A 57,038-nucleotide genomic window follows, 5' to 3' on the forward strand; every position below is an offset into this window, starting at 1 on the left:
CATGACGGCAGACATGGACGAGCTCCAGCTGCTGGTCAGCGATGCGATGGGAAAATGCGTCGCCTGTCATGGCAGCTACAAGGCGGTTGAAGTCGAAGAGCCGGCAGCCGACTAGCAGCCTGTGTCCAAGGCCTCGCGATTGCTTTCAAGCCGTTCCAGCAAAACCGGTCCATTTGCAATGATGTCCGCCAGCGTGACCTTGTCCAGTTCGGCGAAGAAGGCCCGCAGGCCTGCGCGGAACAGCGTACTGAACTTGCAGACGCCAATCAGCGGGCAGGTATTGGTCGTCGGATTGAAACACTCAACGATTTCGAGGTCGCCCTCCGTGTGGCGAACCACCTCGCCAATGATGATGCGCTCGGGCGGGCGGCCGAGACGGACGCCGCCGGTCCGGCCGCGGACATTCTCAAGATAACCGAGCTGGCCCAGCTGGCGGGCCGCTTTCAGAAGGTGCGCCTTGGAAATCCCGTGCGCGTCGGCGACATCCTGAATACGCACCAGCTGGTCTGGGTGCAGGGCACAATACATCAGCGTCCGGAGCGCATAGTTTGTGTAAGCTGTCAGTCGCACGTTTCCAGTTTCCTCCCGGACGCTTCGCCACCCGGCTTTTATTTTTGCCACATAAAAGTGTCAAAACGATTGACACTATTCTGTTGTGGATACGGAATTTGTCAATTCAAAACTTTACGGGGCGTATTTTCCGGGTGTCGGGGGGCATCGTCTGATGAACAGAAATATGAATACATTCAACGTTGTATAGTTTCTTCCATTGGCGGTTGAGAGTGGCGTCCCATAAATTCGTTCTATGGCAGGCATCGGTAGAATGAGTTTGCAAAGTATGATACAAAATAACACATTAAATTCAGGAAGCGGCCCGTGCGACAAGCCGGGTCAAATCCGGGAACTGACAAGTTAAACGAATAGAAGGATTATCTGCCATGTCATTGCGTATCGGAGATACTGCCCCCGATTTTACCGTTGCCACCCAGAAGGGAGAGATTTCCTTCCACGAATGGGCGGGCGACAGCTGGGTTTTCTTCTTCTCTCACCCCGCGGATTTCACCCCGGTCTGCACCACGGAAATGGGCCGCACGGCTCAGCTGGCGGATAAGTTCGCTGCCCGCAACGTGAAGCCACTCGGCCTGTCCACGGATACGGTGGAAGAGCACGTCAAATGGATTGAGGACGTCAACGATACCCAGAACACCAATCTGGAATTCCCGATCGTTGCCGACAAGGACCTCAAGATCGCCCAGACCTACGACATGATCCATCCGGATGAGAGTAACACCCAGGCGGTGCGGTCGGTCTTCATTATCGACCCGAACAAGAAAATCCGCCTGACCATGACCTATCCGATGTCGGTGGGCCGGAACTTCGATGAGATCCTGCGTGTGATCGACGCCCTCCAGACCAGCGACGCCAACAAGGTTGCGACGCCGGCAGACTGGGTCCCGGGCAAGAAGGTGATCATTCCGCCGTCCATCAGCGATGAAGATGCCAAATCCCTGTTCCCGCAGGGCTGGGAAACCCTTCGTCCCTATCTGCGCCTCACGGACGTGAAGGCCTGATCAGACCGCTGCCCTTCTGACCCCCTACCAACGACAGGGCAGCCAGGATCGCGCAGGTGCCCGTCACCTGCGCGATTTCCTTTTCAGGCATCGCCAAACAGGTCGCCGGTCGCCTCGTCGCGGACGTTGGCGAGGTCTTCGCCGATATAGAAGCAGGGATGCTTCAGGCGGGACAAGCCGATGCCCCGCTCAAAGTGGACCCAGCCGCCATTCGGCATGCGCAGGCTGAGGATCGGTGCATCGCAAACCGGGCAGGCGGAATGGAAGGATGCGCCCTTCGCTTCGCCGCCTTTGTCCTCGACCGGCACCCAACTGGGCGCGACCTGGACACTGTCACCGGATGCCAGGCGCCGGACATGAGCCCGCCGCCGAACCCATTTGATGGACATATCAGCCTCCTCACACTGGGGATGAGCAGACCATGCCGGCGATTCGGTTAAGGTCGGTTAAGTGTTGCAGGCAGAATAGGTATTTGCCCGTAATCTGTAATGGGTACGCTTGTTTCAGAAGTCCCAAAACAGGCGTGAAACTGGCAAGAAAGTTGCGAATGTCCCTTCCATACAGCCGCCGGAAACGGATTCCGGAACGTATTGGCACAGGAAGGCGCAACAAGGCGATGGGCACACAGGGCGACATTCTCATAGTGATTCATGGTCCGGGGCGCGGCCGCGATGTGCCCACTGGCCATGTATTCATGGACCGTGTGCGCGAAACCGATCCGGCGTTTGCCGCGCGGATCCGCTTTCACGAAACCGGGGCGCCTGCGCCGGACCTGTCGGGTGTCAGCCTGGTCACGTTCTGGCTGGGTGACCCGCTGAAGGAAAAATATCCGGCGTGTTTCGCCGACGCCGCCAGCATCGCCAAAGCGGCACGCGAGGCCGGGATCCGGGTACTCAACAATCCGGAAGCGCTGAGCAATACAGCCAAGACCCGGCAGTCTGCCATCTGGTCCCAGGAACGCCTGCCGTCGGCCCGCGCGCGGATCGTCAACAGACCGTCCAGCCTGGCGCAGGTCTGCAAGGAGCTGGGAGGGACCTGTATCGTCCGGTCGGATGTGGAACATGCCCAGCGTGACGTGATCATCATCCGCAGCGAGGCGGATGCCCGCCGCGCCGCGAAGACATGTGCCTTCCCGGTTGCCGTGATCCAGCTCTACGATATCCGGGCCGAATACCGGGCCGCCGGTGCGGACCCGTCCAGCCTTTTCACACGCTATCATCACAAGGCCCGTGCCTTTGTGTTCGGCGATACGGTGATGCCGAGCCACCTGTTCTTCGCGCCGGATCTTGTGGTGGGTCTGTCAAACTGCCTGTTGAAGCGGGAGTCCCGTCCCCGCCGGCGCGTGGGGCACCGGTTTGGCTATCATCGCAAATTGCTGGGCGACATGATCCGCGAGGATCAGTCGTATTTCGACAGCGACCCGCTTCATGCCAGAACTCTGGTGGAGGGCGTGCGAGCCCTTGGGCTCGACTTTGCGGCGGTCGATTACAGTATCCGTCCGGATGGTTCCGCCATCCTGTGGGAGGCCAATCCCTATTTCTACCTGCCGCCCGGGGAGCAAAGCGTGCTGAGCGCCGAGCGCAACGCCGTCGACCGCGTGAACCAGTCGCTGGACTGGATGGCGGCAAATCTCCAGGCCGCAGCGGTGAGTGCGCAGGCCGGCCCGCGTCTGATGCAGGCCTCGTGACTGTCATATAAGTTTGACGGCCAAGACAAGAAACTGTCGACGAACGGACATATGGAAGGCTCGAAGGTACGGGGCGTTCCGATATGTCTGGCGATCCTCAGCTCGTTTATTCCCTTGAGATCAAGGTGCTCGACCTTGAGGCAAAGGTTGCGTCACTCGAAAAGAACCTGGACCGGCTCGCCCGCGAGGTCAGCGCCACGGACTCCGTCAATATACCGGCAGATGTTCTCGATCTGATCGGCCAGGGGGAACATCCGGTCCGCGCGGTGCGGCAGTACCGGTTGCTGACCCAGAAGGAACTGGGCGAGCGCAGCGGCATCCGTGCCAATCACATCTCCGCAATCGAGCGCGGCATGCCGTATGGGCTGAAAACAGCCAAACGTCTGTCGAGTGCGCTGGATGTGCCGGTCAGCCTGCTCACCTGACTTGTTTCCCTAAGGAAATCCCCACGCGGCAGGCCTTGCCAAGGCCTTGGGGCGTGTCCCATTGAATACCGGAAAACAGGGAGATGCCCATGCCGGGAACAAGCGTGCTGTCCGATATCCGAATTGCCGACATGACCACGGTAATCTTCGGTCCGTACTGCACCCAGACCCTGGCGGATATGGGGGCGGATGTCGTGAAGGTCGAACCGCCTTCCGGCGACGATTTCCGCAATGTCGGCAAGTCTGCCAAGAACAAGCACATGGGTCCCTGCCATATGACGATCAACCGCGGAAAGCGGTCGGTCGTCTGGGACATGAAATCCGATGAGGGCCAGGAAGCCATCCGGCGGCTGATCGAATGCAGCGATGTGTTCATCCACAATATTCGTCCGGATGCCGTGGCGCGGCTCGGCCTGACTTTCGAGGAAGTGAAGGCGATCAAGCCGGACATTGTTTATGTCCACTGCCTCGGTTTCGGGTCCGAAGGCCCCTATGCCGGCCGGCCGGCTTATGATGACCTGATCCAGGGCCTGTCGGCGGCGACCAGCCTGTTGCCGAAAGTCGACGGCAATCCGCGCCCGCGCTTCATTCCGACGGCGTTTGCCGACAAGGTTTCCGGCCTTCACGCAGTCTATGCGACGCTCGCCGCACTACGCCAGCGCGACCGGACGGGCGAGGCCGTGCATGTGGAAGTGCCGATGTTCGAATGCATCACGCACTTCCTGCTGGAAGAGCATTTCTATGAAGCGGCCTTCGATCCGCCGGTTGGTCCGTTCTGTTACCAGCGCCAGGTCGATCCCTGCCGCCAGCCGCTGCAGACGGCGAACGGCTATGTCGTCATCGCGCCTTACGTGGACCAGCGCTGGGTGAAGCTGTTCGAAGTCATGGGCGCGCCCGAAGAGCTCAAGGACGAGCGCATTGCCGACCGGCGCGGACGCTTCTTCAACATGGATTACATGATGGAGCGCGTGCAGCACTATTTCGTCAATCACACGACCGAGCACTGGCTGAAACTGCTGGCCGAAGCGGACATTCCGGCGGCTCAGGCGAACGATTTCCCGGACCTTCAGGACGATCCGCACCTCAAGGCCGTGAACTTCTTCCAGCGGCGCGAACACCCGACCGAAGGCGGGTATTGGGAAACCCAGCCGCCGGTCCAGTTCGTCGGCCAGCCGCAGCGGGAAATCACGCCCGCTCCGGCGATTGGAGAACATACCGACGATGTGCTCGCGGAGCTGGGCCTGAAGAAAGACTGACGATCGACCGATTGCGAACGATTCACAGTTTTCCCTGGAGTTGAAATTGACACCTCCCTGCAGGGGGATCAGGACTGTTTCCACCGAGTCCTAAGGAAGCGTGGAAACCCGCCCATGAGCGAGTTGGAAAATTGTGGCCCTCTTCTGCTGAGGGAGCCGACAATGGATGATGTGGAACGTCACTTTGCGATCTTCGGTGACCCGAAGGTCTCGGCTTACGTGCCGTCCGGACCGCTGGTCGACAAGGCTGACAGCCGGCGCATGCTGCGGACCATCAAAGACCATTGGTGGAAGTACCGTTTCGGCCACTGGGCCGTCTCCACGGTTGAGAACCCGGATCACGTGATTGGCTTTGGCGGGCTGGCTTACCGGCAGATCAATCGGAAGGAACGGCTCAATCTCCGTTTCCGCCTGGCCAGGGAGGCCTGGGGCAATGGCTACGGGCACCAGCTGGGCCTTGCGAGTTTCCACCTGGCCTTCCAGCAGCTGGATGCCGATGCGGTTCACGCCATTGTTCGCCCGGACAATCAAAGGATCATCCAGGCATTGGAGCAGCTGGGCATGCACCAGACCGAGACAGTGAGAGATGTGCCGGACGCGCCGCCCAGCCTGGTCTATTCGATCACCGCCGAAGCGGCCCGGGCCGCGCAGCTTTAGGCTGCCCCGATCCCTCTGGCCAATGCCTCCCGGGCATCGCGGGCAAACTGTTTCGTCACCCGGGCGCCCGCCACCCACATGAAGCCATGCGGCGCGCCGGGATAAACGTGCATCTCCACCGGTACGCCGGCGGCCATCAGGCGGCGGGCATAGTCGAGGTCTTCCTCGGTGAAGAGATCCATCGCGCCGGTTGAGATGAAGGCAGGCGGCAGGCCGGAGAGATCGTCGGCTCGCGCCGCAGCGGCGTAGGGCGATACGTCATGCCCGCCGGGCGCCTGGCCGAGCAGGGCCGTCCAGCCGAACCGGTTCTTTTCGCGGTCCCAGACAAATTCCCCAAACATGGGCGAAAGGTCCGCGCGGATCGTTGTCCGGTCATCCAGCATCGGGAAAATCAGGTACTGGAAGCAGAAGCTGTATTCCTTCCGGTCGCGCACCAGAAGGGCCAGCGCCGCGGCGAGGCCCCCGCCCGCGCTTTCGCCCGCGACGGCGATCCTCGATGTGTCGATGCCCAGCTGCTCGGCGTTCCGGTAGACCCAGGCGAGCGCGGCATAGGCATCTTCGACATTGCCGGGGAATGCCGTTTCAGGCGCAAGGCGATAGGCCGGCGCGATGACGACCGCGTCCATCCCTTTTGCCCAGGCGCAATGCTGCGGCGCGTTGCTTTCCGGGCTGCCCAGCACATAGCCGCCGCCATGCAGGTGCAGGATGGCCGGCCGGTCTTTCCGGTCGGATGGCGTGCGGTAGATCTTCATCCGCACATCCGGTGCGCCGTCGCGGCCGGGCGCCATCTCCTGCACGATGGAGACTTCCGGCGGCAGCGGTGGCATCTGTTCCATCGCCATCTTTTCGCGGGCTTCGCGGATGGCGGGCATTTGCTCCCGCGACAGCGTCAGTGGCGGCATGGACAGGAAGAAGTCCTTCAGGTCCGGCTCCAGCAGGTGTTCGGATGACATTAGGCGCCTCCGTCGACCCGGATGATGGAGCCCGTCGTGAAGCTGGAATGGTCGGAGGCGAGATAGAGCGCAGCGGTGACAATCTCTTCCGGCTTGCCGGGGCGGCCGAGGGCGTTGTCGGATTTTTCCCGCGCCTCTTCCGTCCATGCCTTGGAGATATCGGTCAGGAAGGGCCCGGCGGCGATGGCGTTCACGCGCACTTCCGGGCCGTATTCGCGGGCGAAGCTGGTTGTCATCGCATTCAGCGCCGCCTTCGCCCCGGCATAGGACACGACGCGGGGCATCGGCACCAGTGAGGCGATGGAGGAGATGTTTATGATCGACCCGCCGCCGGCCTTCTTCATGCGGTCGCCGATGATCGCGGCGAGGCGGTACGGGCCTTTGAAGTTCAGGTTCATGACACTGTCGAACAGGTTTTCCGGCACGTCGTGGCTCGGCGTCAGCGGGCCCTTGCCGGCATTGTTCACGAGAATGTCGACCCGGCCGAATTCGGCATAGGCCGCCTCGATCAGCGCGTCGATGTCGTCCCACTTGCCGCAATGCGCGCCGACTGCCAGCGCCTTGCGGCCCATGGCGCGGACTTCGGCGGCGACCTCTTCACATGCTTCGACCTTGCGGCTGGCGATGATGACGTCGGCGCCGCGTTCGGCGAAGGCTTTCACCATCTGGTAGCCGAGGCCGCGGCTGCCACCGGTAACGAGGGCAACTTTGCCTTCCAGACTGAAGAGCGGATCTGCCATGGGTGTCCTCCTGATATGTTTCACGCCAGTCTAGCCGGGACGGACGCACACACCAGTCGTGACCTATGGTCAGGCCCTAGAGGAACGCTTTCAGGTCGGCGACGAACTCGTCCAGCTTGTCGTGGTGCAGCCAGTGGCCGGCATCCTTGTAGAGCTTCACGGTCGCGTTCTGGAAATGCGCGAGCCGGCCATCTTCCGCCGGGTTCGAGGCCCAGCTTTTCTCGCCATAGGCCAGCAGCGTCGGGCAGGTGATGTTGGCCCAGAGTTTTTCCAGCTCCTCCTGCGGCATGTCATAGGGCGTCATGACGCGGAAATAATTGTCGAACTTCCAGGAATAGGTGCCGTCTTCGTTCTGGCTGATGCCGTGAATGGTGAGGTGGCGGGCCTGCTCGCTGCTGAGATAGGCGTTTTCGTCCTTCATGCGTTTGTAGGCGTCTTCCAGCGAGGCGTATTTGCGCGGCACCCGGCCGGCGGCGGCGCGTTTGCCTTCGATCCAGTCGCGCATCCGCTTGTCAGGCGCTTCGGCGAAGCGTTCGGCCAGCAGTTTCGGCGACGGCCCCAGCCCCTCGATGGCGACCAGTTTTTTCACCATGTCCGGATAGACCCCGGCATAGCGCAGCGAGATGTTGCCGCCATAGGAATGGGCGACGATGTGGACCGGGCCGACATTCAGCTGGTGGATCAGCTGGGCGAGGTCATAGACATTGGCGCGGGGGCTGTACTCCCCGTCCGACGACCAGGCGCTGTCGCCATGGCCGCGCAGATCGGGCGCGATGATGTGCCAGTCGTCCCGTAATTCCTGGGCCACCCAGTCCCAGTTGCGGCAATGATCGCGCCCGCCATGCAGCAGGATCAGCGTCGGGGCGCCTTCATTGCCCCAGTCGACATAATGAAGCCGCAGGCGTTGCGACATGAAAGAGTGTGAAGTCGGTCCTGTAATCATGGCGCGAATGTCGGGCGCTGCGGCGGACTTGTCCAGACATGCCGTCGCGCCCAGCACGTGCGGCGCCCGTGAAGGCGCTTGGTGGAGAGGCCGGGTTTTCAGGCAGGTGGGGCGCGTCAGGTTTCCGGCAGGGGCAGGTTCCGGCCGCGCGATGGCGCGCTGCGGCTGTGCGGTGAGCGAAGATCGCCGGCCTCAGGAGCGCTTGCGAATTCGGACGCATAGGCGGGTGCGAAGGCGCGGCCATCGCAGGCGGCGGCGAGGCGGTCACAGGACTGAGCCGGTGGGCTCAGCCAGGTTCGATCCGTTTTCTGGGATGGCATCCAGTCGATGCTTGTGAGGAACACCCGGCCATTAGGTGACACACTCCAGTGATACTGGACCCCTCTTCCATAGGCCGCCCGCACCGCCGCGCGGAGCAGCAGCACCTGGACCCAGATCATGGGCCAGAAATACGCAAGGTGCGGCGGGAAGCCTTTGGGTGGATGGAAGAGTGACATGGGCCGGAGTATACGTCCGGCCACGGAGGTGTCGGATAAGTTTGTTTTCGCGGCAATGGCTGCGGCAGGATCAGGCGGTGGGGGTGGTGGATAGCCTATGCGCGCGCTTCGAAGTCGCTTCAAAACCAGACAGGTGCTGGGCGACACCGACGCGTGACCGGCATCGCACAAAATCCGTCTACGCCATGATCAGGCGTGACCAGCCATGATCATACCGGACTAAACCGGACTTGCCTCAGGCGTCGCCCCAGAGGCGGAGCAGGTTCGAGATCGTCTTGGCCAGGGTCAGCATTTCCGGCGACTGGGCATCGTGCTGCTGGGCCAGCGTGGCGCGCAGGTTTTCAAGGTCGAACAGGATCTCGCGCGCGGCGGCATCGCGTACGGCGCTTTCGATCCAGCCGACGCAGACGATGCGCTCACCGGATGTGACCGGCCGCACTTCATGCAGCGTGGTGGAGGGGTAGAGCACAAGGTCGCCCGCATCGGGCTTCACGATGTGCTCGCCGGAGGGCGTGTCCACCGCCAGCTCGCCGCCGTCATAGGTGGACGGGTCGCTGAGGAAGATCGTGAAGGACAGGTCCGTGCGCAGGCGGCGCACGCCGGAGCCCATGAAGGCATTGTCGACATGCCGGCCATAGCCGCCGCCATTGCTGGCCCGGCTGATCATCAGGGGGGAGAAACGGCGCGGCTGGGCGGCGGCGCGCAGCACGGGGTGGCGCTCCAGGGCCGCCTGCACGAGCTTTTTCACGGCGGTGCCGGTGGCGCCGGTGAGGTCTGCCTGCTCGTTGCGCTTCACTTCGCGGGCCGTGGGGCCGGCGGTGTCTGCGCCGTCACGCCAGCTGAGGCCGGAGACGAGACTTGTGACCTTCTGCACCTGATTGGGGGTGAGGACTCTGGAAAGGGTGATCATCATGGGATTGTACGCGGCTTCCGGTGTGCGGGGGCAGGATCAGCCATGACTATGGCATGACCCGGCCGGACTTCGCCTAGCCCAGATACAGCGCTGCTGAAACCCGGGGGTTTTCCTTAGTCCGAGGGTTGACGGTGTTTGTCGATAAGGTAATGCAATAATATAACACCTTAGCAAGCGGATCCTCTCTCCCACATGAAACAGCTCCTCCTCCTCGCTGCCTCCTCGGCGGTTCTCGCCGGTTTTGCCCATGCCGATGCCCCGGAAGAAACCGATCTGCGCCAGCAGTCTGTCATCGTCACCGCGCCAGGCCCTGACCGGCTGGAAGGCGAGCTGATCGGCAATGCAACCTCGATCGGCCGCGAAGGCATTATCGAAACGCTGGGCCCGACGCTGGGCGACACGCTGGACCGCCAGCCGGGCGTCTCCACCACCTTCTTCGGACAGGGCGCCAGCCGGCCTGTGCTGCGCGGCCTCGGCGCCGAGCGCGTGCAGGTGCTGACCAATGGCATCGGCGTGATCGACGTCTCCGCCGCCTCGCCCGACCACCAGGCCGCGGCGGACGGCATTGATGCGGAGAAGATCGAGATCCTGCGCGGCCCGGCGGCGCTGGCCTATGGCGGGCAGGCAATCGGCGGCGTGGTCAATGTGATCGACGGCCTGCTGCCCGAGACGCTGCCGGAGAAGCCGGTTTCGGTCGACCTGCTGGGCGCCTATAACAGTGTCAGCGAGGGCACGGAACTGTCCGGCCGCTTCCAGGGCGTGCAAGGACCGATCGTCCTGACCCTGACGGCGTCGCAGCGCGATTTCAACGATTACGATATTCCGGGCATGTCCGAATCTGCCCGCCTGCATGCGGCTGAAGAAGCCGAAGAGGGCGAAGCGCACGAAGAGGAAGAACATGCCGACGGGACGGTGGAGAACTCCTTCGTCAATACGAATACTTATGCCGGTGGTCTCAGCTGGGTGGGTGACAGCGCTTTCCTGGGCATTGCTGTGCGGCGCCAGGAAGCGCAGTACGGCCTGCCGGGCGCAGCGCACGAACATGGCGACGAAGATGGCGATGAGGGCGAAGGCGAGGCCCATGGAGAGGAAAATCCGTTCATCGACCTGGAACAAACGCGCTACGATCTGCGCGGTGGCATCAAGCTCGACAACGGCTTCCTGAAGGAAATCACAGGCACGGTGTCTCAGGCAGACTATGAGCACACCGAGTTTGAAGCGCCAGGCGAGCCGGGCACCGTCTACAAGACCGATGGCACCGAGGCCCGCCTCGAGGCGAGCCATGAGCTGGGCCGCGTGAAAGGCGCCTTCGGTCTTCAGTATTCGGACAAGACGCTGGATGCGTTCGGCGACGAGGCCTTCATCACGAAGACCGATTCTGAAAACATCGGGGCCTTCCTGTATGAGACGATGGAATGGGACAATGGCTTCGGCCTGGAAGGCGGGGCCCGGATCGAGCAGGTGACGCGGGACAACATCAACGGCAACACGGATTTCGACCTGTTCAGCGCCTCCCTCGGCGCGCACCATCACTGGGAAAATGGCTGGTTCGTCGGTCTTCAGGCCTCGCACACCGAGCGGGCGCCGAACGAGAGCGAGCTCTATGCCAACGGCCTGCACCTCGCCACCGAACAGTATGAAGTGGGCGACATCAATCTCGACAAGGAGAAGGGTCTGAACCTGGAGGCGACTGCGCGCTGGGAAAGCGAGCAGGCGAGCTTTGGCATCAACCTGTACCGCACCGAGTTCGACGGCTTTGTCTACCTGGCGCCGGGCACGCTGGACGGGGAAGCAGTGGTCGAGAACCTGCCCGTCTACCAATTCCTGCAGCAGGACGCGACCTTCACCGGCGCGGAGATCTATGGCGAAGCCTACATGCCGCAAGGCCTGTTGAGTGCTGACTGGACGCTGGATGGCGGCATCGATGTCGTCTCAGGTGAGCTGAATGATGGCGGCAATGTGCCTTACATGCCGCCGCTGACGCTGAATGTCGGCACCAAGGCGGACTGGAAGCTCTGGTCAGCCGCTGCGCATGTGACGTGGGCGGACGACCAGAACGACACTGGCGGCGCCGAACTGCCAACCGACGGCTACACCCAGCTTGACCTGCGGGCGGACCTGAAGCTCTCCGAACTCGGCTATGGCCGTGAGGGCACGACGCTGTTCGTGGATGCGCGCAATGTGACGGATGAAGAGATCCGCTACGCGACCAGCGTGCTGAAAGACAAGCTGCCGGCGCCGGGCCGCAATATCCGCGTCGGTATCCGGGCTGTCTTCTAGACTTCCTCCCGGAAGACCCGTCTGGCCCTCACCTCCAGCCGCTGTTCCCCCGTAGCGGTGTCTCCTCCCGCCGGAGGTGAGGGCTCAGGCGGTGCCGGTCAGCCGAGCGGCTGCGCCCGCGATCAATTCATCCAGGAATGCATTCACGGCCCGGGCGCGGCTGGTGGCGTGGAGCGACCTGAGGTCGTCCCAATTCACGTCGTCCGGTCGATATGAAATTACCTGCGTAAATGCAGCTGGTGGCTGCGATTTTATCCATTTACCTGAAATTACGCGCGCTTTAGGGTCCCGTCAAAGTTCAAGGGAGTCCACTATGCGCGAAGTGCATCATTTTATCGGCGGCAAGAGCGTGACCGGCACGTCCGGCCGGTTCGGCGACATCTATAATCCGAACACCGGCGAGGTTCAGGCCCGCGTCGCGCTGTCGACCGAGGCTGAGCTGGACGCGGCGGTGGCGAATGCCGCCGAAGCCTTCCCGGCCTGGTCCATGACGAACCCGCAGCGCCGGGCGCGCGTGATGTTCGAGTTCAAGCGCCTGCTGGAAGCGAACATCAACGAGCTGGCCGAGCTGCTCTCCTCCGAGCATGGCAAAGTGGTCGCGGACTCCAAGGGCGACGTGCAGCGCGGCATCGACGTGGTCGAGTTTGCCTGCGGCATCCCGCACTTGCAGAAGGGCGAGTATACCGAGGGCGCCGGCCCGGGCATCGATGTCTATTCCATGCGCCAGCCGCTGGGCGTGGTGGCCGGCATCACGCCGTTCAACTTCCCCGCCATGATCCCGTGCTGGATGTCCGCCGTGGCGATCGCCTGCGGCAACACCTTCATCCTGAAGCCGTCGGAGAAAGACCCGTCGGTGCCGATGCGCCTGGCCGAACTGTTCCTTGAGGCCGGGGCGCCGGAAGGCGTGCTGAACGTCGTGAACGGTGACAAGGTGGCCGTGGACGCCATCCTGAAACATCCGGAGATCAAGGCCGTCAGTTTCGTCGGATCGTCCGACATCGCACAATATGTCTACAGCACCGGCACGGCGCACGGAAAGCGCGTGCAGGCCATGGGCGGCGCGAAGAACCACGGCATCATCATGCCGGACGCCAACATGGAACAGGCCGTGAAGGACATCGTCGGCGCGGCTTATGGCTCGGCAGGCGAACGCTGCATGGCACTGCCTGTGGCCGTGACCGTCGGCCAGAAAACGGGCGACGAATTCGTCGAGCGCATGCTGGACGCCGCCAAGGCGCTGAAGGTCGGCGTTTCGACAGACCCGGACGCGCATTACGGCCCGGTCGTCTCCGCCGCGCACAAGGCGAAGGTGGAAGACTACATCCAGATGGGTGTGGACGAGGGCGCGGACCTCAAGCTCGATGGCCGGGGCCTGACCATGCAGGGCGCCGAGGGCGGATACTTCATCGGGCCGAACCTGTTCGACAATGTGAAGCCGCACATGCAGTCCTACAAGGAAGAGATCTTCGGCCCGGTGCTGCAGGTTGTGCGCGCGGAGTCGCTTGAAGAAGCGGCGGCGCTTCCCTCCAATCACCAGTATGGCAATGGCTGCGCGATCTTCACCTCGAACGGCCGCGCGGCACGCGAATTTGCGGCGCAGGTCAATGTCGGCATGGTCGGCGTGAACGTGCCGATCCCGGTGCCGGTGAGCTATCACACGTTCGGGGGCTGGAAGCGCTCGGCATTCGGCGATACGAACCAGCATGGCCCGGAAGGCGTGCGGTTCTGGACGAAGATCAAGACCGTCACCCAACGCTGGCCCGAAGGCGATATCGGCGATCAAGCCTTTATCATTCCGACGATGGGATAGGATTTCATGAGCACTTACGACACGATCACGTTCGAACATAATGACCGCATTGCGCTGGTCACGATCAACCGCCCGGACAGCCTGAATGCGCTGAACCAGGAAGTCATGAGCGAAGTCGCGCATGTCTTCGGCGAGATCGACCGCAACAAGGACATTGCTGTCAGTGTGCTGACGGGCGAGGGCCGGGCCTTTGCGGCAGGTGCCGACATCAAGGAGATGCAGCCGCAGAGCTTCTCCGACATGTATGTCGACGATTTCTTCGGCCTGTGGGACCGGTTCGCGTCGTGCCGCAAGCCGGTGATCGCGGCGGTGAACGGCTTCGCCCTCGGCGGCGGCTGTGAGCTGGCCATGATGTGCGACATGATCATCGCGTCGGAAAAGGCGAAGTTCGGCCAGCCGGAAATCAAGCTGGGCGTGACGCCGGGCATGGGCGGCTCGATCCGTCTGACGAAAGCTGTCGGCAAGGCGAAGGCCATGGACATGGTGCTGACCGGCCGCATGATCGACGCCGCCGAAGCAGACCGGATCGGGCTCGTCTCCCGCGTTGTGGAGCATGACGCGCTGATGGACACGGCCATGGGCGCGGCGAAGGAAATCGCCGGCTACTCCATCCCGTCGCTGATGGCAGCGAAGGAAATGGTGGGCCGGGCGCTGGAGCTGCCGACCACGGAAGGCGTGAAGTTCGAACGCCGCCTGTTCCAGGGCCTGTTCGGCACCGCCGACCAGAAGGAAGGCATGAGCGCGTTCGTCGACAAGCGCGCGCCGGACTTCAAGGACAAGTAAGAACACACGTCAAAGGGAGGCTGTCATGGCCAAGATCGCATTCATCGGGCTCGGGAACATGGGCTCGGGCATGTGCGCCAATCTCTGCAATGCCGGGCATGAGGTGCACGCTTTCGACCTGAACGAAAAGGCGGTGCAGGACGCTGCGGCGCACGGGGCGCTGCCGGCGCTGTCGCTGGCCGCGGCGGTGAAGGCAGCAGACCTGGTCGTCACCATGCTGCCTGCGGGCAAGCATGTGCTGTCGGTCTATTTCGGGGACGATGGCGTCGCGGCGAATGCGAAGCCGGGCATGCTATTCATCGATTGCTCCACCATCGCGGTGGAAGATGCGCGCGAGGCGGCGAAACAGGCCGAAGCGGGCGGCTTCCTGATGGTCGACGCGCCGGTCTCCGGCGGGACAGCGGCGGCGGAAGCCGGTACGCTGACCTTTATGGCGGGCGGCCCGGACGCGGCCTTCGCCAAGGCCAAGCCGATCCTCGACGCGATGGGCAAGAACATCTTTCACGCCGGTGCCAGCGGGAACGGGCAGGTGGCGAAGATCGCCAACAACATGCTGCTCGGCATTTCCATGATCGGCACCTGCGAGGCGTTCAATCTGGCGGAAAAGCTGGGCCTCGATGCGCAGACCTTCTTCGACATCTCGTCGGTCTCGTCCGGCCAGTGCTGGAGCATGACGAGCTATTGCCCGGCGCCGGGGCCTGTGCCCGCCTCACCCGCAAACCGGGACTACCAGCCGGGCTTTGCCGTGGCGATGATGCTGAAGGATCTGAGGCTGGCCCATGAGGCCGCGGTTGCGGCGGGCGCGAAGATCACGCTCGGCGAGATGGCCGAGAAGGTCTATGGCGACCTCGATGCGCGCGGCCATGCCGGGCTCGACTTCTCCGGCGTGATGAAAGACCTGAAGGGCGCCCTCTAACGCACGCCGTGCTGTTGCGGGTTGCCGGCCCGCGCTTCTGCCATGGCCAGCGCGCCGGTCACGCCCGCGCGGTCGCCGAGCGCCGGGGACACGAGATAATCCACCAGGTCTCCGCCGGCCGGGCCGCCGGTCAGGTAGTTTGCCAGCTGTATCCGGGTTGCGGCGCGCAGGCGCTCCAGCAGGCCGGGGGCTTTCATTACGCTGCCGCCGAACACGATCCGGTCCGGCATGTGGGTCAGGATGATCGTGGCGGCCAGGTGCGCGAGATAGCCCGCCTGCAGGGCGAAGGCCGGGTGGCCTGTCGGCATTTCCGAAAGCGTGATGCCCCAGCGGTCGATGATCGCCGGGCCGCTGGCGAGCCCTTCCACGCAATCCTTGTGAAAGGGGCAGCGGCCGGGGAACGGGTCTGATTCGTAATCGTGCGGCGGATAAATATGGCCCATCTCGAAATGGCCTGTGCCCGACAGGGGCCGGCCATTCTTCAGGATGCCTGCGCCGATGCCGGTGCCGACGGTGACGTAGGCGAGGGTGTCGCAGCCTTTGCCCGCGCCGAGCCGCCATTCGCCGAGCGCCGCCCCGTTGACGTCCGTATCCACGGTGATCGGGCAGGGCAGGCGGTTCAGCCCGTCCACCCAGTTCGCGCCGGCCCAGCCGGGCTTCGGTGTCCGGCGCACCGTGCCATAACATGGCGAACCGGGATCGATATCGACCGGCCCGAAAGCCGCCACCCCGATGGCGCTGATGCGCCCGTGCGTGCCCTGTGCCTTGTCGAAGAAGGCGCGTACCTGCTGGAAGCTGGTTTCAGGCTCGGCCGTGGGGATCGTCTGGCTGGCCAAAATCTGGTCAGGGCTGCTTCCAACTGCACAAATGATTTTTGTGCCACCTGCTTCGATCCCGCCCAGCATGGATTCCTCCTAAAGTAACACGTCCAATGTATTCGTTACCCCGTATAAGCTAATAGAGGACTTTGTCTGCAACTTTTAAGGGAAAATGGCGCCCGTAATTGTCGCATTCTCACGAAAATGTGTGCGACTGCAACAAACCTCGTATGGACAATGGTCAGTTTGGACTATCTTTGCAGATACGGGCGATTTGGAGGCTGGTTGTGCAAGGCATGGCCGGCCCGAATGGATATGGACAGGCGGTTCGTGCCGCCGGACAGGATAGAGTAGAAATGAAAACCCGGATTTTCGGACACTGGCACGCGGCCCTGGCAGCTGCGCTGACGGTGATCGTCATGGCTGGTACGCTTCCGGCGGAAGCCCAGCGCGGACCGCGCGCTGCAAGCGTCTTCACTGCGCCCGTGCAGGAAGCCGAGTTCTCCATGCAGATCGAGGCGCTCGGCACGCTGGAGGCCCGCGAAAGCGTCGACCTGACCCTGAACGTCGCCGACCGCGTGACCGCCATCTATTTCGATGACGGCGACCGGGTGACCAAGGGCAAGACGCTGCTCTCCCTCGCACAAGGCGAACAGGCCGCGCTGGTCGATGCCGCCGAGGCCACCGCCAACGAAGCCCGCCAGCGCTATGAGCGCACCCAGCAGCTGGCCAAGGAGCGCACCGTGTCCCAGTCCGCGCTGGATGAGGCCGCGCGCGACCTTGCGTCCGCCAATGCCCAGCTGCGCGCCGTCCAGTCCCGCCAGAAAGACCGCGTCCTGGTTGCCCCCTTTGACGGTGTGCTGGGGTTCCGGCTTGTCAGCGTCGGGTCCTATGTCCGCGCCGGCGACGTGGTGGCCGAACTGATCGACGACAGCGAAATGAAGCTCGACTTCTCCGTGCCGTCCATTTTCCTGCGCTCGGTGCGCAAGGGAACGGATGTCCGCGTTGAGACGGACGACCTGCCAGGCATGGCGTTCGACGGTATCGTCGACACGGTCGGCGCCAGTATCGACCCCGTGACCCGCTCCATTCGCGTGCGCGCCATCCTGCCCAACCCCGATCGCCTGCTGAAACCCGGCATGTTCATGAAAGTGACGCTGCTGGCAGACCCGCGCCGCGCCTTGTCGGTGCCGGAAGAAGCCATCGAGCCGGTCGGGCCGAACAGCTTCGTCTATGTCGCGGTCGACAAGAACGGCCAGCTGGTGGCAGAGCGCCGCCAGATCCAGGTCGGCCTGCGCCAGGGCGGGCAGGTGGAAGTCATCGCCGGTCTGGAACCGGGTGACGAGATCATCACGGACGGCCTGATCAGCGTGCGCGATGGCGCCCCGATCATCGTGCGCGACCGAACCGTGCTGCAAACCGGGGGCGGCGTTGCGTCTCCCGGCGCCTCCAACGGCCGGTAAGCCAGATGCTGCTGTCAGACGTTTCCATCAAGCGGCCGGTTTTTGCATCGGTTCTTTCGCTCGTCCTCATCATCTTCGGCATCGTGTCCTTCATGCGGCTGCCGCTGCGTGAGTATCCGGACATCGACGCCCCTATCGTCAATATCCAGACCAATTATCCCGGGGCCTCCGCCGACGTTGTCGAGACGCGCATCACGCGGATCATCGAGGACCAGATCGCCGGCGTGTCCGGCATCCGTTTCATCGACTCCAACTCGACCGATGGCCGGTCCAGCATCAGTGTCGAATTCTCGGTCAATGTGGACATCGATGCGGCCGCGAATGACATCCGCGACCGTGTTTCGACCGTGCTGAACAATTTGCCGGTTGAGGCCGATCCGCCCGAAATCCAGAAGGCCGACAACAACGAAGACGTGGTCATGTGGCTGAATCTGGCCAGTGACAACATGACGACGCCGGAACTCTCGGACTATGCCGACCGCTATCTGGTCGACCGGTTCTCCGCCCTCGATGGTGTGGCGCGGGTGCGGGTTGGCGGCGACCGCTCCTACGCCTTGCGGATATGGATCGACCGGCGATCGCTGGCGGCACGTAATCTCGCCGTCTCCGATATTGAAAATGCCTTGCGACGCGAGAATGTCGAAGCCCCGGCGGGCAGCGTCGAGTCCGGCGCGCGGAACTATACCGTCCGCATCGACCGGGCTTTCCGGACACCGGACCAGTTCGCAAACCTGGTGATCGGACGCGGGACGGATGGGTATCTCATTCGCCTTGGCGATGTGGCGCGGGTTGAACGTGGCACGGAGGAAGACCGGAACCTTTTCCGCGGCAATGGCGTGCCGCAGGTTGGGCTTGGTGTCGTCAAGCAGTCGACCGCGAATACCGTGGCCGTCGCTGACGAGGCGCGAAAGCTGGCCGACCAGCTGAACGAGACCCTGCCGGATGGCATGACGATCGTCGTCAACTATGACAGTTCGGTCTTTATCAGCGCGTCGATCCGGGAAGTCTGGGTCACGCTGGCCATTGCTGTCGGCCTGGTGACGCTGGTGATTTTCCTGTTCCTGGGGAGTCTGCGCTCGACCATCATTCCGGCGGTGACGGTGCCTGTCTCGATCACGGCGACCTTTATCGTTCTGTTCGCGCTCGGCTTCTCGGTGAACCTCCTGACGCTGCTGGCGCTGGTTCTGGCTATCGGCCTTGTCGTGGACGATGCCATCGTGGTGCTGGAGAACATCCACCGCCGCATGGAAGAATATGGCGAGACACCATTGGTCGCGGCCTACCGGGGCACCCGGCAGGTGGGGTTTGCCGTCGTCGCCACGACGCTGGTCCTGATTGCCGTGTTCGTTCCGATCACCTTCCTGGAAGGTGACCTTGGCCGTCTGTTTACGGAATTTGCGCTGGCGATCGCGGCGGCTGTGTGTTTCTCGGCCATTCTGGCGCTGACATTGACCCCCATGCTGGCCTCGAAGCTCCTGTCCGACAAGCCGCCAAGCGGGCCCTTTGCGATCATGCCAAGGCTGATCGACGGGGCGTTCAAGAAATTGCGGGGCGGCTACTCGGCGCTGCTGAACCAGCTGATCGGGCGGCCGATTGCCGTGGGTCTCGTCCTGATTTCCCTGTTTGCAGGCGCTTACAGCCTGCTGCGGGTCGTGCCGCAGGAATATGTACCGACAGAAGACCGCGGCAGCTTCTTCATCATGGTCCGCGGGCCGGAAGGGGCATCGTTCGACTATATGAAGCAATATGTCGACGAGATTGAGCGCCGCGTATTGCCTTATACCGAAACCGGCGAAATGCGCCGTGTGCTGGTGCGGGCCCCTGGCTTTGGCAGCAATGCGTTCAACCAGGCCTTCGTCATTGTCTCCCTCGCGGACTGGGGCGAACGCCGCCCGAGTAGCGAGATCATCGGAGAGGTAAACCGGAAGCTGAGCGACCTGCCGGGCATCCGGGCCTTTGCCATCATGCGGCAAGGCCTTGGCGGCGGGAACGGCAAGCCGGTCCAGTTCGTGCTGGGCGGGCCGGATTATCAACAGCTGACCGAGTGGCGGGATACATTCATTCAGGCGCTGAACGAGAACAATCCCGGCATCACGGATATCGATTGGGACTATAAGGAAACCCAGCCGCAATACCGTGTGCAGATCGATTACGACCGGGCGGCAGACGTTGGCGTCACCGTGGCCGATATCGGCAATACGCTTCAGACCATGCTCGGCTCGCGCCGGGTGACGACCTATGTCGATAATGGCGAAGAGTATGATGTCATCCTGGAAGGGCTGCGGTCCGAACAGAACTCGCCCAATGATGTGCAGAACATCTATGTCCGCTCGTCGACGTCCGGAAACCTGATCCCGCTGTCCAGCCTGGTCCAGATTGTCGGCATCGCCGACAGTCCTCGGCTGAACCGCTATAACCGGGTCCGCTCGATCACGATCGAGGCCGGGCTTGCGGAGGGGGCGTCGCTGGGCGATGTGCTTATCAAGATGGAGCAGATCGCCCGTGAGGTCTTGCCGACCGAGGCGCAGATCGACTTCAAGGGCCAGTCGCTCGACTTCAAGAGCTCCGGCAGCTCGATCATGTTCGTGTTCGCCATCGGCCTGATCATTGTGTTCCTGGTTCTGGCGGCGCAGTTCGAGAGCTATCGCCACCCGATCATCATCATGCTGACCGTTCCGGCGACGCTGGCGGGCGGCCTGCTGGGCATTTACCTGACCGGGAACTCATTGAACATCTATACGCAGATCGGCCTGATCATGCTGATCGGCCTGTCGGCGAAGAACGGCATCCTGATCGTCGAATTCGCCAACCAGCTGCGTGACGAGGGCATGGAATTCCTCGATGCGATCAAGGAAGCGTCGCTGACGCGGCTCCGGCCCATCGTCATGACCAGCCTGACCACGGCGGCGGGCGCTGTCCCGCTGATCCTGACGAGTGGGGCAGGGGCCGAGACGCGGCAGGCCATCGGTGTGGTGATCCTGTCCGGCGTGCTCGCGGGCATGCTGGTGACGGTGCTGATCGTGCCGACGGCCTATGCGTTGATTGCGCGCGGGTCGGGCTCACCGAGCGATGTTGCGCGGCGGCTTGAGGCCGAAGAACAGGAAGCCGACGAAGCGGCCGCCTCGCCGGCGGAATAAGGGATCTCTTGTGAGGGGCGCTGGTTCGGCCTGGCAACCGTCAGGCGGCTGGCGACCCCGGCAGGATTCGAACCTGCGACCGTCCGCTTAGAAGGCGGATGCTCTATCCAGCTGAGCTACGGGGCCGAATGCGGACCCGGATGCGCGACTAGTGCGTCCAGGGCTGTTTCCGGTTGGCGTCGAAATTAGCACTATACGACTTTACAAGGCGTTTGCGCTCGTGCGTCGGCTCAACGCGGAAGGCGATGCCCTCGCGCTTGGCGAATTCGATGGCCTGCTCCTGGGTGTCGAATTCCATGCGGACCTGGCCCGACGTGTCGTCGATGCTGGTCCAGCCCATCAGGGGGTCTGCCGTGCGGTGGACATTTTCCTTAACGAATTCAAGCACCCAAGCCTTGGTCTTGCCGCGGCCCGACGTCATCGCGCTCTTGGAGGGCTTGTAAATTCTCGCCTGCATCTGACTGTCCCTGTCGGCCTCTTCAAAAGATGGTCGGAGCGATAGGATCCGATCCTACGACCCTCTGGTCCCAAACCAGATAGGCTGGTGGAAGGAGACCTTCGCAAGACCTCTGTAAATACAATACATTAAGTGGGTTTGGACCCCACTTTCCGCAATGCCCCCAAACGCTTAGCACCGTCTGAGTTGCGATGATGCCGGAATAGCGAGGCTTGGCCCTGCCTGCAACCATTATAGTGATTCAGACTATTCATTCCCCCCGACGACGCGGTCCACCGCTTAAGGGTGGATTTTCAGTGGTGCAGGCCGGTCAGCCTGTTCCCGGGCGTGAGAGAAGGCCGCATGATTCAGGAGGCTGAGCGCGCGCGTCGAGCCTCAACAAGCGGTATGGAAATGTCGGGTTGAGACTCTCGGGCATCCAACACAACCAAGGATGCCATCTTAACGCGTCTCAGCAGAAATTCGTAACCACGACGGATCCGCTATTTTCATTCGAGAAGTGTTCCATCGAACACAAAACATCCTGAACATTTGAGAGAGATATTTCTCTCTTGATCATCCTGGCAGGCGTCAGCCTGCCAGATGCGATCATTGGCAACAGGGCCTCGAACCTGTGTGCCGGCATTCCGAAGCCGGAGATGAATGCGACTTCCCGGCTGAGCATCTCTTCAACAGGAAGGAGCACTGATCCTCGCTCGGCGACGGATGGTACGCCTAGCTGCAAGTGGCGACCGCGCTTGCGTACACTACGGGTCGATGCGACGCAGGTTTCGGCAAAACCAAGCGCATCAATCGATACATGTGCGCCACCTTGGGTGATTTCGCGGATCGCCTCGACGGGGAGTGTTGTGCGACTATTTATTGTGTGAGCCGCCCCCATCTCCCGGGCGAGCGCCAGATTTCCGTCATTTATATCCACGCCGATCACTTCAGCTCCGGCCGCTGCCGCGACGTTCACCGATGAAAGGCCAACCCCACCGCAGCCGTATACCACGACGTACTCTCCCGCTGAAACCTTCGCCTGGTCAATCACACCATGAAAAGCGGTGACGAAACGGCAGCCCAGCGCCGAGGCATCGAGAAAGCCGACCTCGTCTGGCAGATGCACCAGGTTCCGATCAGCTGAAGGGAAGGCGACAAATTCGGCATAGCCGCCCTGGTAGGAGTGGCCGGGCACTGTCAGGGAGTCGCAAAGGTGAGAATGTCCTGACTTACAGATATTGCAGGTGCCGTCGCCCACTGTCGTTGGAACGACCACACGGTCTCCGCGCTTGAACCGCTTAACATTGGCACCAATTTCTTCCACCGTGCCAGCGATTTCATGGCCCATCACATCGGTCTTGGCGACGAGTGCGGGCATGACCTCCGCCAAGGCAGGGTCGCCATAATTCTCCCACATGTGAAAGTCTGTGCGGCAGACACCATTCGCGGCCACCCGGATTAGCACACTGTCCGCATTTATCTCCGGCAGGGGACGACGTTCGACTTCAAGATGGCGTGCAGCCTTGAAGGCCAGGACATTCATTTTGGGTGCTACGCCGTTCATTTCGGGCGATCCATATCATCGAGCTTCGGCCCGGCCGTGGCGGTCAATCCGCCGTCAACGGTAAGTTCAGCGCCTGTCATGAAGCGGGATTCCCCTGAGCACAGGAACAGGACGGCCGATGCAATGTCCTCCGGCTGGCCGACATAGGGCAAGGGAATGGCGCCGGTCATGACCCGTGCCAGTTCCGGCTGGGAGAGAACCTGCCGGGTCAGGTCGGTTTCGATGAGGCCAGGCAGAACCGTGTTCACCCGAACTTTCTGCGAGGCAAATTCGATCGCCGCGGCGCGGGTCAGGGCGATCATGCCGGCTTTGGCCACGCTGTAATGGGCAAAGCTTCCGCCGATACGTGCGGCGATGGAGGAAATGTTGACGATCGCGCCACCCCCACGCTCGGCAATCTTCGGGGCCGCTTCGCGAATACCCACGAAGGCGCCACTGAGATCGACTCTCAGCACCTCATCCCATTCGGCAAGGCTGATCGCGCCGAACGAGGTTTCGCGGTGCAGGCCGGCATTGTTCACCAGGATATCGATACCGCCGAAACCGGAGACAGCTGCAGAAATCACATCCTTCCATGAGGCTTCGGAGCCAACGTCGTGTTCCACAGCCAGGCCTTTCGCGCCCAGGCGTTCGACCCGTGTGACAGCGTTTTCTGCCCCCGCAAGGTTGATATCCGAGATGACGAGATTGGCGCCATGCGCAGCCAGCATCTGCGCGGTCGCACTGCCGATACCGCCGCCTCCGCCGGTAATGATGGCTGTTTTGCCTTCCAGGCGCTTGCCCAACGTGAATTGCGTCATGTCCGTCTCCTGTCCTGCCTTCGTCGGTTCAACAAAGTTTGACTTCTGGTTCGACAGTCTGCTTGGAATGTTCCGGCGGCTTCAGGCCGATGATCATCACAACCGTGCCGACCACGAGCAGGGCCAGGATCGCGCCCGGGATCTTCTCGATGCCGTAGTGATGGGCGATGAAGCCCGCAAGGAATGGTGCGCCGGCGCCGCCGATGATCTCGCCGATTCCCATGGCCATCCCTGTCGCAGTATTCGCAAGCGATTTGGGGACGGACTTGTTGATGAGAGGCCCAAGAAGCGTGGCGATCACACCCGCATTGGCTCCGGAGATAAGGCACAGCAGTACGAAGAGCAGGGGAACGTTTATGGGGGCGTACTGGAAGGCCGCCAGCGATACGACTTCCAGAATGGCACAAGCCACGACCATGATCTTTGTGCCCATCTTGTCCGACAGGGCTGGAATGAGCAGCACGCCCGCGACACTTCCGACCCCTTGCCCGGCCAGAACGATGCCCATGCTGGGAATGTTCAGGCCCATGTGATCCGTCAACAGGTTGGGAAGCAGGGTCGCCAGAGCCGTCAGGGATGATAGCCAGATCGTGACGCCGATAATCGCGACCACGGCGTTGCGGTACTTCAGGACTCCGTCACTGGGCTCGGGTGGCGCTCTGGTGATCACCTCGGGTTTCTCCGGCGCCGTCCCGGTGGTTCCGTTCTGCCGCCGTCCTTTGAGGATTTTGGCCATGGCCGCGGCGAGTAGCAGGCCTGGAATTGAGACCACGAAGAACACCAGGTGCCAGTCTTTTACGGTCGTCAATAGGAACGTCGCGAGAAGGGGCGCGACAAGAAACCCGAAGAAAGGCGCTGCCATTTGCTGGAGGCCGGTGTTTAAGCCGATCCGCTCTGGTCGGGAGGCGCGCACCGTGATCACGATGCTGGCCGGCGCAAACAGGCCTTCGGCAAACCCCATCAGGGCACGAACAATCAAGAGTGTGAGAATGCTGTTCGCGAATCCGGTCAGGAGCACCAGAAGGGAAAAGGCAATTGTTGCCGGGACAAGGATCGCCTTCTCGCCGAGCCGGTCAGACAGCCTGCCAGAGACAAGTGCTGATGCGCCCCAGGTCAGTGCCAGTATGGCGGAAATATTGCCGATATCCTGATAGTTCAGGCCGAGCTCTGCTGAGAGGACGGGGAAGAGTGGATAGATGATCGTTCTGTCCAGTCCAACAAGGCCGAAGCCAAGGGACATCAGAATAATCACATTGCGTTCATACCCGGCATCATGTTGGGCCGGATCCGAAACGGATCTTGCGACTGGTAGCACGCGGTGTTTCCTTCCAATTGGTACAGATCTTCCGTCTGTTTGTGCCCGTTTCAGCTTACGTCATTGCTCTGAAATGGCCGGGCCGGGTTCAAAGAAGTCTGCTGCAGGCTCCGGGCCCCATTGATAAAGTTGATCTGGGGAAGTCTGCGCATTTCCGACCGGCGTGTCATCATTTACCAGGTCGCCATCTGCCCAGTGTTCAAGCTGGTTGCCGAATGGATCGCGCCAATAATCGAAGACCTGGCTGCCTTGAATATGGCGCCCGACGCCCCAACTTGCCTTGCGATTCTGACTGGTAAGATAATTGTTTCCGCGCAACACCTCGGCGATGTCAATCATTTCATAGGCGCTATGCCCAATGCGCGAGATGCCGTCAGGGGCACGGGCCACGACGATCGTATGGTGATCAGTCCATTCCTTGCCGAGGCCACAACGCAGGAAGGCCGCCATGACATGTTCAGGATCGCCATCATGGAAATTATCAGACGGGCGCATACCCAGTACGTTCAGGAAGAAGTCCATCGTACCGTCAAAGTCCTTGCAGCGTAGCACGACGTGGCCGAGGCGCACTGGATGGGCAGGCGTATTTCCTTCTCGGACAAAATGACCTTTGCGCAAACGCTGATAGGCGGTATTTCGCGCCACCGGTCCTTCTGGCCGAAGTGGCTTGTGTTCGTCCCAGTAAACGAGATCCACACCAAAGCCTGACGGCTCGGTGAGACTCACTTTGAAACCAGGGACCGGGCCATCTACCGGCACGACCGGGACATTGGCGCTCTCGGATATTTTCTCGAGGTCCGCCATGGATTTGGTGAACAGGCCCACGCCCAGGGACGCGATAGGGCCTTTGTGGGTAACATGAGCGAACGGCGCCCCCGCCAGTGTCCTCATATAGAGCGTGTCATCGGTTTTTTGCGCCGTGGTAAGCCCGAAGTCCTCCATAAAGGATTCCATCTCATCCAGGTCCGGTGCTTGATACCGAACAAAGGCAACATCTTTCACGTGAATCATTTTCGGCTCTTTCCAAGGCTGCTGTTCATAATCAATTCGGGACGGTTTCCGGACCTCCGAGAACGACAGTGGCCTGACTTGAGAGCTCTACGCCGTTACCATGGGCAATGGCTGTTTCAGGACGTTCCACCTGCCGCTCGCCCGCCCGCCACATCAGTTGGTCAACTGCCTCCACAAGGGCAAACAGGCCATACATGCCAGGATGTACGCAGGAGAGGCCGCCGCCATTCGTGTTGACCGGTAGCGATCCTCCCGGCGCGATCCGTCCATCCGTCACGAATGCGCCACCTTCCCCTTTGGGGCAGAAGCCGAGGTCTTCGAGGAACATCACTGTGTTGATCGTGAAGGCATCATAGAGTTGGACGACATCTATGTCGCTCGGGCGGAGGCCTGCGGCTTCAAAGGCGCGTCGGCCACTGTCTTTCGCAGAGGTGGTGGTCAGGCCCGGTGAGTTCGACACTTCCAAATGGTGTGTGGCCTCTCCCGCACCGAGAATATGTACCGGGCGGTCGGTGAGATCCTTTGCCCGGTCTGCACGGGTCATCACGATTGCTGCGCCGCCGTCAGTCACCAGACAACAGTCCAGCAGTGACAAGGGATCGGCGATCATTCGGGAAGCCAGAACGTCTTCACGGGTCAGCGGATCGCGCTTGTACGCCTTGGGGTTCAGCTGCGCCCATTGGCGTGCGGCAACCGCCACATCGGCGAGTTGTTCGCGCGTCGTGCCGTATTCATGCATATGACGCATTGCCGCGAGGGCATAACCGGAAATCGGCCGGCGCGGATTATAGGGCGCTTCGAACGGCGATGACGGGGGCGGGTTCAGCTTTCCGCTGCTGGTCCGTAGGGTGCTGCCATAGGAGATGAGCACCGTGTCGCAAAGTCCAGCAGACAGCGCCATGCTGGCCCAGAGTACGTGGGTCATGAACGCAGACCCGCCGACGGCATTATTGTTGGTCAATTTCGGATGTATACCGAGATATTCCGCCATCTGAAGGCCGAAAAAGGGATTGGTCGAGGAGGCGCCGAGCACGGCGTCCACGTCAGAAAAAGTCAAGCCGGCCTGCTTCAGAGCCAGTCCGGCGGCACCGACGGCAAGTTCGATCGGCAAGGCGCCGGGGCTTTCACCCATGCCATAGGTTGCTGCGCCGACGATTGCGGCTTTGCCTCTGGGAAAGCTCATGCTGCATCCTCCTCAGATACCAGGGGGTCAAAGACGATGACTGCATCTTCGTCCGTCTGCAGCACACGCGCTTTTACACGCATGCCGATCTTCAATGTGCCCGGCTCAACGCCTTCCACGCGCGACATGAGCCGCACACCTTCATCCAGGTCGATCAGGCAGACATTGTAGGGCGGCTTTGGGGGGCGTGAATGGAAGAATGTGTAGGAATAGACCGTGCCTTTCCCTTCCACTTCTTCCCATGTCAGGTCAGTGCATCCTGTCAGAGGCTCAGCCACGCGTGGGAAGAATATATACTTCCCGGTCTCAGCGCTCTTCTGCAGCCTGAACGAGCCGGCATTGAGATAGTTCTGATAGGTCGTGACGGGAGATTCCATCGTCTGGGTCATGTTATTTGTCGCTTTCTTCCAGTCGGGCGCGCAGTTTGGCCTTCGCGATTTTTTCCAGCGTGACGCGCGGGAAATCATCAACAAAGTATATCTCTCGCGGCTGCTTGAAGTCGGCGAGCGCGCTGGCTGTGGCCGCTGCAATTTCGGCGCGCAGGGCCTCCTGGTCGACGTCGCTCGATGGCTGAGTGGGGCGGATGAATGCGACCGGGACTTCGTCGAGCATGGGGTGGCGTTTCGCGACGACGGCCACTTCTGCGACTGATTCGAGACTCATCAGCACGCGCTCGACCTCAGAAGGCGCGACATTCTCTCCGCCGACTTTCATCATGTCCTTGTCGCGATCGGAGAAGCGGATCGTGCCGTTTTCGAACGGGATGACGCGATCGCCGGTTATGAACCAGCCTTCTTCATCAAACGCATTTCGGGTGGCTTCTTCGTTGAAGAGGTACTCCTTGAACAATGAAAGGCCGGGGCGGCCTTTCACACGGAGGTGCCCTACATCGCCGTATTGGGTTGGATTGCCGTTTTCATCAACAATCGAAATGTCATATTCCGGTGCGGCGCGACCGATCACGTCAGGCTCGTTCGGCATATCATTATGACCCGTGATGGGCTGGGAAATGGTTTCAGTCATTCCGTACCAGCCGACCGTATGGATCCCGAGCTCCTGAGCGATGGGGACATAGGAAATGCCGCCGCCCCAGGTGCGGTAGTAGTGTTTCTTCGGTCGTTCCACGTCCGCGAGCGCACGGTAGCAAAAGGGAATCAACGAGCCGAGCGTCACCTTGTGTTCCAGCGAGACATTCCAGAACCGGCTGGACGAAAATTTCGGCATCAGGACCACCGTAGCGCCTTTCCAAAGGGCCGGCAGGAAAGAATAGGCAAGGGCGTTAATGTGGAAAAGCGGGAGGAAGATCAGTTGGGTATCATCGGTCCGCGTGCCCAGATGCCCCCCGGTTACACGAGCTGCCCAGAGCGCATTGCCATGGGTAATGACAACGCCTTTGGGTCTGGAGGTCGTACCAGAGGTATACTGAACACCGACTGGCCGGTTGGGATCTGCGGACACGCGGTGCCTGTTTGCGGCCGGCTCGCCAGTGAGCATTTGATCAAAGCTTTCAATCCCCGGGCCGCTTGGCGGGACCTCGTTTACCCCCGCATTATGGCTGGTGACCGCGATAAAGTTGAGATCATTCCCGGCTGCCTGCAGCGTCGAAAACAGAGAGGGTTGGGTGATCGCGCATTTTGCACCGCTATTGTCGATATAGTAGCTCAGCTCATCGATCGCGCTGCGCGTATTGGTCGTCACGGCAATGGCCCCAAGTTCGGCCAGTGCCGCCCAGCTGAGCAGGAATTCCGGGCAGTTCTCCAGATGCACCAGCACCCGGTCGCCTTCCTGCACGCCTTTCGCACTCAAGCTGGCAGCGAGGCAGCCTGCCAGGTGGACAAATTCGGAATAGCTGTAGTGCCGCGCAGGTGCGTCGAACGGTGCCCAGGTCAGCAGTGGCTTTTGTTTGAAACGCTCAGCCTGCGTCTGAAGCATCCAGGTTACGTCGAGCCCAGTAAACGGGTTACGGACATCCTCGTTTGGCGTCGCCATAGCGATTTCCCCCGTTACTGCTCGTCAGCAATCGTGTTGGACAGGATTCCGATCCCTTCGATTTCCACCTCGCACACGTCGCCTGGCTTCATGAAGACCTGCGGCTTGCGCGCTGCGCCAACGCCTGCCGGCGTTCCTGAGATGATCACATCGCCCGGTACCAGCTCAAAGGCCTCGGAGATCAAGGCAATCAAGGTCGCAACATCGAAGATCATCTGATCCGTCGAAGTGCTCTGCATGACTTCGCCGTTCAATCGGGTTTGCAGGCTCAGTCCGGTCGCGCCAGCTGGAAGTTCGTCTGCGCTTACGAAGACGGGACCAAAGCTGCCAGACCGATCGAAGTTCTTGCCCATCATCCATTGCGCTGACTTGGTCTGGTAGTCGCGGATCGAGCCATCGTTAAAGACGGAATATCCGGCCACGTGGTCGAGCGCGGTTTCTTTTGAAATGTAGCGTCCCGATTTACCGATGATGACGGCCATCTCGCCCTCATAATCGAACTTGTCAGAGATATGTGGGCGGATGATCGGTTGATCGTGTCCGACCCAGGAAGTCGGGTAGCGGTTGAAGAGTACGGGATAGCTCGGAGGCTCGAATTTCGATTCAGCGGCATGGTCGACATAATTGAGGCCAACAGCGATTGCCTTCGCACAATTTATAATTGGGGGAAGGAACTCAATTTCCGAATAGGGAATGCAGGTTTTTGAGGCGGCTGCAGCTGTTGCGACACGCTCAGTGTAATCAGGGCCTGATTGCAAAAGCGCTTCAAGCGTGGCCGGGAGGCCCGCAGCGGTAAGATCTACAACATCGTCTTCGCGCTTTAGGCCGAGACGGGGCCCTTCCGATGCCATGAAGTTCAGCAGCCGCATCATTTCCTCCGGTTCAATTTGAGTAATTCAGTGTTGCCTGAGCATAAATTATATATAATCGAGACCGTCAATATATAAAAAAATAGAAACAATAAGTATTTTGCCCCAAGCTGGATTTCTTAGGGATTTTGGATGTATTAGGTTCACGCATGCAGATGGATTCGAAAAAAACGGTATCGCCTACGGCCGCCACGCAGGTCGAAAACGTGATTCAGCGATTGAAGGACGACATCGTATCGGCGCGCGCCGAACCCGGAGCAAAGCTCAGTATTATGGGGTTGGCTGAAGAGTTTGGTGTAAGCGCTGGCGCCGTGCGCGAAGGCCTCTCTGCATTGCAGGCCGAGGGCCTTGTTTCCGCAGAACCCCGGCGCGGCTTTCGGGTTAGCGGAATTTCCCGCAGTGACCTGTCGGAACTGACAGAAGCTCGCGTGGCCATCGAGACGCTCTGCCTCAGGGAATCCATTAGACGGGGCGGCATCGATTGGGAAAGCAGCTGCCGTCAGACGTTTGACGTCATGCGTGATCTCCAGCAGTCAAATGGTGGCAGCAAAGATAAAACAAAAGCCCATGAAGACTTTCACTCTGCTCTGGTTTCCGGATGTGGCAACCGGTGGCTGTTGAAGGCACAGAGTGCTCTTTATGTACAATCGGAACGGTATCGCCAGCTGACTGCGAAGCTTACTCGTCCGCCCCGGGATATTTTGGGCGAGCATGAGCAGATCCTCCATGCGGCCCTCGCACGCGATGGTGAGAGGGCCGCAGAACTCCTGGCCAGTCATTTGCGTGAAACCGCGCAGACTCTCTTGCAGACCAGTTTCCTGAGCTGAGGCTTGCGCCTGGTTCAGCCAGCGTAACTCGCTTCGAGTCCTTTCCAGAAGTCCATGCCTGTCAGCCGGTTCCGTTCGGGCATGGTCACGATATCGTTGAGAATTTCTTCGCTGTCACCATGCGTCTTGAGGTGAGCGAAGGCCTTCTTCATCGCCATCATCGCCGCGCGCGGTCCCAGATTGGCGTAGAGGACGAGTGCATAGCCCATCTTTGTCAGCTCCGCGCGTGACACAGCGGGTGTCTTTCCGCCTTCAACAATGTTCGCGACCAGAGGACCGTCGACGGCCTTGGCAACTTCAGCCAACTCATCAACTGTTCTCGGAGCTTCAAGGAAAATGACATCCGCGCCGGCTTCACGGTAGAGCTGAGCCCGTTCGATGGCTGTTTCGAGGTCATAGACTGCCCGTGCGTCCGTTCTCGCAATGAGGACCAGATCCGGATCTTGACGTGCATCTGTTGCGGCCTTGATTTTCGCAACCATCTCAGATGCATCAATGACGGATTTGCCATCGAAATGTCCGCACCTCTTGGGGTGAACCTGGTCTTCCAATTGGATCGCAGCTACGCCAGCCCTTTCGAATTCGCGTACGCAGCGAAAAACATTCAGAGCATTGCCGTATCCCGTATCCGCATCGGCAATGACTGGGATGTCAACCGCAGCACAGATCCGCGCAACCTCTCCAACGACATCAGACATGCTGGCCAACCCCAGATCCGGTACACCGAGCGCCCAGTTCGCGATGCCTGCACCGCTTGCGTACACAGTGCTGAATCCGGCGTCCTGCGCGATGCGGGCCGTCAGCGCGTTTGGTGCGCCAGGTGCGAGAATCGTTTCGTCAGAATCCTTCATCAAGGCTCTTAGCCTTGCGCCTGGAGAGTGGGCAGGGATTTTGGGAGGAGACGTGTTCATGGGGAACTCCGGGTTGGTGATGTGACTATTCAGACAAGCTCATTTCTGGTTGGTCTACCTGGCTTTGTCCGGCTATGGCTTTTAGGTTCTTTCTCAACCACTCATGTCCGGCATCATCGTCCTGGTCCGGGCGCCATACCATTATCAGGTCCAGCTTTTCGCAGGGCAGGGGAGGTTCGATGATCTTTATCGGCAGAGTGCTGACAGCAAGGTTTGCGACCTTTCCCGGCACGACACCAACGGCGTCGCTCTCCGCAACGATGCGGGAAAATGTCGAATAACTTGCCGACGTCAGCACGAAATTGGGCAGCAGGCCCTCTTTGTGCCATAGGGCGGCTTCGTGGCTGAAAACAGTTCTTGGAATGGCTGTGTAGCCAACATGGGAGAGTCTTAGAAAGTCCTCCGCGCTAATGCCGTCGTACAGTTTTTCATTCTTCTCGTGAGCGATGCATACATAGTTATCCAGATGAAGGTGTTCAGTTCGCAGACCAACCGTCTGCAAGGAGTTTTGCGGCAGGATGAACATGTCAACATCAGGCAGGCTGCTGCGATTGATGAGCTGTGGTTTTATTTCAACAAAATCGAATTTGAAATGTGGGGCCTCAATCTTGGCGCGCTGTATCAGCTGTGGTCCGTAAAGCTCAGCAACGTAGTCCGCTGTGGCGAGAACAAAATGTCGGTGGGCGGACTGAAGGTCTTCTCGGGCATTGTCCAGCAGGTCGCGCACCTGAAATATGATCTTGCGTATCTCGGGCATCAAATTCTCTGCGCGAGGCGTCGGGTGCATGACATGCCCGTTCCAGACAAACAATTCGTCATCAAACTGACTGCGCAGGCGCTTGAGCGCCATGCTGACAGTTGATTGTGCGAAATTCAGCCTTTGTGCTGCTTCGGAGACGCTACGTGTCATCCACAACTGTTCCATGACGAGGAAAAGGCTGAGGTCGATATTGCGGTAGTTCTGCAGCGACATGTCACTCATCGCCCCACCGCTCCGGAATTTGTTATGCAAGTCTGGATAGGATGAGTAAGCTCTGCTGCAGTGGAAAGAGGTGCCATCATAGTCATTTTTCGCTCCCTGATATTTGTGGATGAATGACTATAACCTCGGCAATTTGATTTCCGGAAACACTTCCGACCCAAATACGATCGTCAACCTCTGCTGCGACACTGGCCATTCCAAAATCGGAGGAGGCAATACTTGCGACTTGTCTTATCGTTCCAACGACCGGGTCGATCCAGGTGATCTCGAATCCTGTTGGGCATTCTGCCTCACCGGCGATACAGGCATGGCCTTCGCCAATGCTGCTGCCTTGTCCGGTTACAAGGATATCTCCGTCACGGCTCCAGCGAAGATTGTCCGGCATGTAGGAGAGCTTTGTGAGGATCTGGGCATCGCCGAGATCTCCATCTGTCTCACCTGCTGGAATACGCATGATTTGATGGCGCGCCCATTCGGCGACAATCAGACTATTGGTCTCCTCTTCCCACAGCAGGCCATTCGGGCCGGACAAGCGTAGCTGTTTGTGGTCCTGCCAACCTGTCGCGGGGAACCAGGTCAGTATCGAGCCTGTGTCTTGCTGCTTTGAAAAGCGCTCAAACGGATCGCCTTCCTGCGGGTTGAACATCTTCGTAACCGCCAGGCCATTCGGGCCAAGTGCCGTGACGGCGTTTGCGAAGACGCCCTGGGGCAGAGCAAGGCATGTATTCTCGGTCAGCGTGATGTTCCCGTCATCTTGCTGGATGTCGAATACAAGGACCGCCTCGACTGGAGCATGCGCAATGACGAGCAAGTGCTCGGTGTCAGATGCAAATGATCCAATAGCAATTCCATGCGGCGCGAGCCTCGCGGGGGTCGTCAGGCCGCAGGAACTCGGTGCGAAGGTTTGCGTCGCCGCTTCCGGCGACCAATACAATACCGTCTCAATCGGTGTTCCCCGTTGCCGGTCGAGGATATAAATGCCTGCACGGTTGTCCGCGGGAGATGTGGAAAGGGCCGACACGAAGACCGGTCCCCCATCCGCGGATTGTACTATGTCTTCCGGCCTGGGAGGACTGTCCAGGTACCTGACCTGAAAATCGCTCTCGGTTCGAGCGCAAGCGTTTGAGGTGAGTACGATAGCAACGAAGACGGCCAGGCGGACAGGTGCGAAAAACCGGTTCAAGAGCCTGTTTTTCTCACCTGTCGCCAAACGCGTCACGGAGTCGTAAAGCGCAATCTCCAACAGGCCGGCCTCAGAATGAATAAGTGGCGCGTGCGAACCACTCCTGAGGGCGACCGACAACGCCTCGGATCATGCCAAGACCAGCAGGTCCGAGGCCGGAGGCATAATACTCCTCGTCGAATAGGTTTGTGACGCCTGCTGTGAATTGAATATTGGAGTTCTCGGGTGCGAACGAAACCTGGGCATTGACCAGTTCCAGTGCGCCCGTAATTCCTTCTGTGTTCAGCGGATTGAAGTAGATCTTGCTGCGATAGCTATAGTCACCGGCCAGGGTGAACTCACCCAGTCCGTGTACGGGAATGCGATATTGCGCAGCGAGGGATGTTGTCCATTCCGGCGCCCCCATCAACTTGCTATCAGCCGTGATCTCATCCGCTTGGGGGCTGACTTCTGTGAACTTGGCGTCGAGGTAGCCCAGGGAAAAACTGACATCCAAATTGTCTGCCGGGACCGCAACAACTTCCATTTCAAAGCCGTTGATCTCCGCTGCAGCAGCATTTTCCAAGCCGATCAGCAATGTGACACCATCATCAGCCAGCGATGAAACGGAGAATTGCAGGTCCTCGTAGTCGTTCATGAAGGCTGCTGCATTGAATCGAAGCCGGCGTGAGAAAAGTTCCGATTTGAGGCCCAACTCATAGGTCCAGACATTCTCCGGATCAAATGGGCCAACCGTATCCAGAGAGGTGGCGCGACCATTAAATCCACCACTTTTGAAGCCCTGGGCGACTGAGCCGTAGAAGAGGACACTGTCAGAATACTGGTAGTTCAGACCAATGCGCGGGGTTAGCGCATCCCAGCTCTCAGTATACGTACCTGGGGCCAGTTCATAAAAGCCAAGGGTGTCACGGAAGGTCGAGAGCGTCGCTTTCTTTTCTTCATAGGTGTAACGCAATCCCCCTGTGACGGACCATTTCTCATTCAAGGTATAGTCGGCCTGGCCATAAGCCGCGTAACTCTCCTGTTTCTGATTTGCGCTGACAATGCGGTCCAGAATGCCGGGAGCCGGCAGCACTGGCAGGTCGCTCAGGATATCCACATTGATGTACTGGTCGGCATCTTCTGTCAGATAGAAAAGCCCACTCGTATAATTGAGTTTGCCGTCCATGGAAGTGCCGCTAAGTCTCAGCTCCTGACTGAACTGCTCCTGACTGATGTCGTCATATTCCGTGAGGATGCTGAAAGGCGTTCCATCAAGGTCACCAAGATTGGCGATTTCGCTGGAGCGGAAGCTGCTGATGGACGATAAGGTTGAGTTGCCGAGCTCCCACTCAGCTGTGCCGGAGATGCCCCAGATATCGACTTCGACGTAGTTATCGCCCGTGGCGTAGGACTCCAACAGGTTATCAGTATCGTACTGATCAACGCCGCCTGGGTCGAGGAGGGTATAGAGAACGGCTGGATCATCCGTGAAGCGACCGGCGTAGCGGTACGGACCCTGTTCGGTGTCGGAACTTGTGTAGTCCCCAGCCAGGTCGAAAGAGAAGGATTCCGTCGGCGTCCAACGAAGGGCAACGCGTGCCGCCTGAGAGTCGGTCCCGCCTTGTGTCTTGCCAGGCTCCAGCACACGCTCGACGTAACCGTCCCGGTTTTGAGTCATGACCGCAATTGAGCCGGCAAGTTTGTCTTTAACAAGCGGACCTGAGAGGAAGCCATAAGCGTCAATACGATTATATTCACCGACCGTAACGGCCGCTTTGCCGCGAGCATCATTCGATGGTTTGCGGGTTACGACATTCACCGCACCGCCCAACGCGTTCTTGCCATAAAGCGTTCCCTGCGGTCCGCGCAGAACCTCTATTCGCTCAACATCGGCCAAATCGAGGAGATTGCCGGTCGTGCGGGCGAGATAAACGCCATCAAGGTATACCCCCACGCCAGGATCGGTCGTGACGATGTAATCAAACTGGCCGATTCCCCGGATAAACAATTGCCCGGAATCTGAAACGGAAAACGCGCCCGGGTACGCGGCAACATTCGGCGAAAATCGCGCAACGTCATCGAGCTGTTCTGCAGCGCGTAGTTCCAGATCGTTTGCGTTGAAAGCCGTGACCGCAACCGGCGCATTCTGCAGGTTTTCTTCTACTCGTCTAGCGGTAACGGTGACCGTATCGAGTTGGCGTGAGGTATCCGGCGCATTCGTGGCAACCGCTTCATCAGCTTGTTGCGCGAAGGCTTGAGACGCAATCGGCGATGCGATCGAAAAAAGTGCTGATGTTACCAGTATTCGTGTTTTCATACGTGAGCGGCATGCCGACTCATTACGTGTGACCCCGTTGAGCATACTTTCCTCCCTGATTCGGCACCATGAGTGGCGCGCTTGATTTTGTTTCTTTCCTGAAATCGAATTCATGATTTCAGGATCGGATTTCGATCCGTGGCAAATCTTGGCGTCAAACTCCAAGCCCCACAAATTGCATGATTGAAAAGCCGATATCGTCGTTCTTGATGGGTAGCGGATTTCTGACCACGCTCGCTTAGGTCTGTATTTGCTATCACGCTTCTTGATATTAGGGTTCAGCAAATATTGTTTGCCGACCGCGCCTACTTTTCTCACCCTTGGATCAACAAAAAAACGCGCCAGCGAAGTGGCTGTGACGTGAAAACGATAATTTGATCAGGGAGGTGAATATGCCGGAAGTTTCCAGTCTTGGTTATGTTGTAATCAATTCAGAAAAGCTCGACGACTGGCGGAAGTTCTCAACCGAAATACTCGGTATGCAGATCGGCGAAGATACAGATTCCTACGTGTCATTCCGAATGGACGAGCTTGCACATCGTTTGATCGTTCAGCGGGGCGATGAGGAAGACTTGTCGGCGATTGGCTGGGCGTTGAAGTCAGAAGGTGAACTGGACGCATACGTCGCACAACTTCGTGCGCGTGGATGTGATGTTCAGGAGGCAGAAGAAGAACTGCTTGCGGTGCGCAAGGTCGAAAAGCTCTATCGCTGCGCTGATCCGAATGGATTTCGCCATGAGTTTTACTACGGTCCCCGGATTCTGTCTCTCATGGATCCGTTCAAGTCACCAAGTCTGGTCGGTCCAGGCTTCGTGACCGGAGATCTGGGCTTCGGTCACGTGCTGCCTGTCGCGCGCGACTATGCTGAATCCCGGCAGTTCTACGTCGACGTGATTGGTTTGAAGGTCAGCGACTACATCCGTCAGGAGATCGAGCCAGGGAAGGTTGCGGATGCTGTCTTCTTCCATACCGCGACCGGCAGGCATCACTCGTTGGCCACGGGACAGTTTCCATCAGAGAAGATCCTAAATCACTTCATGGTCGAGGTCGCTGACATGAATGATGTCGGTTTGGCTTACGACAGGGCCAGCGCCGCCGACATCCCGATCATACTCGATCTCGGACATCACCCCAACGATCAGATGTTCTCATTTTACATGGTCTCGCCTAGCGGATTTGGCGTCGAAATGGGGCATGGCGGCCTCGTGATCGACGAACAGAGCTGGCAGGTCGTCGAGTACAACAAAATGAGTGATTGGGGCCACCGGCGCCTCCGGAACTCGGCTTGAAACATTTTCTTCGGAAACAAGGATAAGTGAACATGTCTCTTTGGTTAGACTTTCTCAGCGCGAGCATTAGGTATGTTGATTTGCCGACAATGGGCAAAACCCGGATCGCCGAGGCTGGCGTCGGGAACCCTGAAACTCTCATTCTTATGCATGGTGTCGGGGGGCACATCGAAGCGTATGCAAAGAATGTCGTTGAGCTTGGCAAGACTTACCACATCGTAGCTTTTGATTTCGTCGGACACGGATATTCCGAGAAGAAAACAGATATTGAGTACGCGATCGATGACTATGTCGAACAGCTCCGGGAGTTGTTGGATTCCCTTGGCGTAACGTCGGCGCATATATCCGGGGAATCGCTCGGTGGCATGGTCGCGGGTACATTTGCAGTAAAGTATCCCCAATATACCAAGACGCTCATTCTCAACACCGCTGGCGGAATACCCATTGTAAGCGAGAAAGGCCATCAGGACGTTGCCGACCTGGCGAGCCTCAGCAAAAGTACGATGGGCAAGGCCCCGACTTTCGAGTCAGTTCGTGACCGTATGCGCTGGCTCTTCTACAAAGGGAACTGGGGGCAAATCTCCGATGAATTGGTTGAGACACGCCTCAAGATCTATAGCAGTGAGGGATATCAAAAAACCGCTCCATTGATCTTTGAACGTGTCGCGAGGGTCGCGGCCGGCAAGAGCGGCTTTCCCATGCTGGAGTTGGAGAAGATTGCATGCCCGGCATTGATGCTGTGGACCTTGCACAATCCCATTCACGATGTGGCGGCCGCCGAGGCGGCTCTCCCGCGCCTGCAAAATGGTCAGCTCTATGTGATGAAGACACCGGCAGGGCACTGGCCACAATATGAAGACAGCGTGGAATTCAACGCTGTTGTGTCCCGATTTATAGATACAGGGAAGGCTTGATGTGATGGCATCCGAACACAAGCCCGATGGACTGTGTAAGCCAGCGAGAGCCGCGTCGATCCAGCAGGCGTGCGCGTCGGTCTCCGCAGATCTGAGCAGCAAGTTCTGCTCTGCAATGCGGAACTTCGCTGGGGCATGTTGTGTTATCGCAACTGCCGATGGCGCGGAATATTCCGGGCTAACAGCGACTGCGGTCTGTTCGGTGACGGCAGACCCGCCCCGGCTCCTCGTTGTCGTGAACCATAATGTATTCGCTCACGACATCATCAAGAAGAGCTCTGTACTGTCGATCAACGTTCTGACTGAGGCGCAACGGGACCTGGCTTTGCGGTTTTCTGGCCAGGACGGGAGCAATCCAAATGAACGTTTCGAAGGTGGTGAATGGGACCTGGAACCGGGCGAAGCACCTCGGCTCAGGTCCTGTCTTGCCAGCTTCCGGGGCAATGTCAGCCATACAATAACTGAAAGCACTCACACGCTTTTTCTCATTGATGTCACTGATATCCGAAAAGACGAGACTTCCCGCGCTCCGCTTATCTACTTCGATCGGAAGTTTGCCACCCTCACCACAGCAAAACAATAAATGAACATCGGGAGATTAGAAAATGCCAGCACTTGAGACGGTCAAAAGTGGCGCAACCGCAATACCGAGCTCGCGTGAGCTTGTTGAAAGGGCGCAAGCGCTCATTCCAATGTTGAAAGAAAAGGCCGATCAGGTCGAAAAAGACCGGAAAGTCTCTTCAGAGACTATCCAGGCTTTCGTCGATGCCGGTTTCTTCAAGATCCTGCAGCCTCCGCGTTGGGGTGGTTATGGCATGAACCCGATTGTATTTTTCCGGGTGCTGAACGAGCTGGGGCGGGGGTGCCCTGCAAGTGCATGGAACATGATGATCCTGGGCGTGCACCAGTGGGAATTTGGTGTCATGAATGCGCAAGCGGGTGAAGATGTGTGGGGCCAGGATGATACGGTCATTGTCGCGTCATCCTATCCTCCCGTAGGGAAGCTCACCAAGGTGGAGGGCGGGTACCGCCTGTCGGGACGCTACCCGACATCCAGCGGTACAGATCATGGCAAATGGGCCTTCGTGGGTGCGCTCGAGCGCAACGAAGAAGGTGTGCCAGTCAACCGAATTGCTTTGCTTGTCTCGCATGACGATTACGACGTCATCGATGACTGGCACGTGTTCGGCCTGGCAGGAACTGGCAGCAAGAGTTTGATGGTGAATGACGCTTTCATACCGGATCACCGTACTCACAGTATGATTGAATATCATCCGAATAAGGAATTCGGCCCGAGTTACGCCATTCCTTTCATGACCGTTTTCTATTCGGCCGTTTCAGCCGTGATTATCGGCTTCGCCCAGGGCGCCATCGATGTCTATATCGAGCATATGAAAGTGCGGAAGAATACCGGAACCGGAGACGCTGCAGCACTTAGCCCCTATGTGAAAGACCGTCTGGGGAATGCTGTTGGACTCGTGCGTTCGTGTAAGGCGCGCATGGAATTCATGATGGCTGAGGTGATGGAGAAGCTTGAGAACGGAGAGCGGATCAGCAAGGAAGAGCGTGCGCACTATCTGCTCGACACCGCAAGAGTCGGCCGGGAATGTGAGGAGGCGGTGATGCTGCTGTTCAAGCCTATGGGGGCGCGTGGCATCTACCTTTCCAATCCGATGCAACGCTTCCTGCGGGACACAATCGCAGGCGCCAACCATATTACCCAAAACGCCGATGATACAGCTGGTTTGGTAGGTGGATATCTGCTCGGGCAGGAGCTTCCGGATCTGATGTTCGGTAAGGACTAGATTCGATAACGCTTCGAATAAGCGAGCCCCCGTTTGGTCGCCGAGACCCTTAATTCGGTCCGGACTGGTGACCCGCCCTTGATCGCGCAACTTGCATCCTCCCAAGGCGATCAAGGGCGACCTTCCATACCTCAGCATAGTGAGTAAGTATGAGTATACGCATTTGGCACCAAAGCTTTACGGTCCTCGGTGAGCTTACACCCTATCGACAGGCTCTCGAGGAACATTTTCGAACGGTCTCACGTGCGGACACAGAGATCGTCATGCATGGAATGCGGCCACGGACATATCGTTCAAACTATCCGGGTGACGATATCAAGTATTGTGCCTTTCAGTACCTGCACGGTTTGCAGTTTATGCAGGCCGCGCGTGCCGCCGAAAAGGGTGGGTTTGACGCCTTCGCCTTGAGTACGTTGCCTGAGCCTGCACTGAGGGAGATCCAGACATTGGTGGAGATTCCGGTGGTAGGTTATCTGGAGGCTGCACTGGAAAGCGCGAGCAAAGCGGGCAGCAAGATCGGCGTTCTGGTCTTTATTAGTGAGCTGGCGGAACTCACCGCAGCGAATATCCGTCAGCATGGATATGAGAATAATTTTGTTGTCGCCAGCCATGTAGGCTTCACGTTCCACGACGTTCTGCCAGCCTTTGATGATCCTGAACCATTGCTGGAGAGATTCTTTGCCTCCGCGCGCAAGATGATCAAGACAGGTGCCGACGTTATTATCCCGGGCGAAGCACCGCTGAATGTGATTCTCGCGCGCAACGGCATCAGTGAAGTGGATGGTGTACCAATCATCGATTCACTTGCGGCCTGGATCCAGCGTGCCGAGCGGTTGGTGGACGCCCATCGTGATGGTCAATCCATGCAACCCGGTGGTTACTTCTCTACCAGACCGCCGAAGGACCGTATCGACGAACTCTTCCGCTTCTACGGGTTGAGCTAGGCATGGTCATGGCACGTGAGAGTGAAATTGTTGTTGTCGGCGGTGGAGCGGCTGGCTTTTGCGCTGCATTGCGTGCGGTGGAACATGGTTTCTCGGTCATCGTTCTGGAGAAGACAGATGAGATTGGTGGCTCATCAGCCAAAAGTGGCGGTTGCCTTGCATTTGCCGGGACGGATATTCAGAAGGCTAATAACATCGATGATGGTCCGGAGCTTCTGGAGCGTGATCTGATTGAGGTCGGCAAGGGGGCAAATGATCCCGATCTTGTTCGCGCTTACGTGGATGCGCAACACGATACTTATGAATGGCTGAAATCTGCGGGCGTAACTTTCAGTCCGGTCGTGGAGGCTGCTTCCGGACAATCCGCCAAACGCGCCCATAATGTGGACCCGGCCGATATGGTTCGGGTACTGCGTAATCGTGCAGTTGAGACCGGAAAGTGCGAAGTCGTGTTCAATACACGGGCTGGACGCCTTGTCGTGGACGACACAACAGGACGTGTCGCTGGCGTGGTTACTGATGATGGTCTTGAGTATTTGGCCAGCAGGGCCGTGTTGCTCGCCAGTGGAGGCTTTGCATGGGATGCAGGTCTCCTGAAGACGTTCTCACCTGCGTATGAACATGCACTGATTGTCAGTGGCAAGGGCAATGAGGGCGACGGTCTTCGCATGGCTTGGAAGCTGGGCGCGGATCTGCGCGATATGGCCTACATCAAGGGTACATTCGGCAAGCATCCGTTTGATGAAACCAATGATCATAGTCTTCAGGCGGTTTACAAGGGCGCCATCGCTGTGAATGAAAAAGGCAACCGGTTCGTCGATGAGTCAATCTCCTACAAGCTGCTTGGAGATGCCGTCATGGCCCAGTCGAACCATGTCAGTTATCAGATTCTTGATCAGGCGATTTTCGACACGGGTGACAATCGGGTCCGGATCATGGATTTCGAGCGGCGTTTGGAAGAAGGTCTGTTCTACGTTGCCGACAGCCTCGAGGGGTTGGCGGCGCAGCTCGAAATCGATCCATCCGTACTGAAAGCCACGATTGATCGCTACAATAGTGATGTCGCCGCTGGCCAGGACAAAGCGTTCGGGCGCAGCAACTTGGTGCATCATCATGGGGCTCTTCGACCGATCGAGACACCGCCTTTCTATGCCTATCCGTCCACGGCGGTGGTATTTGGTACCTATTGCGGATTGCGTATTGATCCGTCGACACGTGTGATCGATGTCTTTGGTGAACCTATTCCGGGGCTTTATGCCGTTGGCGAAGTGACGGGAGGCTTTCACGGAGCCGCCTATATGACTGGTTCCGCGTTGGGTAAGGCGGTGGTTTTTGGGAGAATTTTTGCAGATCGACTTACTGCGGACGAAGGAAGTCGCGCATGAAGATCATCGTCTTCCTGGCAGCTATACTGGATCCGAAATGGATGCTCTCCCTCGATCCTTCAGGGGCACTGCCGTCGCGTGATCCGCAAAAGCTGGCCTTAAGCCCATTTGATGAGGCGGCGCTGGAACTGGCTTTGCGTCTGCGCGAAGGGGGTAACACACAGGCGTACGTGCTTGAGGCCTACCTTATCGGCGAGGAGTCTTCGCGGCTTGCGCGCAAAGTTGCTGCCTACAAGCCGGACCGGATCGAAACTGTATCAGTCGGGACCGGAGGTCTGGCGGATCGGGCACATGTGGCGCGTGTGCTCGCAGAGCGGGTCGCTGCGGATGGCGAACCGGCTGATGTGATCTTGATCGGCAGAGAGTTTGGCGACTGCGATGATGGTGCTGTGCCGGCAATGTTGGCGCGTATACTGGGGAATAGATATGTTGGCCTGATCCACTCTCTTGAAGTCGGTGGGCAGAGTATTCAGCTCCAGCGTCGCCGTGATGGCGTTGTGGAAAGTATCCAGCTCGATCGCCAGATCGTCGCCAGCGTAACCAATGACAAGAGCAATCGGCTGCGGCATCCGCTGATGAAGAACGCAATGCAGGCGCGCACGGCCGAAATAGGACATCACGCCGATCCTGGGCGCGCGTCGATGCCGGTCGCACGAAAAGTCAGTGCCCTGCGCCAGAGCAGACCAGAGGGCCAATGCCGCATTCTGACCGGCGACATCGCGGCGCAGACACAGGAGCTCGCTGAGATTTTACGCATAGGCGCGGCAACATGAGCCGCGCGACACCTATTCTGCTGGCCGTCTGCCTGCCTGGTGCGACAGATGCATTAGCGGCAAGTCTTGCGTTCGCTAAAGCGCAGGAGCTGGAGCTTTGGGCATTGGCGTGCGGTCCAGAAGCTGGTGAGCTGGCTGAACATGCGGTGGAAATGGGCGTGAGCCGTGCTTTTGCGGTCACGGAGAATGTCAGTGCGGCGAGTGATCCAGAACAGCTCGCATCGCTCTGCAGCCAATGCTTGCATCAGGTTTGCGATACATCCGGTGGAAATTCGTATATCTGCGTCTTCAGCGCCGATCCTTCAGGTGATGTTATTGCCGCCATGGTGAGCGTCGATCTCGCCTTTGAATGCGCGGGGCGAGTGCTCACCCTTGAAAGGGATGAGAGCGGCTTCTGGCTGGGCCGCGGCGCCTATGGCGGGCGGCTGCAGCTGGAAACACAGCTGGGCGGTGGCAGCTGTACTTGCGTGGTTCAATCCCCGAAAGGCGACCACCCTGCACTTGGTCCGTCCACCGCGAGAGTCGAGACGATCGATGTCTCGTTACCTGAGGTAGAGCCTCTGACGGTTACGACCGTGCCAGTGGATGAGGAAGGCTTCGATCTGCATTCCGCCAAATTGGTCCTTTCCGGCGGACGAGGTCTCAATGAGCAGGGGTTTGCCTATCTGGCACAACTCGCGCATGCTTTAGATCATGCTGCGGTGGGGGCGAGTCTGCCGGCGGTCGATCTGGGGCTCGCGCCAGTCTCCTGGCAGGTCGGGCAATCCGGCAAGTTCGTCTCACCCGATGTGTACTTTGCAATTGGCATATCGGGCACGCCGCAACATCTTGCCGGCGTCTCGAAAGAGTCCCGAATTATCGCGATAAATTCGGATCCGGATGCAACGATCTTCAGTGTTGCGGAGATTGGGGTCATTGCGGATTGGAAAGAGGTGTTGCCGCGTCTGGTGACCGCCGTGTCGCAGGAAGTACCACAATGAGTCGCCCGGATGTCCTCATCGTGGGTAGCGGAAATGCGGCCATGTGCGCAGCGATAGCTGCCGCGGAACATGGTGCGTCCGTACTGGTTGTCGATTGGGCGCCGAAGCATCAGCGGGGCGGCAACAGTGCTTTCACAGGCGGAGCATTTCGGGTGGCGTATGAAGGCGCCAGCGATATCAGGAAGATCGTGCCTGATCTTGGCGATGAAGAAATCGCGACCTCCGATTTCGGGTCATATTCCGAGGAAAAGTACTTCGGCGATCTGATCGAAATGTCGTCCTATCACACAGACGCGGATCTGGCCGACACGCTCACGCGCGAGAGCCTGCCAACATTGCTCTGGCTGGTTTCCCACGGGGTTCGGTTCATTCCTATCTATGGACGTCAATCGTTCGTGGTCGACGGGATTCGAACCTACTGGGGTGGTCTGACGGTTGAAGTGTCAGGTGGCGGCCTCGGGCTTGTCGATACGCAACACGAAATTGCCGACAAAGCCGGTATTCGGTTTCTCTATGGCCACCGCGTGGTCGGCCTCACCGAAAGAGCGGGACAAGTCACGGGCGTTATAACGCGGACGCCCCGTGGGACCGAACAGATCGAGGCGCGGAGTGTGATCCTCGCGGCTGGAGGGTTCCACGCAAATTCCGAATGGCGTGCACGTTACCTTGGCCGCAATTGGGATCTGGCGAAGGTTCGCGGGTGCAGGTTCAATATGGGCGATGGCATCCGTATGGCGCTTGATATGGGGGCTGCACCGGCTGGTCATTGGAGCGGTTGTCATTCCGTGGCCTATGATGCGAATGCACCCGAATTTGGTGAGATCAGTCTGCTAAACCAGCAGAAGAACAGCTTTCCGTTCGGCATTATCGTGAATGCGCGTGGTGAACGTTTCTTTGACGAAGGTGCGAACTTTCGGAATTACACCTACGCCAATCTTGGGCGGGCCATACTCTCCCAGCCCGATGCGCTGGCCTGGCAAATATTTGATGACCAGTCATTCCATCTTGTGACGGACGAATACCGGATGAAGCAAATGAGTTGGGTGCAGGCCGATACGCTGGAAGCACTCGCGCACAAGCTGGACGGCGTCGACGCAGACGGCTTCCTGTCTTACGTCCAGGCCTATAATGACGCCGTCGAAACCGGCACGCCGTTCAATCCCGCAGTGCTGGATGGGCGCAGAGCCCGGATCGGGCCAGTGGAAAAATCGAACTGGGCGCTGCAACTCAGCAAACCACCCTACCGCGCCTTCAAAGTCACGTGTGGCATCACGTTCACCTATGGCGGCGTGCGCACCGATAGCGATTCGCGTGTCCTGGCCCAGTCTGGCGACGAGATCGCCGGGCTCTATGCCGCCGGCGAAATGCAGGGGGGGCTTTATTTCGAGAAATATCCAGGCGGGGCAGGGCTGATGTCCGGCTCTGTCTTCGGCGCACGTGCGGGCCGGCATGCCGCCGCTTTCGCCCTGGAAACCTAGCTCTATTCATTTGAAAGGAACAACGATGTCAGACATCACGCCCTCAACCAGCGCACTTCTCCTGCTCGATCTGCAGAACGAAATGGTCGATCCCAAAGGCAAGGTCGGTGCGCACGGCCTGGCCGGCATCGTCGCCGAGGCAGGCGTTCTTGAGCATGCCTCCAGCGCTCTGAAAGCCGCACGAACGTGCGGCATGACGGTGGCCCATGTGCGCCTCGGTTTCCGCCCCGACCATGCCGATTGTCTGAGTGTGGCTGCGCGCATTGATGCGCTGAAGAAGAACAAGGCCGCCATTCTCGGGGAGTGGGGTACGGAGTTTCCCGATGTCGTGAAGCCCGCTGATGATGAGGTGATCTTTACCAAGCAGTGCGTGAATCCCTTCTTCAATACCGGTCTGATGACGTGGTTGATGCAGCGCGGGATCAAGTCACTCTATCTCTCGGGTGTGGCAACCAATCTGGTGGTGGAGGCCACCGCGCGGGCTGGCGATGATGCGGGCTTCGCAATTAACGTGCTTGGTGATGCCTGTGCGTCGCCCAATGCAGAATGGCACGCCTTTGCCGTGGAAAAGATGTTGCCTGTGTTCGGATCGGTGATGACGACAAACGATTTCGTTGAAGCTTGTCGGGCTTAGATGGCCAGCAAACATCACAAGCCAGGGAGAGCATCATGAAACAGATAGTCGTTGTCGGGAGTGGGATTGCTGGCTTGTCAGCGGCACTCAGTGCAGCTGAGGCTGGCGCATCAGTCACCATTATTGAGCGCGCACAAGAAGGAGAGCATGGCGGCAATACTCGCTACACTGAAGCATATCTGCGCATGAAGAGTCTGGACGAACCGGCTGACGACTTTATCGATCATCTTGCTGAGAATGCCGGCGGTTATATCGATGCATCATTCATAAAGGAAATGTCCGGCGATCCGGACGGCTGGAGCCAGCTTGCCAAATCGCTCAGCATGGCCGATCCGCAGATGATTTCCGCATTACATGATGCGGCCGGACCGACCATTCGCTGGTTGGAAAAAGCGGGCATTAAATTCGACTTCCTGCCCACGGCCTTTCTGACCACGACGACCACGCGTCTGCTTCCCGTGGGCGGTGGCCTCGCCATGGTCGAAACTCTGACTGAGAAGTGCAAGCAGGCCGGAGTTGAATTCTGCTTCGAAACCACGGCAGAAAAATTGGTTACCAGTCCGACGGGGCAGGTATCAGGTTTGCTCGCGCGCAAGAAGGGAGGCGCGCTGGAGCAGATCGCGGCGGACGCGATCGTGCTGGCTAGTGGCGGGTTTGAAGGAAATGCCGAGATGCAGACTCAGTATCTTGGCCAATCTTCCATCAATCTGCGCCCTGTCGCCCGCGGGGGATATTACAACAAGGGCGAAGGCATACGGATGGCACTGGAAATCGGCGCCGCGCCGAACGGAGATTTTGGTAGCTATCATGCTGAACCGATCGATCCGCGGTCCGGCGCTGCTGAACCGGCAGTGTTCATTTTTCCCTATGGCATTCTGGTAAACAAGGCTGGAGAACGTTTCACGGACGAGGCCCCCGGCACGGTGGATGCGCACTATGAGTCTGTCACACGTGAGATTCACAAACAGCGTGACGGGATTGCCTATCTGATCCTGGATGCAGGAATCGAGGATGTTCCAAACTGGCAGACGGGACTACGCACGGACCAGCCCGCCATCGAGGCGGGCACGATTGCAGAGCTCGCCGACTTGATAAAGATTGATGCCCAAAATCTGGAGGCCACCGTTGATGCCTACAATGCGAGCTGCCAGCCTGGTGAGTTCAAACCACTGGAAACCGATGGTCTGGCCACGCATGGTGTCGGGATTCGAAAGTCCAATTGGGCGCGGCCACTCGAAAGAGCTCCGTTCAAGGCTTATCCCATCATCTCAGCAAACGTCTTTACATTTGGTGGCCTGAAGATCGACCAGCATGCACGTGTCCTCAGCCAGAATGGCGAACCGATCAACGGGCTCTATGCTGCCGGCGAAACAATGGGAATCTATTATCGCGTTTACACCGGTTCGACATCGGTTCTGCGCGGTGCAGTGTTCGGCAGGCTCGCGGCCCTTCATGCAACGGGGGCTTAGATGGCCTACCCGCCTCCCAGGGAGCAAGTGGTCCTGATCACAGGGGCCAGAGGTGTGATCGGCTCGGCAGTTGTGCGACGTCTGGCGCGTATGGGCTATTCGCTTGTGCTGGCTGACCGGGAGGAACCGGGCTTCAGTCCGGAGGAACTTGCCGGGGCAGGAAACGTCACATGCGAAAGGCTTGATGTATCTGATCGCGACGCAGTCTTCGAACTGGTCGCGCAGACCATGAAGCGGCACGGACGAATTGACTGTCTCGTTACCGTGGCGGGCGTGACGTCTGTGGGCGGGTTTGAGACCATCACGGAGGCGGAGTATAGGCGTGTTCTGTCCATCAATCTGGACGGCGTCTTCTTCTCGAATCAGGCCGTGATGGCGCCGATGAAAGCGCAAGGCTTCGGGCGGATCGTCAATATCGGCTCCATTCTGGCCAAGAATGGAGGTAATGCGAGGCCCTGGCTGGACCCTCATGAGCAAGCCGGGTCAGCCAATGCCGTTTATGGTGCATCCAAGGCGGCAGTGCACAGCCTGACGCTCTATGCAGCAAAGGAGCTCGCCTCCCATGGTGCGACAGCCAACGTCGTCGCACCGGGACCAATTCAATCTCCCATGACGGTGAATTTCCCGGAAGCCTTGCGAGCAACCATTCCAGTGGGGCGGCTGGGCCTGGCTGACGAAGTGGCCGGCACGGTAGCGTTCCTGCTTGGTGCTGATGCGGGCTTTATCACCGGTGAGATCATTGATGTGAATGGCGGGGCTTGGCCGGATTAAGCCTTGAGTTGAGCCGCAGAAAACGACAAGACAACAGAGAAGTCGGAGGGAAACAGAATGACACAGCGTAAGATATTGGGACCCACTATTGGCCGGCGCAGCTTTCTGGCCGGCGGGGCCTCCACGCTGGCCTTGGCAGCGTGCGCTGGCGTTACCTCGGCTGAGACAGTGGGAATCCGTGCACCGAACATTGTATTCATTATGGCAGATGATCTCGGCTATGCTGATCTTTCATGTTTCGGCCGGCGGGATTATGAAACACCGCATATCGATAGCCTGGCGCGTGATGGGGTGAAGCTGACTCAGGCCTATGCCAATTCCCCCGTCTGCTCGGCGACCCGCACCGCATTGATCACCGGACGCTATCAATACCGCTTCCCGATCGGTTTGGAGGAGCCGCTGGTTAATCGCGATGTCGGTCTGGAGCCGGAGGTCGAGACCTTGCCACGCGTCTTGCAGCGCGCTGGTTATTCAACGGCTCTGGTTGGCAAATGGCATCTCGGTGCATTGCCTGACTATGGTCCGTTGAAGAGTGGCTATGACCAGTTCTGGGGCTTCCGGAGTGGCAGCGTCGATTATTTCAGCCACAATACGATCGGCGGTCATGATCTGTGGGACGGTACACAAGAAGTGCATGAGACCGGATATCTGACACAGATGTTGGGTGATAGGGCGGTGGATGTAATCGAAGACGCGAGCAAATCACACCAACCCTTTTTCCTCAGTCTGCATTTCAGTGCGCCGCACTGGCCTTGGGAAGGACCGAACGATCTTGACGAATCCAAGAGAATTCAATCCTCGGGTCTGCCAATCTGGATCGTTCACTTGGATGGGGGATCAATTGCCGTCTATGCAGAAATGATGAAAGCCATGGACCGTCAGGTTGGCCGGATTCTCGACACGCTGGATCGGTTGAACATCTCCGATAATACAATTGTTGTATTCACAAGTGACAATGGAGGAGAGCGCTTCTCAGACACATGGCCGTTCACAGGGCGCAAAACGGAACTGTTGGAAGGGGGAATCCGGGTGCCTACGATTGTACGGTGGCCAGCTGAGCTGCCAGCGGGTGCCGAGAGTGAGCAGGTTTGCATGTCCATGGACTGGCTGCCGACGTTGGTTGCTGCAGCAGGTGCCCCAATGACGCCCGGCCTGGAGAGTGACGGGATGGATCTGCTGCCCAGCTTGCGCGGTGGAAAGCCACAGGAACGCACGCTCTTTTGGCGCTACCGTAACTTGTCCCAGCGCGCATGCCGGTCGGGCAATCTGAAATATCTCAAGATTCTCGAAAATGAGTTTCTGTTTGATGTCGTGGAAGATCCTCTGGAACGGGCCAATCTCAAGGACCGCCAGCCGGACGCATTTGAAACCCTGAAGGCGGACTATGCGGCTTGGGAGGCGACCATGCTCCCCGAGGATCCCGAAGCGTTTACTCACGGTGCAAACGGCGCAGATTTTGCCGACAGGTTCGGTGTTGGCGATTAAGTGCGTCGCTTCTCGGCTCAAGAAACAGGTGTTCACAGATTATCTGCTGAATGGTCTTACCGGTTGTGTTCAGTAAATGACGAAATCAGCTGTGGGGGACGGAATAGTTCATGCCTCCGTGACGACTGCGCGCATACTGCAAATGCACCTGGCAGTGGTCGTCCCCCAAATAATTCTTTTGGCTTTGTCTGATTCCAGTCAATGTCAAAAACCGGAACAATACAGATCATTCAGAACGCGCAAACCTGTCTCTGCGAGTGTGACGCCTCACTCGTGAGCATGCGTGTGGAGCGTGGTAGAGGGTGGAACCAGGCTGCCCTCTGGTCCATCAGGAACCTTGACGGTCGCTAAGTGAATAGAGTGGCAGTTCAGCTATTTATTCCCAACGGCGCTCCGTTCGATGCCCGCCGTGCCGGGATAGACTGGGGTATGCGTATCGTTCCGCAACGACTGAATGGCCATATATAAAAGAATGCAGTTTATGATCAGCATGATAATCAGTTTCCATGCGGGAAGATCATACTTTGCTGGATCATCATCAATCATCAGCTTAGCGCTCGTAGCTCCAGTGGAATGCCTGCTCTGATAAAGTAGGTGCCATCGCCTTCATGCTTTTGGGGAATCATAACTTGTGATTTTGGCTATTCAGGATTGCGATTTCTGATGTCCTCTTACCCGCCCACCATGCGGCGGCGCCTGAGTTCGAGCAGAGTTTCGCGTGTATCGACCCCAGCGTCTTCCAGCGCCTTTGCTGCAATCAGATTCGCGTCTGTGTCACTGCCGTCCGATCTCACGATCTGGAGCTTCCAGGCTTCACTGCCATTCGGCGTGATGGCCAGGCAGAGGTCGAGGCCTCGGTGTCCCGGTGGTGTACCTTTTCGGCCCTTCATGGTCCCGATTGAGGCGCTGAACATTGGTTTAGGTGAGCTTGAGTCGGTTATTCGCCGAGTCTTCTTGCTCTTTTTCGAGTTTGAAGATGGGGGATTTCAAGCCCTGCGCCATCCGCTCCACCTCTGAGCCACGTTGGGACGTCGGAATTTGTCCGGCTTTGTCCCGTTTGGCCGCAAAGCAGAAAGGTGCAACTTCCGCGTTGGGGGGCTAGTAATTACAGGGAAATCTCAAAGGCACGGGCGTGTTGCCCGATGAGAAAATGGTCGGAGCGATAGGATTCGAACCTACGACCCTCTGGTCCCAAACCAGATGCGCTACCAGACTGCGCCACGCTCCGGACTCCCGGTGTAATGATCGCGCTCGCTGGTGCAAGCCCTTTTCGCGGTTGCGAACAGTGATCAGCGCTTTTTTCGGGTCGGACGCATCAGGCCTTCCTGCGCCACGCTGGCCACGAGGCGTCCATCCTGGGTGTAAATCGAACCGCGGTTGAAGCTGCGCGCGCCGCCGGCATAGGGGCTGTCCATGGAGTAAAGGTGCCATTCGTCGAACTTGGTCGGCGCATGGAACCACATGGCATGGTCGAGGCTGGCGGACATCAGCTCGCCGGTCATCCAGGAGATGCCATGCGGACGGTTACCGGTGCCGAGCAGGGCCATGTCGCTGGCATAGGCCATCAGGCAGTGGTGCAGCCACGGGGCCTCGTCGATCTTGCGGGCGACGCGGACCCAGAGATTCTGCTGGTCGCTGGCCTTTTCCGGTTTCAGCGGGTCCAGCGGATCGATTTCCCGCATCTCGATGGGCCGCGGGCGCAGGAAATGGCCGCGATGGCGCTCCGGCACTTTCTCAGCGAATTTGCGGCGCCATTCGATGCGGTCGCCCAGGGATTCCGGTCCTGGCACCTCAGGCATGTCGTGCTGGTGGTGCCAGCCGTCTTCCACCACCTGGAAACTGGCAGCGAGATTGAAGATCTGCTTGCCATGCTGGATCGCGACGACCCGGCGGGTGGTGAAGCTGCCACCATCGCGCGAATGGTCGACCTGGTAGATGATCGGCACGTTCGGGTCGCCGGGGCGGATAAAATAGCAGTGCAGTGAATGGCAGGGCCGGTCTTCCGGCACGGTGCGATAGGCCGCAACAAGGCTCTGCGCGATGACCTGGCCGCCAAAAACGCGCTGGCTTTCTTCCTCATCCGGGCTCTGCCCGCGGAAAAGGTCGGTTTCGAGCCGCTCGATATCAAGCAGTGCCAGCAGATCGCTTACCGGATCAGTCATTCTTGTGTGCCTCCCATTGTGCAGTGCAGCAGATACAGGACCCGGCTGCAGATGCAATACCTGCCAGATTATGGGGCCTGTGTGCGGGCAAATCGATGAAATTTCAACGATTCCCGAACCGGCCCGTTCACCCTGTTTCGCTAAGGTGACCGCTAACGACACTCTGGTGATGTGTGAGGCGGTTGTCGATGAAGGCCCTGTCAAATCTGCAGCGTGATGCAAAATTCCTCACGGGGGCGCTGAGTCTCCTGAAATGGACCAAGGGGATTTCCCCCGACAGCGATTTCCTCGTGCCGGATGACTTTGAGCGGGCCGTGGACGAGCACGCCATTCGCATCGCTTTCCGCTTTGAAGGCCGCCTGACCGCCTATGCCGAGTTCGATGCTCATGCGAACCGCTACGCCCACTGGGCGCTGCAGCGCGGCCTGAAGCAGGGCGACGTTGTCGCACTGCTGATGGAAAACCGGCCGGATTATGTCGCCGCATGGGTCGGCCTGTCGAAGGTCGGCGTGGTCGCGGCACTGGTGAACACGAATCTGGATGGTGAAGGGCTGGCCTACAGCCTGAACATTGCTGGCGCGCAGAAGCTGATCACGGGCACCGGCTTCGAGGCCGCCGTTCACAGCGCCCAGCCCTTCCTGGAAGGGCCGCTAGATGCCTGGTCCCTGAACAGCCCGGTCTTCCGCGACATCGCCGCGGAATTGAAGGACATGCCAACGTATCGGCCGACGCGCCTGCGCCGGGCGGGCATGAAGGGCAAGGATACCTGCCTCTTCGTCTATACGTCCGGCACGACCGGTATGCCGAAGGCGGCGAAGCTGACCCATGCCCGGGTGCGCACGCTGATGCGCAACTTTATCGGCCCGTGCGAGATTACCCCGAAAGACCGGATCCTGGAGGCTTTGCCACTCTATCATGCCACCGGCGGCGTCTGCGCGGTCGGCGCGGCGTTGATGAGCGGGGCCAGCTTGATCCTGGAGCGCAAATTCTCCGCAAGCCGCTTCTGGGACGATGCCGTGCTGAACGGCGCGACGCTGTTCGTCTATATTGGCGAGATCTGCCGCTACCTGCTGAACCAGCCGAAACGGCCGGCAGACAAGGCGCACCAGATCCGCGGCGGGTTCGGCAACGGGCTGCGCGAAGACGTCTGGGCGCGTTTTGCTGACCGGTTCGGCGTGTCGGACTTCAAGGAATTCTATGGCTCCACCGAGGGCAATGTCAGCCTTCTGAACATTGATGGAAAGATCGGGGCCTGTGGCCGCATTCCGCCATGGATGAAAAAGCCGTTTGCCCATGTGGCGTTCGTCAAGCCGGACATGGAAACCGAACAGCCGCTGCGCGGCGAAGACGGGTTTTGCGTGCGGGCGGGCGTCGATGAGGCCGGCGAAGTGCTGGGCCGGATCGGAGAGGACAACCGCACCCGCTTCGAAGGCTATACCGACAGCCGCGATACGGAAGGCAAGGTACTGCACGATGTTTTCGAAAAGGGGGACATGTGGTTCCGCACAGGTGACCTGATGCGGAAAGACAAGGACGGCTACGTCTACTTCATCGACCGGATTGGCGACACGTTCCGCTGGAAAGGCGAGAACGTGGCCACGAACGAAGTCGGTGAAGCCTTCTCACACATCCAGGGTGTGGAGACGGCCAATGTTTATGGAATTGCCGTGCCCGGCGCCGATGGCAAAGCGGGCATGGCGGCAATCACGGCGTCGGATGAACTCGACATAGCTGGTCTCCACCGGCTACTGGCAGAACGCCTGCCGGGATATGCCATACCGGTCTTCCTGCGCGTGCAGAAGGAGCCGGAGACCACGGGCACGTTCAAGTACCGCAAGATCGAACTGGTCAAGGACGGGTTCGATCCGAACCAGGTGCATGATCCGCTCTACGTCTACAACGCCGAGGAAGACCGCTACGAGCCGATGACCGAAGAGGTCTACAAGAAGGTCGTGAATGGCGGCGGCCGTTTCTAGGCAACCCGGCCCATGCGCTGTTCAAGGCGCGTCGAAAACCAGGAAATCAACCGGCGCCACAACTCGTCCTTCAGAATGGCGCCTTCGACATCATGGTCGATCGACGGATTGTCATTGATCTCGATGATCATGACGCCGCGCTCGGTCTCTTTCAGGTCCACGCCGTAAAGGCCGTCGCCGATGAGGCGGGCGGAGCGCATGGCGGCATCCACGATGGCGGGCGGGGCATCCTCGACCGCGACCGTCTTGAAGCCGCCTTCCGTGGTTTTGCCGTCCGGGCCGTGTTTCACGATCTGCCAGTGGCCGCGGGCCATCCTGTATTGGCAGGCATAGAGCGGCTCGCCGTTCAGCACGCCAATGCGCCAGTCGAACTTTGTGGGCACGAATTCCTGCGCGATGACGAGGGCGGTTGTCTCGAACATGGCCTTCACGCCGGTCTTCAGCTCCTCCAGCGTCTTCGCCTTCACCATGTTGGAGCCGAAAGAGCCATCAGGTGTTTTCAGGACGACCGGCGAACCCAGCTTTTCGAACACGGTTTTCAGGTCTGAATTCTCGTCCAGGATCTCCGTTTGCGGAATGGGCAGGCCGGCTTTCTCCAGGATCTCCTTCAGGTACACCTTGTTGGTACAGCGGATCATGGAGTGCGTGTCGTCGATGACGGGCATGCCTTCCTGCTCGGCCCTGCGGGCGAACTTGTAGGTGTAGTTGTTGATCTGCGTTGTGGCGCGAATGAACAGGGCGTCGAACTCAGCGAGGCTGGTCAGGTCTGACGGCTCGATGATTTCGACTTCTACGCCCATCTTCGCCGCGACGTCTGCGAGGCGCTTGATCGAGGCCGGCTTCGATGGGGCGGTGTGCGTTTCATTCGGGTCGACCAGAACGGCGAGGGCCCATTTGGCGGGGGCCTTCGTCTTCGGCTCGCTGATCCGTCCGCTCGTATAGGCCTCCATGGCGCGGAGGAAAAATTCCCGCCGCTCACCTTTCAGCTTCTGGGGCGGCACCATGCGTACACGGGCAATGCCGTGCGGGGCAGTCGGGTCGAACTCGACTTCCAGGGCCGGGACACGAAACCAGTCGGAGACCTCGCGGGCGAGGCGCTCATAGCCTGCCGTTTCCGGCTTCGAGAAAGCGACGAACAGGCTGCCGATCTCCGGCGCCTCTTTGGCGCGCGCGTCACGCAGGCGTTCGCCAAGATCGGGCAGGGCGTGATTGTAGAGACCCTTGGCCGACAGCTCGACCATGGTCTGCACGCTGGGACTGACCCGGTGTCCGCGGGCCTCTGCCAGCAGCGAGGCGTAGTAGCCTTCCGACTGGTACCCGTAGGACCGGCAGAGATTCAGGATATAGGGCCGCCGTCCGGCGAACAGGGCCGGGCGGGCGATATAGTCCGATACACGGAGCACTTTGTGCGGTGTTTCGGCTTGTGAAATGTCGTTCGCGTTTTCGACGAGAATGACCCAGTCGGTCATGAAAGTGCTGTGCCTCAGAGAAGGATGGGTTTTTCCATCCGGGCTGCTGTTTCCCCGTCCGGATAATAGGACGGTATTTTCGCCATTACGCGGAAATCGTGGCGTTCGTAAAGCCGGATTGCAGTGGCGTTGGACTGGCGCACTTCCAGGCGCACCCGGTCACAGCCCCGGTTGCGTGCGTCGGCTTCCCCGGCAGCCAGAAGCGCGGCCGCGACACCCTTCCCGCGATGGCTGGGCGCGACGGTGATGGAGTAGAGCCGGGCCACTTTCGTCCCTGTGCGGTAGAGGTAAACAGCGGCACCGCAGATTTCATCATCAGAAACAGCGGCATAGGCCATGGACTGCCCGCGCAGCAGCCGCCGCCAGGTCCGGACGGGGAACCGGTCGTCCGGCGGAAAATTCTGTTCCAGCGCCACAAGAGCGGGGATATCGGTTTCGATGGCAGGCCGTATCCGGGCCGTTGTCACGTGCGGACCATGTCGTCGCGGTGGACGATGGCGGGTCTGCCGCGATAGCCGAGGATTGCCTCGGTCTCGTCGCTCTGGCGTCCGGCAATGCGCTGGATGTCCGCAGCGGAATAGGCCGTGACCCCGCGGGCGATGATCTTGCCTTCCGGGGCCTTGATGGCGACGGCGGCGCCTTTGTCGAAACTGCCTTCCACGCCGGTGACGCCGACGGCCAGCAGGCTGGCGCCGTCCTTCAGGGCGCGGGCCGCGCCTTTGTCGACGGTGATGAACCCTTCCGGCTGGAGATGTCCGGCGAGCCAGGCTTCGCGGGCACGTGCCGGGGTGATGTTGGCACGGATCAGAGTCGCCCGGGCGCCTTCGGCGAGGGCCAGCAGCGGGTGCTCGCGGTTGCCGATCGTGATGACGGTGGAACAGCCTGCCGCATGGGCAATACGCGCCGCGGCCAGCTTGGTGACCATGCCGCCGGAGCCGACACCCGCCGACGTATTGGCGCCAGCCGCCATGGCATCGTGTTCCGGCGTCAGCGCGTCCAGCACGTCGATATGCGTCGCGTCCGGGTGGCTGCGCGGGTCGGCCGTGTAGAGGCCGTCAATGTCGGACAGGAGGACCAGCAGGTCCGCCCCCATCATCTGGGCGACGCGGGCGGCGAGGCGGTCATTGTCGCCATAGCGGATCTCTTCGGTGGCGACCGTGTCGTTCTCGTTGATCACCGGCACGATGCCGGCTTCCAGCAGGGTTTCCAGTGTGGCGCGGGCGTTCAGCCAGCGGCGGCGGATTTCCGTGTCTGTCGGTGTCAGAAGCGCCTGGCCGGCCGTC

The 57,038-nt window shown here is 59.3% G+C and carries 54 protein-coding genes and 2 tRNA genes (2 of these 56 running past the window's edge); 27 read left to right on the forward strand and 29 right to left on the reverse strand.

Annotated features, from left to right (window positions below):
* A protein-coding gene (locus HAD_RS09955; protein ID WP_035570809.1) for a hypothetical protein crosses the window boundary here: on the forward strand, positions 1–115 show its final stretch. 389 nt of this gene lie to the left of the window's left edge; the window shows 115 of its 504 coding nt (coding positions 390–504); the start codon falls outside the window, past its left edge; its stop codon occupies positions 113–115.
* Here the strand turns inward: HAD_RS09955 and HAD_RS09960 are convergent.
* Positions 112–570: an Rrf2 family transcriptional regulator gene (locus HAD_RS09960; protein ID WP_035570811.1), complete on the reverse strand. Its 459-nt coding sequence runs from the start codon at positions 568–570 to the stop codon at positions 112–114. The genes HAD_RS09955 and HAD_RS09960 overlap by 4 nt on opposite strands.
* A 368-nt stretch (positions 571–938) precedes the next feature.
* Here HAD_RS09960 and HAD_RS09965 point away from each other — a divergent pair, with 368 nt between their 5' ends.
* Positions 939–1,571, forward strand: coding sequence for a peroxiredoxin (locus HAD_RS09965; protein WP_035570813.1), 633 nt, complete (start codon positions 939–941; stop codon positions 1,569–1,571).
* An 83-nt stretch (positions 1,572–1,654) separates the two neighbouring features.
* On the opposite strand, the gene HAD_RS17980 is transcribed toward HAD_RS09965, so the two are convergent.
* The gene (locus HAD_RS17980) at positions 1,655–1,960 is read right to left on the reverse strand and encodes a hypothetical protein (RefSeq protein WP_051596097.1); all 306 of its coding nucleotides are present in this window, start codon (positions 1,958–1,960) and stop codon (positions 1,655–1,657) included.
* A 158-nt stretch (positions 1,961–2,118) separates the two neighbouring features.
* On the opposite strand from HAD_RS17980, the gene HAD_RS09975 reads away from it, so the two are divergent.
* The 4 genes from HAD_RS09975 to HAD_RS09990 all read left to right on the forward strand — a co-directional run bounded on the left by HAD_RS09975 (position 2,119) and on the right by HAD_RS09990 (position 5,596).
* Complete coding sequence (locus HAD_RS09975; protein WP_035570815.1) at positions 2,119–3,258, forward strand: ATP-grasp domain-containing protein; 1,140 nt, start codon at positions 2,119–2,121, stop codon at positions 3,256–3,258.
* 83 nt (positions 3,259–3,341) lie between these two features.
* Entirely contained in the window at positions 3,342–3,683 is a 342-nt protein-coding gene (locus tag HAD_RS17985) for a helix-turn-helix domain-containing protein (protein WP_051596098.1), read from the forward strand.
* 89 nt (positions 3,684–3,772) lie between these two features.
* Complete coding sequence (locus tag HAD_RS09985; protein WP_035570816.1) at positions 3,773–4,939, forward strand: CaiB/BaiF CoA transferase family protein; 1,167 nt, start codon at positions 3,773–3,775, stop codon at positions 4,937–4,939.
* A gap of 114 nt (positions 4,940–5,053) precedes the next feature.
* The gene (locus tag HAD_RS09990) at positions 5,054–5,596 is read left to right on the forward strand and encodes a GNAT family N-acetyltransferase (protein ID WP_084331868.1); all 543 of its coding nucleotides are present in this window, start codon (positions 5,054–5,056) and stop codon (positions 5,594–5,596) included.
* Here HAD_RS09990 and HAD_RS09995 read toward each other — a convergent pair.
* The 5 genes from HAD_RS09995 to HAD_RS10015 form a co-directional block, all read right to left on the reverse strand.
* Positions 5,593–6,549, reverse strand: coding sequence for an alpha/beta hydrolase (locus tag HAD_RS09995; protein WP_035570817.1), 957 nt, complete (start codon positions 6,547–6,549; stop codon positions 5,593–5,595). The two genes, HAD_RS09990 and HAD_RS09995, sit on opposite strands and share 4 nt — an antisense overlap.
* Entirely contained in the window at positions 6,549–7,289 is a 741-nt protein-coding gene (locus tag HAD_RS10000) for an SDR family NAD(P)-dependent oxidoreductase (protein WP_035570818.1), read from the reverse strand. Before HAD_RS10000 ends, HAD_RS09995 begins: the two co-directional genes overlap by 1 nt.
* 76 nt (positions 7,290–7,365) lie before the next feature.
* The gene (locus tag HAD_RS10005) at positions 7,366–8,202 is read right to left on the reverse strand and encodes an alpha/beta fold hydrolase (RefSeq protein ID WP_241765342.1); all 837 of its coding nucleotides are present in this window, start codon (positions 8,200–8,202) and stop codon (positions 7,366–7,368) included.
* A 146-nt stretch (positions 8,203–8,348) separates the two neighbouring features.
* Positions 8,349–8,729, reverse strand: coding sequence for a hypothetical protein (locus HAD_RS10010; protein ID WP_035570819.1), 381 nt, complete (start codon positions 8,727–8,729; stop codon positions 8,349–8,351).
* Between the two features lie 235 nt (positions 8,730–8,964).
* Positions 8,965–9,642: a Fe2+-dependent dioxygenase gene (locus HAD_RS10015; RefSeq protein ID WP_035570821.1), complete on the reverse strand. Its 678-nt coding sequence runs from the start codon at positions 9,640–9,642 to the stop codon at positions 8,965–8,967.
* Between the two features lie 192 nt (positions 9,643–9,834).
* On the opposite strand from HAD_RS10015, the gene HAD_RS10020 reads away from it, so the two are divergent.
* From HAD_RS10020 to mmsB, 4 genes are all read left to right on the forward strand, one after another.
* Entirely contained in the window at positions 9,835–11,922 is a 2,088-nt protein-coding gene (locus HAD_RS10020) for a TonB-dependent receptor (RefSeq protein ID WP_035570823.1), read from the forward strand.
* Positions 11,923–12,235: 313 nt separating this feature from the next.
* Positions 12,236–13,732, forward strand: a complete 1,497-nt coding sequence (locus HAD_RS10025; protein WP_035570825.1) for a CoA-acylating methylmalonate-semialdehyde dehydrogenase — start codon at positions 12,236–12,238, stop codon at positions 13,730–13,732.
* Between the two features lie 6 nt (positions 13,733–13,738).
* Positions 13,739–14,515, forward strand: a complete 777-nt coding sequence (locus HAD_RS10030; RefSeq protein ID WP_035570826.1) for an enoyl-CoA hydratase-related protein — start codon at positions 13,739–13,741, stop codon at positions 14,513–14,515.
* A gap of 25 nt (positions 14,516–14,540) precedes the next feature.
* On the forward strand, positions 14,541–15,431 hold the full coding sequence (mmsB, locus tag HAD_RS10035; RefSeq protein ID WP_035570827.1) for a 3-hydroxyisobutyrate dehydrogenase: 891 nt from the start codon (positions 14,541–14,543) through the stop codon (positions 15,429–15,431).
* On the opposite strand, the gene HAD_RS10040 is transcribed toward mmsB, so the two are convergent.
* A complete protein-coding gene (locus HAD_RS10040) occupies positions 15,428–16,336 on the reverse strand; it encodes an ROK family protein (protein ID WP_035570829.1) in 909 nt (302 codons plus the stop codon). The genes mmsB and HAD_RS10040 overlap by 4 nt on opposite strands.
* Positions 16,337–16,605: 269 nt before the next feature.
* On the opposite strand from HAD_RS10040, the gene HAD_RS10045 reads away from it, so the two are divergent.
* Both HAD_RS10045 and HAD_RS10050 read left to right on the forward strand, forming a co-directional pair.
* On the forward strand, positions 16,606–17,712 hold the full coding sequence (locus tag HAD_RS10045; RefSeq protein WP_084331869.1) for an efflux RND transporter periplasmic adaptor subunit: 1,107 nt from the start codon (positions 16,606–16,608) through the stop codon (positions 17,710–17,712).
* A 5-nt stretch (positions 17,713–17,717) separates the two neighbouring features.
* Complete coding sequence (locus HAD_RS10050; RefSeq protein WP_035570831.1) at positions 17,718–20,849, forward strand: efflux RND transporter permease subunit; 3,132 nt, start codon at positions 17,718–17,720, stop codon at positions 20,847–20,849.
* A gap of 49 nt (positions 20,850–20,898) precedes the next feature.
* On the opposite strand, the gene HAD_RS10055 is transcribed toward HAD_RS10050, so the two are convergent.
* The 10 genes from HAD_RS10055 to HAD_RS10100 all read right to left on the reverse strand — a co-directional run bounded on the left by HAD_RS10055 (position 20,899) and on the right by HAD_RS10100 (position 30,019).
* Positions 20,899–20,975: transfer RNA gene (locus tag HAD_RS10055), tRNA-Arg, on the reverse strand.
* Between the two features lie 22 nt (positions 20,976–20,997).
* Positions 20,998–21,306: an ETC complex I subunit gene (locus tag HAD_RS10060; protein WP_035570833.1), complete on the reverse strand. Its 309-nt coding sequence runs from the start codon at positions 21,304–21,306 to the stop codon at positions 20,998–21,000.
* Positions 21,307–21,757: 451 nt separating this feature from the next.
* Positions 21,758–22,852 carry an alcohol dehydrogenase catalytic domain-containing protein gene (locus tag HAD_RS10065; RefSeq protein WP_206741250.1) on the reverse strand — a complete coding sequence of 365 codons (1,095 nt, stop codon included), beginning with the start codon at positions 22,850–22,852 and terminating at the stop codon, positions 21,758–21,760.
* Complete coding sequence (locus tag HAD_RS10070; RefSeq protein WP_051596100.1) at positions 22,849–23,652, reverse strand: SDR family NAD(P)-dependent oxidoreductase; 804 nt, start codon at positions 23,650–23,652, stop codon at positions 22,849–22,851. Before HAD_RS10070 ends, HAD_RS10065 begins: the two co-directional genes overlap by 4 nt.
* Positions 23,653–23,680: 28 nt before the next feature.
* A complete protein-coding gene (locus HAD_RS10075; RefSeq protein ID WP_051596101.1) occupies positions 23,681–24,967 on the reverse strand; it encodes an MFS transporter in 1,287 nt (428 codons plus the stop codon).
* A gap of 60 nt (positions 24,968–25,027) precedes the next feature.
* Positions 25,028–25,978, reverse strand: a complete 951-nt coding sequence (locus HAD_RS10080) for a VOC family protein (RefSeq protein ID WP_035570835.1) — start codon at positions 25,976–25,978, stop codon at positions 25,028–25,030.
* 31 nt (positions 25,979–26,009) lie between these two features.
* Positions 26,010–27,161 carry an acetyl-CoA acetyltransferase gene (locus HAD_RS10085; protein WP_035570837.1) on the reverse strand — a complete coding sequence of 384 codons (1,152 nt, stop codon included), beginning with the start codon at positions 27,159–27,161 and terminating at the stop codon, positions 26,010–26,012.
* Positions 27,158–27,550, reverse strand: coding sequence for a Zn-ribbon domain-containing OB-fold protein (locus HAD_RS10090; protein ID WP_206741251.1), 393 nt, complete (start codon positions 27,548–27,550; stop codon positions 27,158–27,160). The genes HAD_RS10085 and HAD_RS10090 overlap by 4 nt, the downstream gene beginning before the upstream one ends.
* Position 27,551: 1 nt before the next feature.
* Entirely contained in the window at positions 27,552–29,150 is a 1,599-nt protein-coding gene (locus HAD_RS10095; protein WP_035570838.1) for an AMP-binding protein, read from the reverse strand.
* A gap of 14 nt (positions 29,151–29,164) precedes the next feature.
* Positions 29,165–30,019: a fumarylacetoacetate hydrolase family protein gene (locus HAD_RS10100; RefSeq protein WP_035572070.1), complete on the reverse strand. Its 855-nt coding sequence runs from the start codon at positions 30,017–30,019 to the stop codon at positions 29,165–29,167.
* Between the two features lie 149 nt (positions 30,020–30,168).
* On the opposite strand from HAD_RS10100, the gene HAD_RS10105 reads away from it, so the two are divergent.
* Positions 30,169–30,846 (forward strand): GntR family transcriptional regulator, encoded by a 678-nt coding sequence (locus HAD_RS10105; RefSeq protein WP_035570840.1) that lies wholly within the window; start codon positions 30,169–30,171, stop codon positions 30,844–30,846.
* A gap of 14 nt (positions 30,847–30,860) precedes the next feature.
* Here HAD_RS10105 and HAD_RS10110 read toward each other — a convergent pair whose 3' ends face one another.
* The 4 genes from HAD_RS10110 to HAD_RS10125 form a co-directional block, all read right to left on the reverse strand.
* Entirely contained in the window at positions 30,861–31,697 is an 837-nt protein-coding gene (locus tag HAD_RS10110) for an isocitrate lyase/PEP mutase family protein (RefSeq protein ID WP_035570844.1), read from the reverse strand.
* 85 nt (positions 31,698–31,782) lie between these two features.
* A complete protein-coding gene (locus HAD_RS10115; protein ID WP_035570846.1) occupies positions 31,783–32,739 on the reverse strand; it encodes a LysR family transcriptional regulator in 957 nt (318 codons plus the stop codon).
* A gap of 82 nt (positions 32,740–32,821) precedes the next feature.
* Entirely contained in the window at positions 32,822–33,760 is a 939-nt protein-coding gene (locus HAD_RS10120; protein ID WP_035570848.1) for an SMP-30/gluconolactonase/LRE family protein, read from the reverse strand.
* Between the two features lie 232 nt (positions 33,761–33,992).
* Positions 33,993–36,386: a TonB-dependent receptor gene (locus tag HAD_RS10125; RefSeq protein ID WP_156942218.1), complete on the reverse strand. Its 2,394-nt coding sequence runs from the start codon at positions 36,384–36,386 to the stop codon at positions 33,993–33,995.
* 227 nt (positions 36,387–36,613) lie between these two features.
* Here HAD_RS10125 and HAD_RS10130 point away from each other — a divergent pair, with 227 nt between their 5' ends.
* From HAD_RS10130 to HAD_RS10190, 13 genes are all read left to right on the forward strand, one after another.
* Entirely contained in the window at positions 36,614–37,510 is an 897-nt protein-coding gene (locus HAD_RS10130; RefSeq protein ID WP_035570852.1) for a VOC family protein, read from the forward strand.
* 32 nt (positions 37,511–37,542) lie between these two features.
* On the forward strand, positions 37,543–38,424 hold the full coding sequence (locus HAD_RS10135; RefSeq protein WP_035570853.1) for an alpha/beta fold hydrolase: 882 nt from the start codon (positions 37,543–37,545) through the stop codon (positions 38,422–38,424).
* Positions 38,425–38,428: 4 nt separating this feature from the next.
* A complete protein-coding gene (locus HAD_RS10140) occupies positions 38,429–39,007 on the forward strand; it encodes a flavin reductase family protein (RefSeq protein ID WP_051596103.1) in 579 nt (192 codons plus the stop codon).
* A 22-nt stretch (positions 39,008–39,029) separates the two neighbouring features.
* The gene (locus HAD_RS10145) at positions 39,030–40,229 is read left to right on the forward strand and encodes an acyl-CoA dehydrogenase family protein (RefSeq protein WP_035570854.1); all 1,200 of its coding nucleotides are present in this window, start codon (positions 39,030–39,032) and stop codon (positions 40,227–40,229) included.
* A gap of 149 nt (positions 40,230–40,378) precedes the next feature.
* On the forward strand, positions 40,379–41,173 hold the full coding sequence (locus HAD_RS10150) for an aspartate/glutamate racemase family protein (protein ID WP_035570855.1): 795 nt from the start codon (positions 40,379–40,381) through the stop codon (positions 41,171–41,173).
* Positions 41,174–41,181: 8 nt separating this feature from the next.
* Positions 41,182–42,558, forward strand: a complete 1,377-nt coding sequence (locus HAD_RS10155) for an FAD-dependent oxidoreductase (RefSeq protein ID WP_035572074.1) — start codon at positions 41,182–41,184, stop codon at positions 42,556–42,558.
* Entirely contained in the window at positions 42,555–43,331 is a 777-nt protein-coding gene (locus tag HAD_RS10160; protein ID WP_051596104.1) for an electron transfer flavoprotein subunit beta/FixA family protein, read from the forward strand. Before HAD_RS10155 ends, HAD_RS10160 begins: the two co-directional genes overlap by 4 nt.
* Entirely contained in the window at positions 43,328–44,311 is a 984-nt protein-coding gene (locus tag HAD_RS17990; protein WP_051596105.1) for an electron transfer flavoprotein subunit alpha/FixB family protein, read from the forward strand. Before HAD_RS10160 ends, HAD_RS17990 begins: the two co-directional genes overlap by 4 nt.
* Positions 44,308–45,789, forward strand: a complete 1,482-nt coding sequence (gene tcuA / locus HAD_RS10170; RefSeq protein WP_035570857.1) for an FAD-dependent tricarballylate dehydrogenase TcuA — start codon at positions 44,308–44,310, stop codon at positions 45,787–45,789. Before HAD_RS17990 ends, tcuA begins: the two co-directional genes overlap by 4 nt.
* A 25-nt stretch (positions 45,790–45,814) precedes the next feature.
* Positions 45,815–46,423 carry a cysteine hydrolase family protein gene (locus HAD_RS10175; RefSeq protein WP_051596106.1) on the forward strand — a complete coding sequence of 203 codons (609 nt, stop codon included), beginning with the start codon at positions 45,815–45,817 and terminating at the stop codon, positions 46,421–46,423.
* A gap of 35 nt (positions 46,424–46,458) precedes the next feature.
* Complete coding sequence (locus HAD_RS10180) at positions 46,459–47,892, forward strand: FAD-dependent oxidoreductase (protein ID WP_035570859.1); 1,434 nt, start codon at positions 46,459–46,461, stop codon at positions 47,890–47,892.
* Positions 47,893–48,663: an SDR family NAD(P)-dependent oxidoreductase gene (locus HAD_RS10185; RefSeq protein WP_035570861.1), complete on the forward strand. Its 771-nt coding sequence runs from the start codon at positions 47,893–47,895 to the stop codon at positions 48,661–48,663.
* 57 nt (positions 48,664–48,720) lie between these two features.
* Positions 48,721–50,148: a sulfatase family protein gene (locus HAD_RS10190; RefSeq protein WP_035570863.1), complete on the forward strand. Its 1,428-nt coding sequence runs from the start codon at positions 48,721–48,723 to the stop codon at positions 50,146–50,148.
* Between the two features lie 372 nt (positions 50,149–50,520).
* Here HAD_RS10190 and HAD_RS18575 read toward each other — a convergent pair whose 3' ends face one another.
* The 4 genes from HAD_RS18575 to HAD_RS10205 form a co-directional block, all read right to left on the reverse strand.
* Positions 50,521–50,694 carry a hypothetical protein gene (locus HAD_RS18575; RefSeq protein ID WP_156942220.1) on the reverse strand — a complete coding sequence of 58 codons (174 nt, stop codon included), beginning with the start codon at positions 50,692–50,694 and terminating at the stop codon, positions 50,521–50,523.
* A 125-nt stretch (positions 50,695–50,819) separates the two neighbouring features.
* Positions 50,820–51,038, reverse strand: coding sequence for a hypothetical protein (locus HAD_RS10195; protein WP_156942221.1), 219 nt, complete (start codon positions 51,036–51,038; stop codon positions 50,820–50,822).
* Positions 51,039–51,299: 261 nt separating this feature from the next.
* Positions 51,300–51,376, reverse strand: a tRNA-Pro gene (locus HAD_RS10200).
* A 61-nt stretch (positions 51,377–51,437) separates the two neighbouring features.
* The gene (locus tag HAD_RS10205; RefSeq protein ID WP_035570867.1) at positions 51,438–52,310 is read right to left on the reverse strand and encodes an acyl-CoA thioesterase; all 873 of its coding nucleotides are present in this window, start codon (positions 52,308–52,310) and stop codon (positions 51,438–51,440) included.
* Positions 52,311–52,498: 188 nt separating this feature from the next.
* On the opposite strand from HAD_RS10205, the gene HAD_RS10210 reads away from it, so the two are divergent.
* On the forward strand, positions 52,499–54,286 hold the full coding sequence (locus HAD_RS10210) for a long-chain-acyl-CoA synthetase (RefSeq protein ID WP_035570868.1): 1,788 nt from the start codon (positions 52,499–52,501) through the stop codon (positions 54,284–54,286).
* Here HAD_RS10210 and HAD_RS10215 read toward each other — a convergent pair.
* The 3 genes in view from HAD_RS10215 to proB are tightly spaced (at most 14 nt apart) and all read right to left on the reverse strand, a layout consistent with a single transcriptional unit that may run on beyond the window.
* Positions 54,283–55,755, reverse strand: a complete 1,473-nt coding sequence (locus HAD_RS10215; protein WP_035570869.1) for a RimK family protein — start codon at positions 55,753–55,755, stop codon at positions 54,283–54,285. The genes HAD_RS10210 and HAD_RS10215 overlap by 4 nt on opposite strands.
* Positions 55,756–55,769: 14 nt before the next feature.
* On the reverse strand, positions 55,770–56,222 hold the full coding sequence (locus HAD_RS10220; protein WP_035570874.1) for a GNAT family N-acetyltransferase: 453 nt from the start codon (positions 56,220–56,222) through the stop codon (positions 55,770–55,772).
* A protein-coding gene (proB, locus tag HAD_RS10225; protein ID WP_035570875.1) for a glutamate 5-kinase crosses the window boundary here: on the reverse strand, positions 56,219–57,038 show its 3' portion. It continues 296 nt past the right edge of the window; 820 of the gene's 1,116 nt are visible here — the last part of the coding sequence; the start codon falls outside the window, past its right edge — the gene reads right to left on this strand; the stop codon is at positions 56,219–56,221. Before proB ends, HAD_RS10220 begins: the two co-directional genes overlap by 4 nt.

This window comes from Hyphomonas adhaerens MHS-3 (genome assembly GCF_000685235.1).
In the GTDB taxonomy this organism is placed as follows: Bacteria; Pseudomonadota; Alphaproteobacteria; order Caulobacterales; family Hyphomonadaceae; genus Hyphomonas; species Hyphomonas adhaerens.

Coding starts and splice junctions, on each gene's coding strand:
- HAD_RS09965 (WP_035570813.1), top strand. CDS start 939: ATGTCATTGCGTATCGGAGATACTGCCCCCGATTTTACCGTTGCCACC.
- HAD_RS17980 (WP_051596097.1), bottom strand. CDS start 1,960: ATGTCCATCAAATGGGTTCGGCGGCGGGCTCATGTCCGGCGCCTGGCA.
- HAD_RS09975 (WP_035570815.1), top strand. CDS start 2,119: ATGTCCCTTCCATACAGCCGCCGGAAACGGATTCCGGAACGTATTGGC.
- HAD_RS17985 (WP_051596098.1), top strand. CDS start 3,342: ATGTCTGGCGATCCTCAGCTCGTTTATTCCCTTGAGATCAAGGTGCTC.
- HAD_RS09985 (WP_035570816.1), top strand. CDS start 3,773: ATGCCGGGAACAAGCGTGCTGTCCGATATCCGAATTGCCGACATGACC.
- HAD_RS09990 (WP_084331868.1), top strand. CDS start 5,054: ATGAGCGAGTTGGAAAATTGTGGCCCTCTTCTGCTGAGGGAGCCGACA.
- HAD_RS09995 (WP_035570817.1), bottom strand. CDS start 6,549: ATGTCATCCGAACACCTGCTGGAGCCGGACCTGAAGGACTTCTTCCTG.
- HAD_RS10000 (WP_035570818.1), bottom strand. CDS start 7,289: ATGGCAGATCCGCTCTTCAGTCTGGAAGGCAAAGTTGCCCTCGTTACC.
- HAD_RS10005 (WP_241765342.1), bottom strand. CDS start 8,202: ATGTCGCAACGCCTGCGGCTTCATTATGTCGACTGGGGCAATGAAGGC.
- HAD_RS10010 (WP_035570819.1), bottom strand. CDS start 8,729: ATGTCACTCTTCCATCCACCCAAAGGCTTCCCGCCGCACCTTGCGTAT.
- HAD_RS10015 (WP_035570821.1), bottom strand. CDS start 9,642: ATGATGATCACCCTTTCCAGAGTCCTCACCCCCAATCAGGTGCAGAAG.
- HAD_RS10020 (WP_035570823.1), top strand. CDS start 9,835: ATGAAACAGCTCCTCCTCCTCGCTGCCTCCTCGGCGGTTCTCGCCGGT.
- HAD_RS10025 (WP_035570825.1), top strand. CDS start 12,236: ATGCGCGAAGTGCATCATTTTATCGGCGGCAAGAGCGTGACCGGCACG.
- HAD_RS10030 (WP_035570826.1), top strand. CDS start 13,739: ATGAGCACTTACGACACGATCACGTTCGAACATAATGACCGCATTGCG.
- mmsB (WP_035570827.1), top strand. CDS start 14,541: ATGGCCAAGATCGCATTCATCGGGCTCGGGAACATGGGCTCGGGCATG.
- HAD_RS10040 (WP_035570829.1), bottom strand. CDS start 16,336: ATGCTGGGCGGGATCGAAGCAGGTGGCACAAAAATCATTTGTGCAGTT.
- HAD_RS10045 (WP_084331869.1), top strand. CDS start 16,606: ATGAAAACCCGGATTTTCGGACACTGGCACGCGGCCCTGGCAGCTGCG.
- HAD_RS10050 (WP_035570831.1), top strand. CDS start 17,718: ATGCTGCTGTCAGACGTTTCCATCAAGCGGCCGGTTTTTGCATCGGTT.
- HAD_RS10060 (WP_035570833.1), bottom strand. CDS start 21,306: ATGCAGGCGAGAATTTACAAGCCCTCCAAGAGCGCGATGACGTCGGGC.
- HAD_RS10065 (WP_206741250.1), bottom strand. CDS start 22,852: ATGAACGGCGTAGCACCCAAAATGAATGTCCTGGCCTTCAAGGCTGCA.
- HAD_RS10070 (WP_051596100.1), bottom strand. CDS start 23,652: ATGACGCAATTCACGTTGGGCAAGCGCCTGGAAGGCAAAACAGCCATC.
- HAD_RS10080 (WP_035570835.1), bottom strand. CDS start 25,978: ATGATTCACGTGAAAGATGTTGCCTTTGTTCGGTATCAAGCACCGGAC.
- HAD_RS10085 (WP_035570837.1), bottom strand. CDS start 27,161: ATGAGCTTTCCCAGAGGCAAAGCCGCAATCGTCGGCGCAGCAACCTAT.
- HAD_RS10090 (WP_206741251.1), bottom strand. CDS start 27,550: ATGACCCAGACGATGGAATCTCCCGTCACGACCTATCAGAACTATCTC.
- HAD_RS10095 (WP_035570838.1), bottom strand. CDS start 29,150: ATGGCGACGCCAAACGAGGATGTCCGTAACCCGTTTACTGGGCTCGAC.
- HAD_RS10100 (WP_035572070.1), bottom strand. CDS start 30,019: ATGCGGCTGCTGAACTTCATGGCATCGGAAGGGCCCCGTCTCGGCCTA.
- HAD_RS10105 (WP_035570840.1), top strand. CDS start 30,169: ATGCAGATGGATTCGAAAAAAACGGTATCGCCTACGGCCGCCACGCAG.
- HAD_RS10110 (WP_035570844.1), bottom strand. CDS start 31,697: ATGAAGGATTCTGACGAAACGATTCTCGCACCTGGCGCACCAAACGCG.
- HAD_RS10115 (WP_035570846.1), bottom strand. CDS start 32,739: ATGAGTGACATGTCGCTGCAGAACTACCGCAATATCGACCTCAGCCTT.
- HAD_RS10130 (WP_035570852.1), top strand. CDS start 36,614: ATGCCGGAAGTTTCCAGTCTTGGTTATGTTGTAATCAATTCAGAAAAG.
- HAD_RS10135 (WP_035570853.1), top strand. CDS start 37,543: ATGTCTCTTTGGTTAGACTTTCTCAGCGCGAGCATTAGGTATGTTGAT.
- HAD_RS10140 (WP_051596103.1), top strand. CDS start 38,429: ATGGCATCCGAACACAAGCCCGATGGACTGTGTAAGCCAGCGAGAGCC.
- HAD_RS10145 (WP_035570854.1), top strand. CDS start 39,030: ATGCCAGCACTTGAGACGGTCAAAAGTGGCGCAACCGCAATACCGAGC.
- HAD_RS10150 (WP_035570855.1), top strand. CDS start 40,379: ATGAGTATACGCATTTGGCACCAAAGCTTTACGGTCCTCGGTGAGCTT.
- HAD_RS10155 (WP_035572074.1), top strand. CDS start 41,182: ATGGCACGTGAGAGTGAAATTGTTGTTGTCGGCGGTGGAGCGGCTGGC.
- HAD_RS10160 (WP_051596104.1), top strand. CDS start 42,555: ATGAAGATCATCGTCTTCCTGGCAGCTATACTGGATCCGAAATGGATG.
- HAD_RS17990 (WP_051596105.1), top strand. CDS start 43,328: ATGAGCCGCGCGACACCTATTCTGCTGGCCGTCTGCCTGCCTGGTGCG.
- tcuA (WP_035570857.1), top strand. CDS start 44,308: ATGAGTCGCCCGGATGTCCTCATCGTGGGTAGCGGAAATGCGGCCATG.
- HAD_RS10175 (WP_051596106.1), top strand. CDS start 45,815: ATGTCAGACATCACGCCCTCAACCAGCGCACTTCTCCTGCTCGATCTG.
- HAD_RS10180 (WP_035570859.1), top strand. CDS start 46,459: ATGAAACAGATAGTCGTTGTCGGGAGTGGGATTGCTGGCTTGTCAGCG.
- HAD_RS10185 (WP_035570861.1), top strand. CDS start 47,893: ATGGCCTACCCGCCTCCCAGGGAGCAAGTGGTCCTGATCACAGGGGCC.
- HAD_RS10190 (WP_035570863.1), top strand. CDS start 48,721: ATGACACAGCGTAAGATATTGGGACCCACTATTGGCCGGCGCAGCTTT.
- HAD_RS18575 (WP_156942220.1), bottom strand. CDS start 50,694: ATGATTGATGATGATCCAGCAAAGTATGATCTTCCCGCATGGAAACTG.
- HAD_RS10195 (WP_156942221.1), bottom strand. CDS start 51,038: ATGAAGGGCCGAAAAGGTACACCACCGGGACACCGAGGCCTCGACCTC.
- HAD_RS10205 (WP_035570867.1), bottom strand. CDS start 52,310: ATGACTGATCCGGTAAGCGATCTGCTGGCACTGCTTGATATCGAGCGG.
- HAD_RS10210 (WP_035570868.1), top strand. CDS start 52,499: ATGAAGGCCCTGTCAAATCTGCAGCGTGATGCAAAATTCCTCACGGGG.
- HAD_RS10215 (WP_035570869.1), bottom strand. CDS start 55,755: ATGACCGACTGGGTCATTCTCGTCGAAAACGCGAACGACATTTCACAA.